This window comes from Bartonella sp. AC535YNZD, assembly GCF_042196625.1.
Classification (GTDB): domain Bacteria; phylum Pseudomonadota; class Alphaproteobacteria; order Rhizobiales; family Rhizobiaceae; genus Bartonella.
Genome location: NZ_JBHIQP010000002.1, coordinates 57,672 through 115,342, shown reverse-complemented (window position 1 = coordinate 115,342; position 57,671 = coordinate 57,672). Strand labels below are relative to the sequence as shown.

The following is a 57,671-nucleotide window of genomic DNA, read 5'->3' as shown; positions in this document are numbered from 1 at the left end:
AAAAATCAATGGTCGTATTATGCCTTTAATGACCAAATTAAAAAATGGTGATGAGGTTGATATTATTCGCTCACACGCTCAAATTCCGCCAGCAGCATGGGAATTTCTTGTTGTCACAGGTAAAGCACGTTCAGCTATTCGACGAGCAAGTCGTGCAGCAGTACGTAAACAATATTCGGGTTTAGGATATCGTATTCTCGAGCGTTCATTTGAATATATGGGAAAGCAATTTTCAAAAGACCTTTTGAAGAAAGTTTTGCCACGTTTAGCACGTAAAGATGTAGAGGATGTATTGGCTGCTGTTGGGCGTGGAGAGCTGTTTTCCGCTGATGTGATTAAAGCAGTTTATCCTGATTATCAAGAGCGTGTCGTACAAAAGCCCTCTTTTAAGCCTGGGGAAGAAGGGTGGTTTAATATTGAAAATGCTCAAGGGATGATTTTTAAAGTTCCAGAAAATGAAAAGGATACAATGGTTGAAAATCATCAATCTAAAGCATTACCTATTCGAGGAACTCGTGGAGATATTCCTGTACGCTTTTCACCAGAAGGAGCTGTGCCTGGAGATCGGATTGTTGGTATTATGCAGCCAGGGGCTGGAATTGTTATTTATCCAATACAATCTTCAGCTTTGATGGCGTATGATGATCAGCCAGAACGATGGATTGATGTCCGCTGGGATATTGATGCCCAAATGAATGAACGTTTTCCTGCACGGATGAATATTTTAGTTGTAAATAGTCCTGGTTCTTTGGCTGAAATTACACAAATAATTTCTGCTAACGATGCCAATATCCAAAATTTATCTTTTATCCGTACAGCACCAGATTTTACAGAAATTATGATTGATTTGGAAGTGTGGGATTTAAAACATTTGAATCGTATTTTTTCTCAGTTAAAAAAGGCAGGTTCAGTAAGTACAGTACGGCGGGTTCATGGATAAAAAGAAAGATTTTGCAATGAATACACAAGATGTCATTGATATTTTTAAACAAGCAGATGCTATTCTAGAAGGGCATTTTATTTTAACATCGGGGCGCCATAGTGCGACTTATATGCAAAAGGCGAAAGTATTCATGCATGCTAATTTGACGGAAAAGCTCTGTCGTGGATTGGCTGAAAAAATAAAAGAATCTATCAAGGAATCAATTGATTATGTCGTTGGTCCCGCAATTGGCGGTCTTATCCCTTCCTATGAGACTTCACGTCACCTTGGTGTTCCTTCTCTTTGGGTAGAGCGTGTAAATGGCATCTTTGAATTGCGTCGTTTTGAAATCAAGAAGGGTGCACGGGTTGTTATTGTTGAAGATATTGTAACAACGGGTCTTTCCATTCGAGAGACTGTTGAAGCACTTGTTGCAGCAGGAGCAGAGGTATTGGCCAGTGCATGTATCCTTGATCGTTCTGGTGGTAAGGTCAATGTTGGAGTTCCATTGATTGCGCTTGCTGAATACGAGATAACCTCTTATGCTAGTGATGCACTTCCTGCAGATCTTTCTGTTCTTCCCGCGATTAAACCAGGCAGTCGAAATATTTAATTGTCGTTCTATTTTTTGTGCAAAAGCTTAAAAAGATTAATTTGGATGATATAGATTATTTCATCATCAAAAGATGTATATTGAGAGTCATATGCTTTTTCGTCGTCGAGAACCAATAGATTTTGTAACGCGTATTCGACTTTGGTTATGGCCACGTCGTTCATTTTCTCGCTCATTTTGCTACATACATAAACGTATTTTGCGTATATCAGCAACACCGCATGAAGTAGCATTAGGGGTTGCTGTTGGCGTTTTTTTAGCGTGTTCCCCTTTCTTTGGGCTGCATATTATTTTGGCAATATTTTTTTCTTGGCTTTTGCGTGCAAACTTTGCTGCCGCAATCATTGGGACGATTTTTTCTAATCCACTCACATTTTTATTGATTGTCATGGCTGATTATAAAGTAGGGTATTTTTGTTTATCACTTTTTAGCGATGTCAAAGAGATTTCTCTTTCGCAAATTCGTGCTCTATTTAATGGTTTGACATTGTCAAATCTCTCTCTCCTCTTTAAAGGCGCATGGGACACAATTATGAGTCCTATGATTTTAGGGGGAACTCTTTTAGGTATTGTTTTTGGTGGTTTATCTTATATAGGTGTTTACAGAGCAACGGTTCGTTTTAAACAAAAGCGATATCAAAAGATTATAAAAAAAAGGCGTTTAAAGAAGCGCTCATCGTAAGAAAGATCGGGTAATATCTTATGATTATTGGTCTTGGAAATGATCTGGTTGATATACGACGTATTGAGAAAATGTTGGTTCGTTATGGTGAGCGTTTTATCCAACGGATTTTTACGGATATTGAAAGAAATAGATCTGAAAGTCTCAAAAAAAGCTCCTCTTCCTATGCAAAAAGATTTGCTGCGAAAGAAGCATGTGCTAAAGCCTTAGGAACGGGAATCGCTTGTGGTATCAATTGGAAAGACATGGGGGTAGTTAATTTGCCATCTGGTAAACCAATAATGCAATTAACAAATCGTGCGCAAATGCAACTTCAAAAGTTATTACCTCCTCATCATGATGCAGTTATTCATCTTAGCATAACAGATGATTTTCCTTGGGCACAGGCATTTATTATTATCGAAGCACTTCCACGTGGATAGATGGCGTGAGAGATTGTGCTTTTGTTATTTGAATATTATGATGAAAAAATTATATCTGTGATGAGAAGGCAGTTGGTGATGATCCCAAAAGATAAAGTGCATAAAAAAGAAAAAAAAGGTGGGCTTCTTGAATTTATTTCTGTTTTAATACAGGCTTTGCTTTTAGCAGCGTTTATTCGGACACTTTTTTTCCAGCCGTTTAGTATTCCTTCCGGTTCAATGCGTCCTACTTTGTTGGTGGGAGATTATCTGTTTGTTTCTAAGTATGCATATGGGTATTCTCGTTTTTCCATCCCCTTTTCTCCTCCTCTTTTTTCTGGACGGATTTGGGCATCTCAACCTCAACGTGGAGATGTGGTCGTTTTTCGCTTACCAAGTAATCCGAAGATTGATTATATAAAACGCGTCGTTGGGCTACCAGGTGATCGTATACAAGTCCGTCAAAGTGTCCTTTATATTAATGATGAGGCTGTTTCACGTCACTTTATGGGGGAGATTGATAATTCTGATATAACAGAAGTGAACTATCCTGTTGAGGTTTATCGCGAGACAATGCCTAACGGTGTTAGCTATGATACACTTGATTTAGCTTTCATCCCCAAAGTTGACGATACAGAAGTCTTTGAAGTTCCTCAAGGACATTATTTTATGATGGGAGATAACCGCGACAATTCAGATGATAGTCGTTTGGATGTAGGCTATGTTCCAGAAGAAAATCTTATTGGTCGCGCGAGCGTGATTTTCTTTTCTATCAGTAATGGTTCAAGTGCTTGGCAGATTTGGCGTTGGCCATTTGATGTGCGTTGGAAGCGTTTGTTTTCTTTCATAAATACGGTTCATGATTTGCCGCTTATCAAGCAAGGAAACAACGATGAAACGTCTAATGATTGATCAGCTTGTCAAGCTGACGGGACATCGTTTTAAAGATGAAGAGAGATTAAAGAAGGCATTAACACACTCGAGTGTACAAGATTCGGAACAAGGAAATTATGAACGGCTAGAATTTCTAGGGGATCGGGTTTTAGGGCTTTTGATTGCAGAAATGCTGTATCAACTTTTTCCTCAGGCAAGTGAAGGTGAATTATCAGTCCGTTTGAATCATTTGGTCAATGCACAGACATGTGCTGATATTGCGCGCGAAATGAAGCTTCCTGACATGATCCACGTTGGTTTTGAGATGAAAAATTTCGAAGAACGTCGACTCATCAATATGCATGCAGATGTCGTGGAAGCTTTAATTGCTGTGATATATCTCGATGGAGGATTGGAAAGCGTTCGCCCTTTTATTCAAAAATATTGGCAAAGTCGGGCAAAGAAAATGGATGCTGGTCGACGTGATGCCAAGACAGAATTACAGGAATGGGCGCATATCCAAGGCAATGCACAACCACATTATCAGGTTATAAAACGTTCAGGTCCAGATCACGATCCTGTTTTTATGGTAGAGGTAAATATTGCTGGTTTTGCTTCAGAGATTGGGCAGGGAAGCTCCAAAAGATATGCTGAAAGAATGGCAGCTGAAAAAATTTTGCGACGAGAGGGTGTATGGAAAACAGTGGGAAAAAATGATCATGAGTGACGTTATGAAAACGCGTTCTGGATTTGTTGTGCTTATTGGGATGCCTAATGCCGGTAAATCGACACTGGTTAATCAATTGGTTGGAACAAAGGTTTCAATTGTAACACATAAAGTACAAACAACACGAACTTTAATCCGCGGTATTGTCATTCATGATGATGTGCAAATTGTGTTGGTCGATACACCGGGTGTTTTTCGTCCCCATAAGCGCTTAGAACGAGCCATGGTCTCTGCTGCTTGGGGAGGGGCTAAGAGCGCTGATGTTCTGCTTGTTTTAATTGACGCTCAAAGTGGTCTTTCGGATGAAGTTGATATGATGTTAGATATTGTGAACAATATGAAACAAGAAAAAGTTCTTGTTCTTAATAAGGTTGATACAGTTGTTAAATCATCTCTTCTAGCGTTAACCACTAAAATAAATGAACGTGTAAAGTTTGCGCAAACATTTATGATTTCTGCTCTAAACGGTTCTGGTTGCAAGGATTTACTTCATGCGCTGAGTAACATGATGCAGGAAGGGCCATGGTATTATCCAGAAGATCAAATTTCTGATATGCCCATGCGTCATCTTGCTGCTGAAATTACGCGTGAAAAACTTTTTCTTCGTCTTCATGATGAACTTCCTTATTCCTCAACGGTTGAAACAGAAAACTGGGAAGAGCGTTCAGATGGTTCCGTTAAAATTAATCAAGTTATTTATGTCGAGCGTGAGAGTCAGAAAAAAATTGTCTTAGGAGCAAAAGGCGATACAATTAAAGCGATTGGTCAAGCAGCACGTAAAGAACTCATGGAAATTATGGATCAAAAGGTTCATCTTTTTCTCTTTGTGAAAGTGCGCGATAATTGGGATACCGATCCAGAACGTTATCGTGAAATGGGATTGGATTTTTTAAAATAAGATTTTTAAAAATAATTAAAGTAAAATGAAGTGGAAAGAACAAGCCGTTATACTTGGTACACGCCAATATGGTGAAACAAGTGTTATTCTTGAGATTATGACACGTGAACATGGTCGTTATATGGGAGTGGTAAAAGGGGGGCGCTCGCGTCGCATGGCTGCTCTTCTTCAACCTGGAAATTTTGTGGAGGCTGAATGGTGGGCTCGTTTAGACGAACATTTGGGACTTTTTCGGCTTGAAGCTCTTGATTTACATGCGGCACGATTAATCTGTCTACCAGAAGCACTTTATGCTTTGCAATTGATAGCTTTTCATTTGCGGCTTCTTCCCGAACGTGATCCGCACCCCATTTTATATGATATTTTACACCTTTTTATGCAGAATTTTGATGAACCATTTATCAATGCAGAATTGCTTGTACGTTTTGAAATGCGGCTTCTTGAAGAACTTGGTTTTGGTCTTGATTTATCTTGTTGTGCTGCAACAGGTCGTCAGGAAAGGCTTCATTACGTATCACCAAAATCTGGTCGGGCTGTCTGTGAAGAAGCAGGAGAACCTTGGAAAAAAAAGCTTCTCATTCTACCACAATTTCTTGTACAAAGAATGACTCGTCCTGCTGATTTTAGTGACATAATAAATGGTTTTATACTGACGGGTTTTTTTCTTATGCGTCATGTCTGGGAGCCACGAGATATAAAGCAGCCGTCAGTGCGCATGAATTTGATACAATTGTTTGAGCGCCAATTTGGTGTACAGGCATTAATTTGTTGATCTGATGATAATTGAATGGGAAAATGAGAATTTTAAAGACAATTGCTGAGGTTCGCCAATATACTTCAGAGGAACGACGTTTAGGTTTTTCGATTGGTTTTGTTCCAACAATGGGGGCATTGCATGATGGTCATCTTGCATTAGTACAGTATGCAAGAGCAATGTGTGATCGCGTAGTGGTTTCTATTTTTGTCAATCCAAAGCAATTTGGACCTCATGAAGATTTTTCTCAATATCCAAGAGATTTGAAGGGCGATTGTGCTTTGTTAAAAGAAGCAGGTGTTGAATGTGTTTTTGCTCCTTCTGTCGATGAAATGTGGCCACTGGGAAATGAGACAATTGTGAAGGTGGAAAAATTATCACGTATTTTGATAGGAAAATTACGTCCAGGGCATTTTTGTGGTGTAACGAGTGTTGTTGCTAAGCTTTTTAACATTGTCCAACCAGATAAGGCTTTTTTTGGGGAAAAGGATTTTCAACAAATTTTAATTATTCGGCGTATGGTTGAAGATTTGGCTTTTCCTATTGAGATTGTTGGAGTTCCTATTTTACGTGAAGCAGATGGAGTTGCGCACTCTTCACGCAATCAGTTTTTAACATTAGAAGATCGTAAAGCTGCCAAAATTATTCCTAAAAGTGGAAAAGCTGCTGAAAAGCTTTACCATGAAGGTGAACGGTCGGTTGATAAATTATGCAAAACTGTTCGTGATATTTTACAACAAGAAACGCGTGCAATCATTGAAGCAATAGATTTACGGGATATGGAAACTTTATGCGTGATCAAAGGAACATTGAATAAACCGGCGGTTTTACTCCTTACTGTCCGCTTTGGTGAGGTAAGACTTATTGATCAATATATATTGCAAGAGAAGGGTGGAAAATGAGTGTACATAAAACCGTAAAGCGTATGACATCTTCCGAAATACGTGCAAGAAAGGGACAACAGCCAATTGTTTCTTTAACAGCTTATCAAGCTTATACTGCGCGGATTGCTGATCCATATTGCGATATCCTTTTGGTTGGTGATAGCGTTGGGATGGTTGTGTATGGGTTTGAGACAACGCTTCCTGTTAATTTAGATATGATGATTTCACACGGGAAAGCCGTGGTGCGTGGATCTCAAAAAGCTCTTGTTGTTATTGATATGCCTTTTGGGTCTTATGAGGAAAGTCCAGAGCAAGCTTTTTTAAATGCATCGCGCATTCTTGCACAAACGGGGTGTGGTGCAGTTAAGCTTGAAGGTGGCGTTTATATAGCCGAAACAATAGATTTTTTGTGTAAACGTGGCATTCCAGTGATGGGGCATATCGGTCTTACACCCCAAGCAATGAATCGTTTTGGTGGTTTTAAAACACAAGGACGCAAGGAGAATGATTGGCAAAGAATTGAAGCAGATGGAGCAGCGATTGAAGAGGCTGGTGCTTTTGCTGTTGTTTTAGAAGCAATGGTTGAACCTTTAGCGGTGAAACTGACAGATAAACTTTCTATCCCTACGATTGGTATAGGGGCGTCCAATCAATGTGATGGGCAAGTATTGGTTATGGAAGATATGTTAGGTTATGGTGCCCATGTGCCAAAATTTGTTCGTCGTTATGGAAATCTTGAACAAGCCATGGAAATTGCAATCAAGAATTATGCAGAGGATGTTACCTCCCGTGCTTTTCCAGCGGATAATGAGGTTTATAAACTAAAATAAATTTCAGTTTAAGATCAGCAGTTTGAAAAGAGAACATTTGTTGTTTTGATAATGAATGTCATTATTTCATGTATTTTGTATGCAATTTGAACTGTGATTTTTTCCATTTCTTTAATGAAGTCATGTTCCTCATGCAAAACAGAGCGCCATTGGGTCGCTAATTCAGGTGTTTTTTTAAAGAAAGCTTTCTAAGGCACCCAATCCTATTTCGCGACGGCGTTCGTGAATAGTATAGTGGTAACTCCCTTATGAAATGTATAAAATTTATAGAGCACTTCCGTCTTTACGCTTCATAAGAGAGCAAGCCGGTATCATCACACACTTTTCCAATTTTCAATGCTGCGACAGCGCTTAGCACTTGAGATGGTTCATAAGAAGCATTTTAACTCTTTCTTTAAAAAATTTTACTCACACGCCAGCCCCGCTTGTGGTGTGCAAGAGAATGATTTTGATTGATCCAATATAAACAGATTTGAAATGAGTGAAGCTTACGATATTAGGAGCTCTCATTCAAAATGAAAAAACAATGAATTATTATTATAAGTCAGTGTGATGAGTCTGTAATGACAAGGAATCAACAATGCGAAGGGGCTATAATCTTTGGACATCCAAGTCATTAAAGCGCGTTAAAAATGCGTTTTCAATGTGTTGGGTAGAATAGGAGGATAAATTCAGATCATCGGGTAAAATATTATTGGGAGAGCCAAAATAGCGAAGGGCTTCTTCTGTATTAAATCCAGCAAGCGTAATCGATTCATAATATGCAGCGATACGGTCGGCTTGTTTAATTTTTTTTAAAAGTTTTTGAGAAAGATCAACGGGAAGAGAAAAGCGCATGTGGATAGCATCTTGGATGCGCTTTTCAACGCGTTCATATTGTTTTCCTATGACAGCTTTAAAAGGGGAAATCATATCGCCGATGACATATTCTGGAGCATCATGAAGAAGGGCATAAAGACATTCATTGCTTCCCGATTGTGGAAAAAGTTTTTGAAATATTTGTTCAACCAAAAGTGAGTGTTGTGCAACAGAATAGGCGTGTTCTCCTCGTGTTTGACCGTTCCAACGTGCTACACGAGCAAGTCCATGGGCAATATCTTCAATTTCAACATCAAAAGGAGAAGGGTTGAGAAGATCAAGTCGCCTTCCAGAAAGCATTCTTTGCCAAGCACGTGCTTCTCCATTTTTTAATAATTCAGCTTTAGCCATGCGTATTTTCTACAGTATTTTCAGGAAAGGTAAAATTCATATTTTCAGCAATACTTATGGTGATAGGAATGTTTTTTACAGTAAAGGGGATGTTATGATCCATAGCATCTTTTACGTGGTCAATACGCAGTAAAGCAAGAGCTTCATTGTCTACACATGTTCCCAAGGATCCAAATACTTTTGTTCCTGCTTCAATGCTAGATTGAGGGGACAATTCATGCTGGCCTTTTACAATTAAAATACGGCGACGTGCTGCTTGGCGGTGGTGCATTCGTGAAACAACTTCTTGTCCAATATAACACCCTTTGTTGAATGCAAGTCCATTTATTTGATCGTAATTAATATCATGAGGAAAGACTTTACCAACTTCATAATCTTGACCACTTTCTGCAATTGCATAACGGATACGCAATTGATTCCACATGTTATGATATTCTGAAGCCAAAAAAGATGTTTTGTCATAGATTCGTATTATTTTTTCTTTTTCTGGGAATCGTTTATCAACAAAACTTGAATCAAAATTTAAAGTATCTGATTCATTTTTCCAAGAAACTGTAACAACTTCTTGGAATGGTTGTGTAATTTCTATTTTTTTACGCAGTTTATAAAGCAACAGACGCTTGTAGAGTATATCAGCTAAAGGCATGATAATATCAATCAAATAACCATCTTCTTTTTTGCCAATAAGAAAATCAGCAAGAACCTTTCCTTGAGGGGATAAGAGGGCTCCAGGGAAAATTTCTTGCGGGTTGATTTTTTTTACATCTGTTGTGATAAGGGATTGCAGAAAATCTGTTGCTTCTTCGCCTGTAATTTGAATAATTGCGCGATTTTTTAAGCAAATGGCATTTTGTTTTTCAATCATGGTTCTTGCCTTTCTGCTCAAAGTTACATAATCGATAAGAGAGGAATATGTAAGGAGCGTGGCTATGTTTAAAACATTTGATACAATTTTTAAAGGTGCAACACTTGTGAATCATGATGGAAGAAGCAAGCGTGATATTGGTGTTACAAATGGCCGTATTGCTGAAATTGGCGACCTTACATGTGCATCGGCAGGTGAGGTGATTGATTGTACGGGGCTTCATATTTTACCGGGAATTATTGATAGCCAAGTACATTTTCGCGAGCCAGGTAATGAATATAAGGAGGATTTGGAAAGTGGCTCGTATTCTGCTGTGTTAGGGGGGGTGACAGCAGTTTTTGAAATGCCTAATACCAATCCATTGACAACATCAGAAGCTACATTAAGCGATAAGGTTAAACGCGCATTTCATCGAATGCATTGTGATTTTGCATTTTGGGTTGGAGGAACGCGTGAAAATGCTCATGAATTGTCTGAATTAGAAAGACTTCCTGGTGCAGCTGGAATTAAAGTCTTTATGGGGTCTTCTACGGGTGATCTTTTGGTCGATGATGATGAAAGTGTACGCCTTATTTTGAAGAATATACGCCGTCGTGCGGCTTTTCATTCTGAAGATGAGGCGAGGCTCAAAGAGCGTAAAATACTGCGTATTGAAGGGGATGCATCATCACATCCGATTTGGCGTGATGAAGTTGCGGCATTAAAATGTACGCAGCGTTTGGTAAAAATTGCTCATGAGACGAAGGCTCGGATTCATGTGTTACATCTTTCGACAGAAGAAGAAATTGATTTTCTAAAAAAACATAAGGATGTTGCAACAATTGAAGTGACACAACACCATTTGACGCTCACGGCTGATGATTATAAGCAATTTGGTACATTAATTCAGATGAATCCGCCTATTCGTGAGCCGCGCCACCGTGAAGCTCTTTGGTACGGTGTTCAACAGGGGATTATTGATGTTTTAGGCTCAGATCATGCGCCTCATACTTTGGAAGAAAAGCTTCAATCTTATCCTTCTTCACCTTCAGGAATGACAGGGGTGCAAACAACAGCAGCAATTATGTTGACACATGTGAATGCAGGAAAGATATCTCTTGAGCGTTTTGTTGATCTCACGTCGCATGGCCCTAGTCGTATTTTTGGTATAAGCTGTAAAGGACGCCTTGCTGTTGGATACGATGCTGATTTAACAATTGTTGATCTTAAGCGAGAAGAAATTATTACGAATGGCTTAATTGGTTCGCGTGCCGGTTGGACACCTTATGATGGTAAAAAGGTTAAAGGTTGGCCTGTTGGGACCATTATCCGTGGTATGCGTGTGATGTGGGAAGGTGAAATTGTTACTTCTTCACAAGGAGAGCCTGTTAAATTTATAGAAACTTTAGTGTAAACAGATTAAACTTTATAGGTTTTATTTTATTATGCCATAAAACATCGCCTTTTAGAGCGGTGATATAAGGCATGCTAGCTTCCTTGGCACATAAGTATTTTTTTAAGTGTATGGTGAATATTTTTAGACTTGTTTGTCAAGCCTTTAGTACTTTTAGTTTAAGTAATAACATGGGTGAGAAGCCAAGAAGAATCTGTTCAACAAGAACCCAGCCTATTGATAAACAAGCTCTGAGGGTGGGCAGGAAGCCAAAGAACGATTTTGTTCAGGGGAAAGATGCTCACAAGAATAAAAACGTGTCGAGGAATTATTTTTCAAAAACTTCTCTATTTTCAGAGTAGATTTACAGCTCCCCTCATTTGTGAGAGAACATGGTTGATATTGCTGAAATTGAAGAAGACACTTTTTGTATAGATTAATTATTTATAATGCATGAGGAGGTTTTCGGATAAAGTTCTTCCTTCCTCAACGTATCTTTGATTGGCTTCAATTGCTGCTTGTGTACAATGATGATAATTTTCTGAGAAAGCACGGTATGCTTCATTAAACGCTTCATAAAAATAAGCGCGTCTTTGTGGGATAGGCTTTTCTGCTTCAATCAATGCGTTCATGTAGTCATACCATTGGTTTGTTGGAGTCTCGCAAAGATTTTGAAGAGAATGCAGAGATCCCAAAATTTCCGCTAGTCGGAGTAATTTTTTCTCATAAGGTGGAGATTGTTGCGCAAAGGTTGGCATTGAACTTACAATGAATATTAAAATAATGATGTTCATCAATCTATTACGCATTATTGTTATTGTTTTCCTTGGAATAAAACTCTGTACAAATAAAATAATTGTGTCATGAAAACGATGTCAAAAAATAGGGTTAATTGTTACATTATTCTCACTTACTTATAAAATATAGGGCGTAAGAGACAGTAAGGAAACCATAATGAAATATTGAAAATACTGACGGAGTTTTTTGTAGTGAAAAATTTAAGATTTGCTTCGTGCAATCTATTTTTCACATAAATTTATAGTGTAACGCCTATAGAATTTTTTAAAGCTCGTTTTCTTCAAGGAGAGAAAAAATCTCTATCTACAGAATGTTTTTGTCTAATCAAATAAAATAGATTGTTTTTACGATCAATGATGGATACAGCCGTGAATACAATGGGAAAATGATAAGAAAAATTTACTATAAGATAAAAGTTCTAGCCTAAACCGCATAATGCGATAATTTGAGGTAAGATACATTCAAAAAGAGCGGTGCGTGATATCGTTCATGGAGCCAATGATGAAAGAGTTGCGATTTTATAATACGCTAACACGTAAAAAAGAAAATTTTACACCAATAGATGCGACAAGAGTACGTCTTTATGTTTGTGGACCGACAGTTTATGATTATGCACATATAGGAAATGCACGCCCTGTCATTGTTTTTGATATTTTATTTCGTTTATTGCGTCATGTTTATGGCAATGAGCATGTTCTATATGCACGTAATATTACAGATGTTGATGATAAAATTAATGCACGAGCAGCTTGCGAATATCCAAACTTGTCACTGAATGACGCTATTCGTCAATTAACAGAACGTACATATTCTCAGTTTCAACAAGATACAATAGCACTTGGTTGTCTATTGCCAACCAGTCAGCCGCGCGCAACCGAGCATTTAGAGGAGATGCGCTCTTTAATTGAAAGGTTGCTTGAAAAGGGGCACGCTTATGAAGCGGAAAATCATATATTATTTTCTGTAAGTAGTATAAAAAATCCTCCCCATTATGGGGCATTTGCAAATCGTTCTTTAGATGAAATGAGGGCGGGGGCACGTATTGATGTTGCTGCTTATAAAAGGGAAGAGATGGATTTTGTTTTATGGAAGCCTTCTGAGGAAGGAGAACCAGGTTGGAAATCACCGGGCGGAATTTCTGTTTTAGGTCGTCCAGGTTGGCATATTGAATGTTCTGCAATGTCAATGGCAAAGTTATTAGCGCCCTATGGTGGTGGTTTAACTTGTGATGATCCGACCGCCAATATTTTTGATATCCATGGTGGTGGACTTGATTTAATTTTTCCTCATCATGAAAATGAGATTGCACAAAGTTGTTCAGCTTTTGGGACGGAGCGAATGGCTAATTTTTGGATGCATAACGGCTTTTTACAAGTTGAAGGTAAAAAGATGTCGAAAAGCTTTGGCAATTTCATAACTATTCGTTCTGTTTTAGAGAATAATTTTTTGGAGTTTAATGGTATTTTATCCGATGAAATGAAGCAAAATTGGGCTGGTTTGTCTGCGCGTTTTTCGATGTTGCAAACACATTATCGTGAACCATTAAATTGGACAGCACAGCGTTTAATACAATCGAGCAGCGAACTGTATCGTTGGTATGAATTGCTTCGCAGCAAAAAGAGTGAGATGAAAAACAATGAAGTAGTTGATGATACTTTGATAGATGCACTTAGTGATGATCTTAATACTCCAAAAGCACTGACTCTTTTGCGAAAATTTTATAAAGAAGGAGATGCTTTGGCTCTTGTTAATGGGATGAATTTATTAGGACTGTTACGAAAAGAATGGATTAAAGAAATAGACTGCCCATTATTTACAAGAAAAACTTTTCTTGATTCAAAATTTATTGATCAGCGCATTGCCGAAAGACTACAGCTTATCCATAATAAAGAGTGGGAAGCTGCGGATATAATTCGTGATGAGCTTGCAGCTGAGGGGGTTCTTTTAAAAGATAGTAAGGATCCGCAGAGTGGTAAGCGCATAACCGTGTGGGAAATAAAGCGACACTAATGTCTCTATTCCAGCAGCTCTCATGAAAAAGGAGAATATGATGGAATTTTTATATCATTATGGGTATGTCGCACTAAAATTAGTTGTAGGCCTTATCGCTTTCCTCTTGATTTTAAGAACCACAGGTCGTGGTAGTCTTAGTCAAATGACGCCAGTTGATTTGGTAAGTAATTTTGTGATGGGAAGTATCATTGGAGGCGTTATTTATAGTCCGGATGTTAGCAGTATTCAATTATTGATCGTCTTATTTATTTGGCAGACTTTGGTCACCACTCTTAATTTTCTGATGCGCTATTCAGTTTTTTTTCGTCGTCTCATTGCAGGACGTCATATTGCATTGGTTTTAGACGGAGTATTTCAAGTGGATAAGATTAAAAACTTAGGTATCAGTGTGAATGATCTGATTACAATGTTGCGTATTAAAGGCTGTAGTTTACACGAAGCTGCTTTCGTTCGTTTAGAAACCAATGGCGATTGTTCTGTTATTAAAAAGGAAGAAGGAAAGAAGTCTATCATTTTAATACAAAATGGCGAAATTCTTGATAAGGGGCTGAAAGAGATTGGTAAAACAAAAAAGTGGCTTCATGCAGAACTGAAAAAAAAGCATGTAAAAGTTGAAAGTTTATTTGCAGCAGAGTGGTATGAGAATACAGACCCAAATAATAAATTATATAGTGGATTATTTCTTGTTCCTCTTTCAAAAACAGTCTAACTTCAAAAAACGAGTAGGTATAGCTTATTGGAAGCATAATGAAGAGATGAACCTATAAACAACCACAGGGGGGTGTTTTGCCTTTTTCGTGTGGATGATAGAGAAGTAAGGGCTTTATGAAACGTAATGAAATAACAAAAACTGTATCATCAGATACGGGGAAAACTCTGCGCACACTTTACAATTTATGGCCTTATATGTGGCCAGTAGATCGGCGTGATCTAAAAATGCGTGTGCTATGGGCAATATTTTATCTTGTTTTGGCCAAGTTCGTTCTCATATCTGTACCGTATTTCTTTAAATATTCTACGAATGTGCTTGATGCCAGCTTTCAGTTACCTGAATGGTTTCCATCCAATTGGATTATTCCCATTATGCTCGTTTTGGCGTACAATGTTGCACGTATTATGCAGGCTGGATTAAATCAATTACGCGATTCTCTTTTTGCCACTGTTGGTCAATATGCTGTTCGTCAATTAGCTTATAAAACCTTTGTACATATTCATGAATTATCTTTGCGATTTCATTTGGAACGCCGAACTGGTGGGCTTTCTCGCGTGATTGAGCGTGGTACAAAAGGAATTGAAGCTATCGTAAGATTTTCAATTCTCAATACAATACCGACAGTTTTAGAATTTATATTAACAGCACTTGTATTTTACATAAGTTATGGGTGGTATTATCTTCTCATCGTTGTTGTAACGGTTGGGTTATATACCTTGTTTACCATTAAGGCGAGTGATTGGCGCATTCGTATTCGGCAACAAATGAATACAGCGGATACTGAGGCGAATACGCGCGCTGTTGATTCTCTCTTGAATTTTGAAACGGTCAAGTATTTTAGCAATGAAACTCTAGAAGCTGATCGTTTCAATGCTTCTATGGTATGTTATGAAAAAGCCGCAACAAAGATTTGGACATCATTAAGCTGGCTTAATTTTGGTCAGGCTCTTATCTTTGGTATTGGAATGACGATCATAATGCTGATGTCAGCTTATGAAGTTTATTATAAGACACAAACTTTAGGAGACTTTGTTTTTATTAATGCACTTTTAATGCAACTTTCTATTCCACTGAATTTTATTGGTTCAATTTATCGTGATGTTCGGCAAGGTTTAACGGATATTGAAGCGATGTTTGATCTTTTAGATGTTCAACAGGAGATTGTTGATAAATCGGACGCCAAACCGTTAGAGATAAGCGATGGAACCATTCGTTTTCATCAGGTAAAGTTTTCCTATGATTCGACGCGTCAGATTCTTCGAGATATTGATTTTGAAGTCTCTGGAGGAAAAACAGTCGCTATTGTTGGTCCATCGGGTGCAGGGAAATCAACTATTTCTCGGTTGCTTTTTCGGTTTTATGATGTTGATTCGGGTTCTATTACAATTGACGGGCAGGATATTCGTGATGTAACACAAAAAAGTTTGCGCGAAGCGATAGGCATGGTACCACAAGATACGGTGTTATTTAATGATACAATTGCCTATAATATTTGCTATGGGCGTCCAAGTGCTACAGATGAAGAGATGCGCAAAGCTGCTGAAATGGCACAGATCTCAAAATTTATTGAGATATTACCAGAAGGTTTTCAATCTATGGTAGGAGAGCGTGGTCTCAAATTATCAGGTGGTGAAAAACAACGTGTGGCTATTGCACGGACACTCTTAAAAGCCCCCCCACTTCTTATTCTAGATGAAGCAACAGCGGCTCTTGATACGGCGACAGAACAGGAAATTCAACAAGCATTGGATATTGTAAGCCGTGGACGTACAACATTGATTATTGCTCACCGTCTTTCTACGGTTATCAATGCTGATGAAATTTTGGTTCTTAAAAGTGGTCGTATTATTGAAAATGGGACACATACAGAGCTTTTACGCAAGAAAGGTCTCTATGCTTCAATGTGGAATAAGCAGCTTGAAGCATCGCAAGCTGAAGAAAAATTACGTAAAATGCGTGAAGAAGATGAGACGAGTGTTGTTAATCGTAAAAAATAAATAGAGCAAAATGTAATCTATATCTTTATATGGAGTGATTGATTAAATACATAAAAAGACACAAGAGGAACAAAAAGCTTTGTTGCTTGTTTAAGTTTACGATGAATAGGAAATTATATGAGTATTCTGCAATCTTTCCATAATAGCTTTGTACCGGTTCATAAAGAAGGTTATCCTTTTATTGTAGCGTTTTTTGTTATTTCGCTCATTCTTGGTTGGATATGGAGTCCGTTTTTTTGGTTTGGTCTCGTTCTCACGGTGTGGTGTATATACTTTTTCCGTGATCCAGATCGTGTGATCCCTTTGAATTCAAATTGGGTGATGTCGCCTGCTGATGGGCGTATTTCATGTGTGGAATCATGTGTTCCACCTGAAGAATTAGGTTTAGGGAAAGATGAAATGATCCGTATTTCTATTTTTATGGATGTTTTTTCATGCCATATTAATCGTATTCCTATCAGTGGTACAGTAGAGTCTATCGTTTATCATCCAGGTCGATTTACCAATGCTGACTTTGATAAAGCTAGTCAGTTTAATGAGCGTAATGGGGTGGTAATTGATAGCAAACATGGTAAAATTGGTGTCGTACAAATAGCGGGAATGGTTGCGCGCCGGATTGTTTGCTGGTCAAAAGAAAACGATGCCGTTATGACTGGTGAGCGATTTGGATTGATTCGTTTTGGTTCTCGCCTTGATACTTATATACCGACTGAAATGAAATTACGTGTTGCAGTTGGACAGACAGCAATTGCTGGAGAAACGGTTTTGGGTTCTTTTGATGATAAGAGTGCCACAACGGACTTCAGATACGATTAGGACTCACAATGAAAAATTTTTCGCCATTTTCTTCATTCAATCCTGAGGGGCAGCATGATGATGTTGCAAATCGGCGGCGTTCACCTACATCAATGCGGTATGTCATTCCTAATATCATTACTATTTTAGCAATTTGTGCAGGGATGAGCAGCATTCGTTTGGCTTTTGAACATCGCTATGAAGCTGCTATTTTAATGGTGCTTCTGGCCGCAGTTTTAGATGGTGCTGATGGTCGCATTGCCCGTTTAATAGATGGTAGTTCATCTTTTGGGGCACAGATGGATTCTCTTGCTGATGTTATAAATTTTGGTGTTACCCCTGCACTCATTGTTTATTCTTTTATCTTGAATCAAGCGAATCATATTGGGTGGGTTGCTGCCCTTGTTTATTGTGTTGCTTGTTGTTTGCGATTAGCACGTTTTAATGTGATGTTAGATAATCCCAATATACCTAAGTGGCAGAAAAGTTATTTTGTTGGTGTTCCAGCACCAGCAGGAGCATTATTGCTTTTATTGCCTACTTATTTAGGCACTCTTGGTTTGGTTCCCAATTGGGGGTGGGCATTATTTTTTAGTCTTTATACTGTAATTATTGCTTTTCTTTTGATTAGTCGTTTACCAGTATGGAATGCAAAAACAATTGATCAAAATTTAAGGCGCGATATCGTTATACCGTGCATGTTGGTCATTGTTATTTATGTCGGTTTTCTTGCGACTTACACATGGAAAACTTTATTGATTACAGCGGTTAGCTATATGATTTTTCTCCCCTGTAGTTTTATCGCTTATAATAAACGTGCTACTTTAGAAGAGAAAAAGACTGATGCTAAAGCTATCCAAGAATCATAAAGTGTCTCATTCTTCTGTTGAGAAGCACAGGAAAAAGAGAGAGTCAAAAGATTTACTTCTCATATGATGATCAATCAGGTATATGATAATCTACAAACCGATTTTTACGGACATTAAAGAGTTTTCCAGTTTCTTTTAAATCAGGTGATAACAAATGGATTATCTTTTTTGCAATCTCTTGTGGTGAAGGGAGAGTTTGTGGATCTTCACCGGGCATAGCTTCAGCGCGCATGGCAGTGCGTGTGGCACCAGGGTTGACACAATTAATCTTAATAGGGGTTTGTTTGAGTTCTTCTGCCCAACAGCGGGCAATCACCTCTAAAGCCGCTTTAGAGGCTGCATAAGCTCCCCAGAAAGGGCGCGCAGCATGCGCAACGGTTGAGGATAACAGGATGGCTCGTCCAGCGTCAGATTCACGTAATAAAGGCTCAACGGCTTTCATTAAGCGCCATTGGCTGAAAAGATTTATTTGAAAAACATCTTCAAATACTGTGTTTTCAATATGTGCTATTGGTGAGAGTGTTCCAAGAATTCCTGCGTTTGCGACGATAATATCAAGTTTTTTCCAGCGTTTGGCAATTGAGATAGCAAGGGTATCGATGTTTTCCATATGATGCAAGTCAAGGGGAACAAGGGTTGCATGAGCCCCTTTTTTTCGGATTTGATTGTCCAATTCAGTAAGTCCACTGACTGTTCGTGCAAGAGCAATAATATGAGCGCCGCGTGCAGCAAGCTCGAGTGCCAAATAATAGCCAATCCCTCTTGATGCGCCAGTAACAAGTGCAACACGCCTATGGAGACTAAAGTCACGTTTTGTCATCATTAATCTCTTGTTTTTAGAACAGATGATTGATGAATTTTGGAGAGATTTTCTTGATCAACCAGATGCGTAGGATAATATCCAGTAAAATAATGGTCAGTAAATTGTGGATCGGCGTTATTCCGTTTTTCCCCTGCTACAGCAAGATATAATCCATCCGTTGAAAGAAATTCTAATGAATCCGCTCCAATAAAATCACACATAGATTTTAAATCTGGATATTGATTTGCTAAAAGGTTTTCAGCTTTAGGTGTATCAATACCATAAAAGTCAGGATAAAAAATCATAGGGCTAGAAATGCGCATATGAACTTCTTTTGCTCCTGCATCGCGAAGCATTCGTACAATTTTAAGGGATGTTGTTCCACGGACAATAGAGTCATCAACCAGAATAACACGTTTTCCTTCAATCACAGGACGGTTTGCCGAATGTTTTAACTTGACGCCAAAAGCGCGAATTTGTTGTGTTGGTTCGATAAAAGTGCGGCCAACATAGTGATTACGAATAATACCAAGCTCGAAGGGAATTCCAATTTCTTGTGCATAGCCAATTGCGGCAGGCGTTCCTCCATCAGGAACAGGAACCACAACATCACCCTCACAAGGGGCTTCCTGTGCTAAACGGATTCCCATATTTTTGCGTGTTGTATAAACACTACGTCCTCCAACGATTGAGTCTGGACGGGCAAAATAAACATATTCAAACAAGCAAAGTTTTTCTGGTTTTGTATTTTCTGGTTTTATAATTTTTTTCGTAATTTCCCCATTTTTTTGTATTTCACATATGATGATTTCTCCATTTTTAACATCACGGACATATTTTGCTCCAATAATATCAAGAGCACAAGTTTCAGAACAAAAGATAGGCTTACCATCAAGTTCCCCCATCACGAGAGGTCTAATTCCTGTTGGATCGCGTGCCGCAATAAGCTTTGTACGTGTGAGCGCTAACATAGCATACCCACCTTCTACTTGCCGAATCGCATCAACAAAACGATCAGAGGACGATTCATAACGTGAGCGGGCGATAAGATGGAGAAAAACTTCTGAATCTGACGTTGATTGACAGATAGCACCAGAAGCGATGAGTTCACGGCGTAATGTGAGACCATTGGTAAGATTACCATTATGCGCAATAGCAATACCTCCAACTTTCAATTCAGCAAAAAGGGGTTGAACATTGCGTAATGCCACTTCTCCAGTTGTTGAATAACGGGTATGTCCAATAGCACGATTTCCTGGTAAGCGGGCAAGTGTTGCAGGGTTTGTATAGTGATCGCCAACAAGACCTAAATGCTTTTCTTGATGAAATATTTTATTATGGTAAGAAACAATCCCAGCTGCTTCTTGCCCACGATGCTGAAGTGCGTGGAGTCCAAGAGCTGTTAATGTTGCGGCATCTTCATGCCCAAGAATACCAAAAACTCCACATTCTTCATGAAGGGTATCATCATCTAATGAAAATTCTTGACAGAAAACATCGCTTTTTATCATCATATTCTTTCAGTTGTGATATGGAGGAATCATTAATATCACATTTTACATCATTTAGTTTTCTTTCCTCATGAAAAACTATTCTCTATTTTTTGAAAATTATCTTTTCATTAGAGTGTTGCTCATACGTATGTTTATTGCTGTCTTTAAACAAATTTTCCGTCTTTTCGAGAACAGATCCAATATCTTTGGGGAGTATTTCCCAAACTTTTTGTCCCAATGAATCTAAAATAGGTCTTGTTTTTGCATTTTTTAACCAATTCGCTTGAAGCTCGGGTTTAATCAGTGCATTAATCAGCAACATACCGATGACCATGATAAGTAAACCACGAATTGCTCCAAAAATAAAACCAATAGCACGGTCAAGAATACCAATTCGACTATCAATAATAAAATCAGAGATCTTCATTGTAATAATTGAAGTAATAATGAGAACAATAATAAAAATTGTGACCAATGTTGTGATCAATGCAATCATTTTATTAGAGAGATATTGTTCAAAGAAAGGTAAGACAGGTTTGAATAAAAACAGTGTCGTAACAGCTGCAACTGCCCAAGAAATCAACGATAACACTTCACGTGAAAATCCTCGAAGCATAGCAAGAAAAGCGGACAACAGGATGATTACTACGACAATTCCATCAAGGATTGTTATGATCATTTGTTTGTTCCTTATACATAAAGTTGTGTTCTTTTAAGTCTGTGTGCAAATATATTTTTTGTTATGCCATTTTTTGTTCTTATAGCAAGGATCTTTTGTATTTTATAGAGTTTTTTCTATATTATCATATCTGTGGTACAGATCATTTTTTACTTACAGTAAGAGTAGCAACGAGTTCGGGAAGGTCGGAGAAAGTTTTTTGTTGAAAGTTGAGCGAATTCATCATTTCGGTTGTTGTTGTGGGGTGAAAGGCTCCCTGAAAGCCGAGTTTTTTTGCTTCATTGATGCGTTGTGCTGAATGTGCAACAGCGCGGGTAGCTCCTGAAAGACTGACTTCACCAAAATATACATAATTTGTTGGCAAAGGAATATTGGCAAGAGAGGATACCAAAGCAGCGGCTACAGCTAAATCAGCAGCGGGTTCTGATATGCGATATCCACCTGCCACGTTCAGATAGACATCATGCTGTCCAAAACGAATGCCACAATGGGCTTCTAAAACGGCAAGAATCATAGAAAGACGATTTCCATCCCATCCGACAACTGCACGTCTTGGTGTCCCAAGGGAAGAAGGAGCAACAAGCGCTTGAATTTCTACTAATATTGGGCGTGTTCCTTCCATCCCGGCGAAAACAGCAGCGCCTGGTGCTTTTTCATTACGTTCTCCTAAGAACAATTCGGATGGATTTATTACTTCGCGTAATCCTTTATCAGACATTTCAAAGACACCAATTTCATCTGTTGGCCCGAAGCGATTTTTTACAGTTCTAAGAATGCGATAATGATGTCCACCTTCACCCTCAAAATAGAGAACGCCATCAACCATATGTTCAACGACTCTAGGACCAGCAATTTGCCCATCTTTTGTAACATGACCAACAAGAACAACAGCAGCTCCTGTTTTCTTGGCAAAGCGGATCATTGCTTGAGCGCCAATACGTACTTGTGTGACAGTGCCAGGTGCTGAATCTGCTGTATCTGACCATAGAGTTTGAATCGAATCGATAATCACCATATCAAGGTTTTTATGTTCGCTTAAGGTTGCCAGAATATCTTCTACATTGGTTTCAGCGGCAAGTTTTACTTCTGTATTGTTCGCTCCAAGCCTCTGTGCACGCAGACAAATTTGCGCAATAGCCTCTTCACCTGAGACATAGATGACATGATGTCCTTTGCGGGATAAAGCAGCAGCTGTTTGTGTCAGCAATGTTGATTTTCCAATACCAGGATCACCACCAACAAGAAGTGCTGATCCACGGACAAAGCCCCCACCGGTAACACGATCAAGTTCCGCAATACCAGAATGAATACGTGGAGCATCTTGGATATCTCCAGAAAGAGATGTAAGGGCAACGATGCGTCCTTTACGCGTATTCTGCTTAGGACCACTTCCTATGCCGCCATTTATATTTTCTTCAACAAGAGAATTCCATTCTCCACAGGCGCTACATTTCCCTGCCCAACGAGAATGGATGGTTCCGCAATTTTGACAGATAAATTGAATACGGTTGCGTGCCATGGTGGTTTAGCCAATTTGCTCTGGAAGATAATTGCTATCAGCCAAATCACTAAAGCGTGTGAAGTCAGATTGAAAGGCAAGGGGAACGATTCCTGTCGGCCCATGGCGATGTTTTGCAATAATAACATCAGCTTTTCCAAAAGCTTTGTCCATTATTTCTAGCCATTTCATATGTTCAAGGCTACCGAACTTTGGTTCTTCATTTTTGAGGTAATATTCTTCACGATAGACAAATAAAACGATGTCGGCATCTTGCTCAATAGAACCAAATCCACCTAAATCTAAAAGTTTTGGGCGTTTATCTGTTCTGTTTTCAACTTGATGTGAAAGTTGTGAAAGAGCAATAATAGGGATATTTAATTCTTTAGCTAAGGCTTTTAATTCTGCAGTGATTTCTTGAATACGATATTCAGATGTGTATTTTAAATCACTTGTCATGAGTTGGATATAATCAATAATTAAGACATCCAAACCATGTTTTTGCTTGAGACGCCGAGCACGGGCAGCCAGTTGTGAAACTGATATTCCTCCAGTTTGATCAATATAAAGGGGTGCCTTTTGGAGCTGATTTACCGTACGAATAATTTTTGAAAATTGTTCATCTGAAATATGACCACGTCGAATATCAGAAGAAGAGACTTCCGTTTGTTCAGAAATAATACGTGTTGCAAGCTGCTCTGAGGACATTTCAAGTGAGAAGAATCCTACAACGCTGCCTTCATTTTCTTGGATATTACCATTATGATTATAAGCATTGGCAATATTAAAGGCAATATTGGTAGCAAGTGAAGTTTTACCCATACCAGGGCGCCCTGCAAGGATAATTAAATCGGATGGTTGTAATCCTCCTATTTTTTCATCAAGTGTTTGAATATGAGTCGCTATCCCTGATATTTGCGAAGAGCGCTTTTTTGTAGCACCTGCTATATCAATAACTCTTTTAATAGCTTCATCAAGACTGTCAAATCCACTATCGCAGTCTTCTTTTTTTTCTAGCATAATTACACATTTTTCTTTTGTTATATATCAGTTTTTATACAATTTTATATCAAGAATATTTTGCATGTTATAGAATTTTCTCTGTGCTGTAGTATTTAAAACACTGCTTGTTTTTTATATTGCGGTAATTAGGGTAATTTTTCAGATAGATTAGAAAATATTTTTGTTAAAAGGTTAGAGATTGTCCTATAAAGAGGAAATTTTCTGATATTTTACATAATAGCCAGTCTTGCACAACATCAGCAATTATTTTTGAATTTAAAAACAAGAAAATGAGTGTCTTGTGAGAAGGAGTTTTTTTAAAGAAGGAACAATATAGAAAGATTTAGATTAGCTATAGATTTTGGATATATGTATCTTACTTGCAACGCTAAAAAGATGTATTATCTTCTCATATTATTAAGATTAATATTGTTCAAGAGCTTTTTAGATAGCAAATAATGACGGCCAAAATCATCCATTTTCCTGCCCAACGAGAATGGATGGTTCTGCAATTTTGACAGATAAATTGAATACGATTACGCGCCATGTCGATTTAACCAATTTGCTCTGGAAGGTAATTGCTATCGGCCAGATCACTAAAGCGTGTGAAATCAGATTGAAAGGCAAGGGGCACGATTCCTGTCGGCCCATGGCGCTGTTTTGCAATAATAACGTCAGCTTTTCCAAAAGCTTTATCCATTATTTCTTGCCATTTCGTATGTTCCAAGCTACCTAGTTTTGGTTCTTCATTTTTGAGATAATATTCTTCGCGATAGACAAACAGAACGATGTCGGCATCTTGCTCAATTGAACCAGATTCACGTAAATCTGAAAGCTGTGGGCGTTTATCTGTTCTATTTTCTACTTGACGTGAAAGTTGAGAGAGAGCGATAATAGGAATATTCAATTCTTTCGCTAATGCTTTTAATCCTGTGGTAATTTCTGTGATCTCTTGAACACGATTTTCTGATGAACGCTTTGAACTGCTTGTCATGAGTTGGATATAGTCAATAAACAAGATATCTAAACCATGTTGCCGCTTGAGACGCCGCGCACGAGCGGCTAATTGCGTAATTGATATTCCACCAGTTTGATCAATATAAAGGGGTGCCTTTTGTAGTTGGTTCACCGCACGAATAATTTTTGAAAATTGTTCATCTGAAATATTACCACGCCGAATATCAGAAGAAGAGACTTCTGTTTGTTCAGAAATAATACGGGTTGCAAGCTGTTCGGATGACATCTCAAGTGAGAAGAATCCCACAATGCCGCCTTCATTTTCTTGGATATTGGCATTACGATTATAAGCATTAGCAATATTAAAGGCAATATTGGTAGCCAGTGAGGTTTTACCCATACCAGGGCGGCCCGCAAGGATAATTAAGTCAGATGCTTGTAATCCTCCCATTTTTTCATCAAGTGTTTTAATATGGGTGGCTATCCCTGATAATTGTGAAGAGCGCTTTTTCGCAGCACTTGCCATATCGATAGCTTTTTTAATGGCCTCATTAAAATTTTCAAATCCACCTCCATATTTCCCTTTTTCTGCTAGCTCAAATAACTGATTTTCAACAGTTTCAATTTGTTGGGTAGGCGTGAGTTCTACAGGAGCATCAAAGGCTGTATTGACAACTTGAGTTCCAAGGTTAATCAAAGATCGTCGGATAAAGAGATCGTAAATGACGCGTCCATAATCTTCAGCGTTAATAATAGTGACTGCCTCTGTGGCTAAGCGAACAACATATTGGTATACAGTAATATCTCCAATTTTCTCTTCCATTTGGATATAGGGTTTGATTGTAACTGGATCTACACGTTTTCCTATTTTAATAAGGTGAGATAAAACATGATAAATTTTTTGATGCAATGGTTCAAAAAAATGTTCTGGTTTTAGAAAATCTGAAACGCGGTCAAGAGAATCATTGTTGATAAAGATGGCACCAAGCAATGCCTGTTCAGCTTCAATATTATGCGGAAGTTGCCGAAAAGAAGGAGAATCCTCTTTCTTTGAAGAGCTGACATTAACAACGTTAGTTTCTTCCATAATATTTTTCCACTAAAATTCTAAGTCTAGCTACTTTAGGTGATAAATTGAAAATCGTATAATTAAAAGAATAGAGCTACAAATCTTCATTTTAAGTTAAAATTATATAATTTTTTAAAACTCTCTTTCGTTCCTCATTTATCATTTGTGTATTATTTATATAATGTCTATCTATTTTATTTTATAATATGTGATTTTAAAGTGGAAGTTTTTCTACTCTAAATTTAAGTATTTTTAAGTTACTTAACCTTAAAATTCCAATATCTGTTTAAGTAGAATTATTTTTGTTTTATATGCTGGAAAACAAAAGACATTTCCTCTTAGTGATATTATCATTCTCGGCATGTAATTTTTAAATAGTATATTTCTAATTCTTTCATAAAAATTAGGTTCTTTATGTACGATAGCCATAAAATACTCACTTTTAAAGTGTGAGTATTTTATGAGCGATATTTAAAATGGAATAAAAAATATAAAACAGAAAGAAAAAATAGCAATTAAGCTTCTTGATGAGAACTGTTTATATCGTTGTCATTAATTTCTTCTGCCAATAATTCTTCCTGACTTTCTTCTAATAATTCTTCTTGAATATTATATATTTCTTTAGCCGAAGTGAGAGTTTCACCTTCTGCTTGGCGTTGTGCTTCACTGGTAGAACGCGCAACGTTAATAATCACAGAAATTTGAACTTCTGGATGTAAACTAAGAGTGATAGTGTGAAGACCGATCATTTTTATTGGATGATTAAGTTCGATTTGATTTCTTCCAATAGAAAAGCCTTCATCTGTTATGATTTCAGCAATATCACGTGTTGACACAGAACCATAAAGTTGTCCCGTTTCACCAGCAGAACGAACAACAATGAATGATTGTCCATCAAGTTTTTCAGCAATTTTTTGCGCTTCGCTTTTGCGTTCAAGATTACGTGCTTCAAGTTGTGCACGTTGTACCTCAAAATGTTTTTTATTAGCTTCATTTGCGCGTAAAGCTTTACCTTGAGGCAAGAGAAAATTACGCGCATAACCATCTTTAACTGAGACAATATCACCCATCTGACCAAGACGAGGAATGCGCTCAAGTAAAATAATATCCATAGTTTTTCCTTTCGAACAAATAAATTTAGTGGAGTTTTTTGCGTGATTGAAAATTGTATTGAATAGCAGCCCAAATTCCCATCAAAAGCATCATGAAAACAATAGGTGGAGTAAAAACGACTGTTAAAATAGCAATATAAACAAGAGAAAGTATAATAATCCGACCGTTTACCCCTTTTGTAATATTGTGAAGATATGCTAGACCGCTAATTAATATGATGACAGTGTATGCAGTACTAAAGACAAGTGTACTCAAGTTAAGAGAAGCGCTCAACTCAACCATCGATGCTATGCAAACAATAATAAAAATAATAATTCCAGAAATTGGAAGGCGGAGAGTTTGGCTCCAATCATCACGGGGTCTTTTCAGCCATTTCATATGTTGTGCTGCTATCATGGAAAAGTAAAGGTTACCAATGAGAAAAACCAAACTATAAATAGTCAAAGAAAAAGCAGTAAAAGTTGCTGTATGCGTCATTAAAAGCTCATTAAAAGCGCGTATATCGGCTTCCTTTATTGACTGTGTTTGTTGCAGAGTTTGTGCTATGTTTTCGGTGATTTTTTTTGCAACGATGGGTGTGGAAGGACGTGTTTGAACATAGAGCCCAATGAAAGTTGCTATAAGAGCGATAAAATTAGTTAAATGAAAAATAACCGATGATAATGGATACCACATCAGTTCGTTTTCTTTTTGCGCTGGTCGTGCAAGCCCAAGAAGCCAAGAAGCATAGACAGCAGGAAGGAAAAATAAGAACATAAAGCCAAAAGCAATATAGGTATTAGTGGTTATGATAAGAACAACAGTGGCACTTATGAGGGCGATGAGACTGGCTAATGTTCCTTGACCGAACGCAACAATAAAAATTGGCAATGAAAGAAAGCAGCCAAGAAGAAGAGAAAAAAAGGGCGCGATATTTGCAACACTGATGATTGCCATTCCTATCACAACAGCAAATAATCCTGCCAAAATACCGGTTAATATCTCATAAGTACGATTTTTTTTCATTTATTGCTGTCCTGCTTTCTGCAGTTAGAGGCGTGTCAATACCCCAACTTTGACATTTAATAGCTTAACATAGGATACAACAAGCTATTTTTTAACCATATAAGAAAAGCAACTGGATAAACTCTCCAGTTGCATAGCGTATTGATCGCTTACTTTATAACGTACGGAAGTAAGCCTAAAAAGCGAGCACGTTTGATAGCGTTAGCTAATTCACGCTGTCTTTTTTGACTAACAGCTGTAATCCGTGAAGGAACAATTTTTCCACGTTCAGAGATATAACGTTGTAACAATTTGATATCTTTATAATCAATTTTCGGTGCATTAACTCCTGAAAAAGGACATGTTTTGCGACGGCGATGAAAGGGGCGACGTGCAGAGTTTTGATTAGTATCAGTCATCATTCTACCCCTTCTATAGCATTTTCACGTTGACGACGCGGGGAACGAGAACGCTCCTCATCATGACCAATGTGGCTATTGCGATCAAGATGTGAGAGCATAGCAGATTTTTCTTTTTCATGTTTTTCTACACGAATGGTCATGTAACGCAAAACATCCTCATTGATGCGCATCTGACGCTCCATTTCAGCAATTGCTGTAGCTGGTGCATCAATATTGACCAATACATAATAAGCCTTACGGTTTTTTCGAATACGGTAAGCAAGAGGACGAAGTCCCCAATTTTCTACACGCCCAACTTTTCCACCCTGCGCTTCAATGACACCTTTGTAGAGACTCAAAAGTTCATCAACTTGTTGTGGTGCAATGTCTTGTCGAGCAAGGAACATATGTTCATAAAGAGCCATTGTTTTGCCTTTCTTCAATTAAATTCCACCGGTTTTAGCGCAAAGCCTCTGCGACTTGTCTTTTTTGGAAATCCAAAGAAGAAAGGACGCGTTTACAATTCGAGACATCTCAGAGCGGAGACACGGGAGGTCGGAAACATTGTATTTCCTACTGATTTCACAGCCCTCCGTTCAACCTCCAGCTAAAGTACCGGCAACGAACACTCCATATCTACAGGTTATCTTTAAAAATAGCAAGTTTACGCACATAAAAAAATTGATTTATTAAATCTTGATATATTTTCAATATATTTCCCTCTTCTACAAAGAGATAGTTCTGTAACACTATAAAAATAAGGAGAGAAAAATGGACTTTTTAAACCAGATTGATGTTTCACTCTTTGAAATGTTTGTCGGCAATCATCAATCTTGGTCGATTTTAGTTTTGTTTAGCATTTTTTGTGCAAAGTTTTTAATTTACATCATTCCTATTCATCTTTTTGCGTTGTGGTTTTGTGGTAGAGAAAGGGAACGATGTGTCGTGCTAAGCACTTGCATGAGCATTTGTACTTCTCTTTTCATAGGCTATCTCATTTCTCTTTTTTACTTTCATCCACGCCCATTCGTTGTAGGGCTGACAACACCCCTGATTCAACATCGTGCAACAGCTTCTTTTCCTAGTAATCATGCCTTGACCATTGCATCTTATACAGCTAACTTTTATTTTTACCGATACAAAGTGACTTTTAGATTTGCTGTGGTGTTTTTATTCTTAATCTGTTGGGCGCGCATCTTTGTGGGTGTACATTACCCTTTTGATATTTTAGCAGGTATAGTTTTAGGAAGTCTTATAAGTTTGAGTGTTATTCAGTTTATAGCACCATATTTTCCTAAGTTTTTATATCAAATTCCACCCTTAAAATATAATTTTAAGTGTGGTATTCGTTTTAAATAAAGGGCTTTATCTTGATTTGTGCGGATGAATAAGGTCAAAAGAAAATAATTTAATTGTACAGTTTTAGGAGTTGATAAATGGGTGCAGCTTTTGTTTTTCCAGGGCAGGGGAGTCAACTTGTTGGTATGGGGAAAGCGCTTGCAGAGCAATTTGTTGCGGCGCGGATGGTTTTCGAGGAAGTTGATGATGCTTTGGGTGAGAAATTATCAAAGATCATTTTTGAAGGACCAGCAAATGTTTTAACGTTAACAGCAAATGCACAACCGGCATTAATGGCTGTATCTATGGCTGTCATTCGTGTGATGAAACAATTAGGGCTTCGTATAGAAGAAAAGGTAAGATTTGTTGCTGGCCATTCTTTAGGCGAATATTCGGCTCTTTGTGCTGCTGGTACATTTACTCTCACAGATACGGCAAGACTTTTGCGTATTCGTGGCAATGCTATGCAGGCTGCTGTTGCGGTTGGTGAAGGTTCTATGGCTGCATTGATTGGTTTGGAAGAGCACATTGTGGAAGAAATTTGCGAAACTGTTTCTGGAGAAGGACTATGTCAGATTGCTAATGATAATGGTGGTGGGCAAATTGTTATTTCCGGTAAAGCAAAAGCAGTTGAGGCAGCGGTAGAGATTGCATCAATAAAAGGTGCAAAACGTGCACTTCTTCTTCCTGTTTCTGCACCTTTTCATTCATCTTTAATGCAACCTGCTGCTGATGCCATGAAGAAAGCACTTTTGACTGTTAACAAAATGTCCCCTATTGTTCCTTTGATTGCCAATGTTTCTGTTGCACCTGAGAGCAATCCAGAGCGTATTACTACTCTTCTTGTCCAACAAGTGACTGGGAGGGTGCGATGGCGTGAAACAATAGAATGGATCGCTGCGAATGGGGTTGATACGCTTTTTGAAGTTGGTTCTGGAAAAGTATTAACAGGTTTAACGCGTCGTATTAACAAAGATATAAAGGGGGTAACAATTGGAACAGTTGATGAAATAGAATCAGCGCTAGGCATGCTTGGCGTTTAATCTATAAGGAGTTAAAAAATGTTTAGATTAACAGGGCGTAAAGCTCTTGTAACGGGGGCTTCGGGAGAAATTGGTGAGGCAATTGCACGCTGCTTTCATGCACAAGGAGCCATTGTTGGACTTCATGGAACACGTGAAGAAAAGCTCAGAGAAGTGGCGGCAGAATTAGGGCAGAATGTTTTTGTATTTCCCGCTAATCTTTCTGAACGCCAATCGATTAAACAATTGGCTGAAGTTGCAGAGAGAAAAATGGATGGCGTCGATATTTTGGTTAACAATGCGGGAATCACTAGAGATGGTCTTTTTGTGCGTATGCAAGATAAAGACTGGGATGATGTTTTAGAAGTTAACCTAACAGCTGCTTCTCTTTTGACGCGTGAATTAATACATTCTATGATGCGCCGCCGTTATGGAAGAATTATTAACATTACATCTGTTGTTGGTGTTGTGGGAAATCCTGGACAAACAAATTACTGTGCTGCAAAAGCAGGCTTGATAGGTTTTTCTAAAGCATTGGCACAAGAAATTGCTTCGCGAAATATCACTGTCAATTGTATTGCTCCAGGATTTATTAAATCTGCAATGACAGACAAGCTTAATGAAAAGCAAAAAGAAGCCATTATGGCTGCGATTCCAATGAAGCGTATGGGAAGTGGGCAAGAAATAGCCACTGCTGCTGTTTATTTAGCAAGCGATGAAGCAGCCTATACGACAGGTCAAACACTCCATATCAATGGTGGAATGGCAATGATATGAGTATTTATTTTATTCCACATTGATTTATGAATTGTATTATTTTAGATAGTAACGATTGAAATGGATAGATGCATCTATTTCTTTAATATGGTCGTTAATCAATTGATGTCGGAATGTCAGATTGGTTCATTTTGTAGGGGATATCCACAGGATGTTTTAAATCATTACTAAAATCTTTTAAAGTAATGCATCTATTGCTTGATTAGATGAACCGATATAGTTAACCAAATTATAGGAAATATAAATTCGAGGATTTCAACATGAGTGATACAGTAGAGCGCGTTAAGAAAATTATCGTGGAACATCTTGGGGTTAATGCTGATAAAGTTGTAGAAAATGCAAGCTTTATCGATGATCTAGGGGCTGATAGCCTTGATACGGTTGAACTCGTTATGGCTTTTGAAGAAGAGTTTGGGGTAGAAATTCCAGATGAAGCTGCTGAAACGATTTTCACCGTTGGTGATGCAGTCAAGTTCATTGATAAAGCTTCTGCGTGATTACTAAAGGGCAAAGGCATAAATTGCTTTTGCCTATATTCTTCGGAGTTCTTTTGAAAAGAGAGCTTTGAGAGGTGAAGTTTAGTTCAAGGTTAGAAGTTATGAGACGTGTTGTTGTTACTGGTTTAGGATTGGTATCTCCATTAGCTGGTAATATTGAATATAGTTGGAAACGACTTCTTGAAGGAAGAAGTGGTGTCCGACGTATCACTGAATTTGATGTATCAGATTTGCCATGCCAGATTGCTGCGCGTATCCCCTTAGGGGATGGAACAGAGGGGACCTATAATGCTGATTTGTATATGGAACCTAAGGAGCAACGTAAAGTTGATGCATTTATTGTTTATGCAATGGCTGCTGCTAACCAAGCGCTTGCAGATGCCGAATGGTTTCCTAAGAGTGATGAAGATCAGATTTGTACAGGTGTGTTAATTGGTTCGGGAATTGGGGGAGTTGAGGGCATTGTTGAAGCTGGTTATACGCTTCGTGATAAGGGCCCACGTCGTGTTTCTCCCTTTTTTATTCCAGGTCGTTTGATTAATCTTGCTTCTGGTTATGTGTCTATTCAATATGGTTTACGGGGGCCTAATCATTCTGTTGTAACGGCTTGTTCGACAGGGGCGCATGCGATTGGTGATGCGGCACGTTTGATTATGTTTGGTGATGCAGATGTCATGGTGGCAGGGGGGACTGAATCTCCGATAAATCGGATATCTCTTGCAGGTTTTGCAGCTTGTAGAGCTCTTTCTACTTGTCGCAATGATGATCCTGAACGGGCGTCACGTCCTTATGATACTGATCGTGATGGTTTTGTGATGGGGGAAGGAGCAGCTGTTGTTGTTTTAGAAGAGCTGGAACATGCCAAAAAACGAGGGGCGCGTATTTATGCTGAGATTATTGGCTATGGTTTATCTGGTGACGCTTACCACATTACAGCACCTTCAGAAAGTGGTGAAGGGGCTCAGCGTAGTATGATAGCTGCTCTTAAGCGTGCACAAGTGAATGTGAGTGAACTTGATTATATTAATGCTCATGGTACATCTACGATGGCTGATTCCATAGAGCTAGCGGCTGTTGAGCGTGTTTTAGGGAGTTATGCACCACAAGTTTCTATGTCATCAACGAAATCATCTATCGGGCATTTACTTGGTGCAGCCGGTGCTGCTGAGGCTATTTTTTCTATTTTAGCTATACGGGATAATATAGCCCCAGCGACACTGAATCTTGACAATCCATCGATTGAAACAAAAATCGACCTTGTACCACACAAACCGCGTGAACGAAAGATTGATACGATTCTTTCTAATTCTTTTGGATTTGGTGGGACAAATGCATCGTTGGTGATACAACGTTTTAGAGGATAATAAGTATTTTTATTTAATTTCTTCTTTTGAGTTTTCTACTTTATTATAAGGTGAATGAGAAATTATAATATTATCCTTAATCGCTATGAGGGGTTATGTCCGATGTGAAAAATGGAAAACCATTAAAGGACGTAAGTGATTCCTCTTCGAATCATTTAGCAGATAGTTATGACATGTTAATACATAAAAAACGAAAGAAATCATCTATCGTCCGTAATCCATTGGTTGTTCTCGGTAATTTTTTTCTTATGCTGATTGTGATTATTCTTTTTGGCATAAGTATTCCTCTTTATATTGGAAAAAGTATTTTTGAAGAAAAGGGAAAAATTGAGGAAGAACAAATTGTTCTTATCCATCCTGGTACCGGAATTCGTGAAATTGCTTCATTGCTAGAAAAACGTGGTTTCATTCGATCATCAGATATCTTTGTTTATGGGGTTGGTTATCACCAAAAAACAACGCATCTGAAGGCTGGTGAATATTTAATTCCAGCTCATGCTTCGATGCAGGATATTATGGATATTCTTGTGAAAGGAAAATCTATAGAGTATACATTTACAGTACCTGAAGGTTTAACGGTTCAGCAAGTTTTCGATCGATTAGCTGCGAATGAAATTTTGATTGGAGACCTTCCAAAAATTTTGCCTCCAGAAGGCTGTTTAATGACGGATACTGTTCGTTTTATTCGGGGGACAACGCGTAAAGAGATTGTAAACAGATTGCGTGAAGGACAGACAAAATTAATTCATGCTATATGGGCTACGCGTTCACCTGATTTACCTATTAAATCAATTGATGAATTTGTTATATTAGCCTCAATTGTTGAGAAAGAAACGGGAATTGCAGCAGAAAGACCAATGGTTGCTGCGGTATTTTATAACCGCCTTACAAAGCATATGCGTCTTCAATCGGATCCAACAGTAATTTATGGTCTCTTCGGAGGAAAAGGAAAACCATCCGGTCGTGCGATTTATCGTTCAGATCTTGAGAAGGAAACACCATATAATACTTATAAAATTAATGGTTTGCCTCCAACGGCTATTGCAAATCCAGGTCGAGATTCTTTGAAAGCGGTAGCACATCCACCAAGCAGTGATGCACTTTATTTTGTTGCTGATGGTTCAGGAGGGCATGTCTTTTCTCGAACTTTAGAAGAACATAATATGAATGTTCGCAAGTGGCGAGAATTAAAGGCAAGACATTAAATTTATAATAATAACGTATCTGTTTGCATCGTAAAATGAAAATCCAAAGTATAGTAAAATTTTTTTATAAGAATTATAAAAATCATTTTCTTGTATGCTACAAGAGAGCTTAGCGTATGGATAAAAATATTTAAGAAAGAAATAAATATACTGCTAATAAATTATTTTAATGGAAGAACAGGATAACATTGAGATCTAGCTGCTAAAGCAAATACCATTGGTTGGGAGAAATATTGAGGTAATGTATTATTTAAATTTTGAAGAAAAATTTATAAACAAAGTAGAGTGGTGTGATGACAGCCTTTGAAAGTAAATTCAATGCCATAAAAACAAATCAACGCCGCGGTTTTTTATTTATTCTCTCTTCACCTTCAGGCGCTGGTAAATCAACAATTTCTCGATTACTTCTAAAAGAGGGACAATTAGAGCTTTCCGTAAGTATGACCACAAGGAAAAGGCGTCCTAGTGAAGTAGATGGGCTGCATTATTACTTTATTTCAAAGGAAGAGTTTGAATATAAGCGTGATAGGGATGAATTTATTGAGTGGGCAGAAGTTCACGGGAATTATTATGGCACTTTACGTGAAACTGTTGAAAAAGCATTGAATACCGGCCGTGATATGCTATTTGATATTGATTATCAGGGTACTAAGCAGCTGCAAAAAAAAATGCTAGGAGACACTGTATCTGTTTTTATTCTTCCACCATCAATGAAAGAGCTTGTTTCGCGTTTACATCGTCGAGCCGAAGATAGTCAAGATATCATCAATTTACGATTGGAAAATGCACGAACGGAATTGAAGCATTGGCATTCTTATGATTATGTTGTGATTAACGAAGATTTAGATCAATCTTTATCTTTTATTAAGTCGATTTATTTAGCTGAAACCAAAAAACGCGAGCGCTGTTCTTATCTTGCCTCTTTTGTTGATGGGCTTATTGCTGAAAAGATCGATAAATGCCTTTATTAAAAAAGAATGCAAAACAAAAAGTGCATTTTTTAGAGCACTAGATGCGCTAAAGTTACAAATTCAGAAACCGAGAGTGTTTCAGCACGGCGTCTTCCATCAATTCCAGCTTTTTCTAACAGCTCTTCACCTCCAAGTGTTTTGAGATTTTGACGAAGCATTTTTCGTCTTTGTCCAAAAGCAGTTTTTGTAATGAGGCTTAGTTTTTGTGCAGAGCAGGCAAGAGGGCGGGGGCGCGGAATAATATGAACAACGGAAGAGGTTACTTTAGGCGCTGGTATAAAGGCTTGAGGTGGAACATCAAAAGCAATTTTAGCAACGGTACGCCAGCCAGCTAAAACACTAAGGCGTCCATAGTGAGCAGAGTGAGGTTGAGCCGTAATCCGTTTGGCAACTTCACGTTGGAACATCAATGTCATTGACTCATAAAAAGGAGGCCATGGTTCAGACAAAAGCCAATTTAATAAGAGTTGTGTTCCAATATTATAGGGAAGGTTTGCAATAATGCGTGGTTTTTCTAGGCTTGTTTCAAAGAGTTTTGAGAAATCTTGCTTCAGAGCATCATTACAAATAAGTTTTAATTTTTGAGGATAGTGTTTTTCTATTTCTAAGAGAGCCGGTATACAACGCTCATCGCGTTCTATTGCTATTACAATGGCGCCCTTTGCCAGCAAGGCACGTGTGAGACCTCCAGGACCAGGCCCAACTTCAATAACAGGTTTTCCTTCTATATTTCCTGCTTGATGAGCAATTTTAGAGGTTAAATTAAGATCAAAAAGAAAATTTTGCCCCAAAGATTTATGTGCTTGTAATCCATATATATCAATAACCTCACGCAGAGGAGGAAGATTATCTATTGGCATGGGTTCAAACTATTTTTTGCAAGTTGATTTGCAAGTTTAAGAGCAGCAATAAAGCTTTCGGGAGAGGCTATCCCTTTATCAGCAATGTCAAAAGCAGTCCCGTGATCTGGAGACGTACGAATAAAAGGTAAACCTAATGTAACATTAACGGTGGTATCAAAGTCTAATGTTTTAACAGGGATAAGGGCTTGATCATGATACATACAAATGGCAACGTCATATGCCTTTCTTGCGCATTCATGGAACATTGTGTCGGCAGGCAACGGGCCTGCAATATTGAGTCCTTTCTTTTTAAGATATTCAATAGCAGGAGTGATAACTTCAATATCTTCTTTTCCCATTGCACCTCCTTCTCCAGCATGAGGATTAAGACCAGCAACAGCTAGTCGGGGTGATGTTATTTTAAACCGTGTTTTTAAGTCACATTCAGTAATAAGTACCGTTTGAATAATTAAATCACGGGTAAGCTGTGAAGGAACATCTTTGAATGGAATATGAACAGTAATTGGTACCGTTTTTAATCGAGGTCCTGCTAACATCATAACGGGATGATAACATTTATGAAAAGCTTTATATGCCAAATCGGCTAAAAATTCTGTATGACCTGGAAATTGAAAACCAGCATCATAAAGATTTTTTTTTGCAATAGGACAAGTGATTAGTGCACATGCATGGCCACTTTGAATCAATTGAACACTGCGTTTAATCGCTTCAATGATTCCAGCAGCATTATTCGATGAAGGTATACCTAATTGATCACTTTGTTTGTTTTTTAACGGTATGATAGGAAGAGCGTTTTGAAAAATTTTTGTAGGATTATTGATTAAAACAGATTGCACCTCAACATCAATCTGTAAAAAACGAGCGCGCGAACGAATAACATCTGGATCAGCAAGAAGTACAAAAGGTGGAATTTTATGCGTAACACGCAAATTCCACGCTTTTAGTACTATTTCAGGACCAATTCCGGCAGGATCACCACCGCTAACAACAAGAATAGCCATTATGAATTTTGAATACGCGCCACTCGGCGCAGTTCTTCTAAATATTTGTCGCTTAATTCTTCAAGTTTTTGCGGGCTTCTTTTTTTACTATCTTGAAGAGAAAAGATCAGCCGAGCGACATAATCATCAGAAACTCTCTTTATTTTGCAGACAGCAATTGCTTCGATTCCATCAGATGTTTCTTGTAATTTTGTCATTTTTCCAGCAGGTGTTGCAAGAATAGCTTGTTCCCATGCACTGGGGAGTTGGGGCTCCAGAAACTTTCCTAAGTGACGGATAGTAACGTCTAAAATACCTTTTGCTTGATTGTGAGCATTTGCACATCCACGGAAATGTGCGCGAAAATTACTTGCTTCTCTTTGACGTCTTTCAAAGATTTCTGAACGACGATGTGCTGGAATGACAAAAACAATTCTCTGTAATGTATATTCGTTGGTTGAAGGTTTTACACCACCATTTTTTAATATTCTGCGTACAGCTTCTTGTTCGCTAATCATACCTGTTTCAGATTGATAGCGTGCGCTAACAAGACGTCCCCATCCTATTTGTCCACGGATGTAATCTTTAAAGTGTTGCACAGTGATATCAGTTTGGATCAGAATCTGGTTGAGCTGATCAATCGTCATATTATTTTGTGTTGCAAAATTCTCAAAAGCTTTATCAACTTCATCATTGCTTACTTCAATATTAAGACGTTTTATTTCAATATTTTTTAGCTTTTCGTCAACAAGCTCTTTTTTAGCCTGTGCCACCAAATTGCCTTGCTTTTGTTGCAGTCTCAGAAAAGCAAGGCGCCTTTGTATATCATAATTTGTGATGGGGTTACCATTAACTGTAACAACAATAGAAGTCTGCGCAAAGACTGTCGGAATCAAAAATCCATTTATTAACAGGCTACTTACGCTCAAAGACGCAATATAAAATAAAGCAAGAAAACGCTTTTTCAATTTATTCATATAAATAGGCTTTCGCATTGTTTATTAATTCTCATCAACAACTTAAAATACACGCTTTCTTTCATAAAAACAATGATAAGTTAAATGACTGATACATTCCCTTTATAAATTAATCTATCTTTTTTCCGATATCTGCAATCGTACGCAATGAAAGAGAGAAATTAAAGTTTTGCAAGGGTGCTTTCCTGCCTGGATTCGTTACCTGTTGATAACCGAATGTTAACCCGAAACATTCATCCATATAACTCAAGCTAATTCCTCGCTTTATAAATGTACCAGATACTAAATCATAACCGGCGTTGCTATTAATGGACCAATAATCTGCCAATTTAAGTCCTGTTTGAAAAGAAATTTCTTGGCGCTCTTGAGAATATTCATAATCTGGTTGCTTTGCGATATAGGCATATTGTAGAGCCGCCCAAAAATTTTGCCATTTTTGTGATGCTTCGATTTCACTACGGCGGATTTTTCCTGTTTTTTTGTCAAAGCGTCCACGCGTTTCTAAGGAAAAACCACTTTTATGGGTTGTACCAAACATTGCAACATAGTCTGAACGTTTTGCCTCTAAGCTAGAATGAGTACCGACATTGATAAAGTCCTTTTCTGCAAAAGAATTCTTTCCTGCTAGATGAAAGGATTGTCCAATGAGACCATAAAGAGACCAATTATCATTAAGGCTTCCAGAGTATCTTAGACCTATATTGGCTCTTGTGCCACCTTCTACACGATCATAACCAGAAAATTTATCCCGTTGAAAGAGAGTAGTTGCATCAAATACAAAGCTTTGAGCATCTTCATTAGGAATTTGTCCGATATATTGTTCATTATTGCGTATGAAAATTTGTGCGGTTGGTTCTATGATATGTGTAGAATGATCAGCTGTAATGAGAAAGGGATAGCGTAGTTCTAACCCTGCTGTTGCCATGCCACGAATTGCTGAACCACGAACTTCGGATAACACAGTGTTTTTTATAGAAGAATCATGATTTTCACGTACATTGGTTGTAATGATATCGGCTCGTAGAGAGAGGAGGGGGGTTAAGATGAGTCCATTGTGCGTGTTGAAGCGCTTTTTCCACTGAAGCTCGTTTGTTAACCGCAAACTATTTCCAGCTATACCAGAAAGTCTTACTATGTTGAGAGAATTTGCGTTCTTGTCGGGTGAACTGAAATCAGCATGACGACGATAAATTGATTGCATATTACTATGGAAGGTGAGCTCTCCATTATAAATGGGTTCATCTGGTGTGAAAGTATAATCGATGCGTGGTAGAACCCACGCTTGCCGAGAGTGACGTTCATAATGAGGATCATTCAATATCAAATCTTGAACTTTAAAATGATAAAAACGCATATCAAAATAATTTTTTCCTGCAAGACCATTCAGATAGATCTGAGAAAGTTGTGTAGGATTGTTATAGTTTTCAAGTTTATAGGCACGACTAAAATGCCGATCTGACTGTGCAAGAATATCCCATCCATAAGTCCAGTGTGAATTAATACGAAAGTCCCCTTTTGTTGCCAGCATATAACGATTTTTATACTGTGCATCAATTGTATCATTATCAAATTTATGCGGTTTTATTTGATATATATAAGCAAAGCGAATGTTATAACGGCCCGTTTTAAAACGTTGACGCCATTCCCCTTCGGTCAAAAGCCCTTGTTGGGTATAAACCGTAGAAGAAAGTGTGAAATCGTAATGAGGAGCGAGATTCCAGAAATAAGAATTCTTTATCCCCATGCCGAGATCATTGGTATAAAAAAAATGAGGAGTAAGCAGACCGCTAGCACGCCTGACAGTTGGATCATAGATCTCAAAATTTGGAAATTTTATAATCGGTACACCAAAAACTTCAAAACTGCTATTTTCAAACCGAATTTTTTTGACGCTATTATTCCATATGATCTTTCTTGCTTTAATTTTCCATAAGACGTCTCGATCTGGTTTATAAGAGCAAGGTTCACAGGCTGTATAGGTTGCATTTTCAAAGACTGTTATGTGATTGTGTTTGCGTGTAGCATTTTGGGCTGAAAAGTGAACATTGTTGGCTGTATCAATACGTAAGGCGTTTACAAAACCCTCGCCAAGATCTTTGGTCATATCAATTTGGTTGGAATAAATTTTATTACCATCCTTTTGAGTAATTTCAACGTTCCCTTGTGCTATAAGCCGTCCTGTTTTTTGATTGTAAATAATTTTTTGAGCGACAACTTTATTGCCATCATATTCGATTTGGACATTACCGTGTGCAGAAACAGTGTTTTCATCACGATTGTAGATGAGTTCATCCGCAGAGAGCAAAAGAGGAGGTTCCGGATTTTGAATGCGACTTTGAGAAGGAGATTGAAGGCTTTGAGCGTGCGCACAATAAGACAAAGCACCTCCTAAAATAACCCCCACAATACTTTTAAAAGCGAGAGCACTTAATTTTGTTAAAATAGTTTTTTTAAGTGTTAATGCCTTCACTTAGCCATCCTCTTTATGAAGCAAAAAAGAGATTCCTAAGAATAACGCAATAACAACGGGTGTCCAAGCTGCAATAATTGGTGGAATATATCCAGCATTACCAAAAGCTTGGACAAGTACGGAAATAACATAAAGCATAAACCCAGCTATCACGCCACCAAGAATCAACATTCTAGATTGCCCCAAACGTGTAAAATTTAAAGATACAGTTGCTGCAATGAGGGTCATTGCCACAAGCAATGCCGGTAATGCAATCAAAGATTGGAAATACATATCAAAATTATGAGCAGAATAGCCAAATGAACGTGCAATCATAATTTTTTGGGGCAATTGGTAAAATGGAATAGTTGCGGGATTCACTAAACGTTCCGTTAAAAATTCAGGTTTTAGATTGGTTTTTATTTGCAACATGGTAAATTTTTCAGGAGGATGCCCTATTTTATAGATTGTTCCATTTGTTAATAGCCAAAATCCATTAGTCAAAGTTGCTTTTGGGGCATTAATCCAATTTTTAACGGTTGCATTATCATTGTATTGTACAAAGGTTGCATCGAGAAGAGAAAGTCCTTGATCGGAGATAGATTTAGCACCAATGGTTGTTCTGCCTAAATTTGTACGTTGTGTTAACCAGTGGATACTTGTATTGTGAAGAGGTGTTAGTACATTGTGATTGCGCCATTCAGTCATCTTTTTTTCTGCTTGAGAAAATCCCCATGCAGCAAGTGGATTAATAAGAAGAATTGAAAATAATCCTAAAAGAAAAGCTCCAAAACAAGCTGGCATAAGAAATTGCCATGCAGAAACACCGATTGAACGAGTCACCACAAGTTCAAGTTTTTTGTTGAGCGAGATAAGCGTTGCCATTGCAGAAAAGAGTGCAATGAAAGGGATAAGTTGTTGCATGATAAAAGGGATGCGTAAAACAGAGAGGAAAAATGCATCTTTTGCTGTATAATGCGCAAGGGAAGATAGCCTACCGGAATTCTCTGTGAAATCGATTAAAAGAGCAAGAACAAAAATGCTTCCCCAGAAATAACAAGTTATTTTAAGATAACGTATAAAAAAATATCGTCCAAGTGTCCACCCAATCATGATATTTTATCCGAGGAATCTTGAGATTTTCGATGTTCAAATTTGTTCATTATTTTTTGAAAAGCGATTTGAAGTATCTCATTAACTTTTGTGGGAAGCCCAATTTTATGATTCGTTAAAAGCATAAAAAAGACAAATGCACTTGTTCCTATAGGTATAATATAAAGGAAAGGAACGTATGCAAGATCGCTTTTTGCTTTTTCTGCGAAAAAATATCCTATCCAATATACCAGAAAAGAGAGGGCAATTGCCGAGAGATTTGCGGAATGACGAGCTTGTCGATGGGAGCGTACATCCCCTGCCGCTGCTAATGCAATAAGTGAAAAAACAATAGGGTAGAGCCATTGTGTTAATCTGCGGTGAAATTCAGCTTTATATTGGAGTGGTTTTCGTTGATAGTAGGGGTCTTTTGGGTCAGGGTTTTGTAAATAAGAAAGAGACCGATCTTTTGGATAAAGAGTAGGTGTTTTATCACTGGGGATAAACTCTCCTAGGCTAAAAGTATATGAGCTAAATTGCACGATTGAAACACTGTTATTTTGATGATTGACTCTTTCTATTTCACCGTTATTGAGAACCAGAAAACTGCCGTTTTTATTGCTCACAATGGATGCGTCTGTTGCATAATAAAAAAGATCAGTCTTAGGATCACGCTGGTCGGCAATGAAAAGGCGTTCAAGTGTTCCATTTGGATTTCGTTCGCCAATTTCTATGTAAAGGTTATTGGCGAGTTTTTGAAAGCTCCCTTCACTAATGAATAGATTGATAAGATCAAAACGAGCGCTTGCTAGCATTTGTCGCATATGAAGACGCGCTTGAGGAACAACAAAATTAGCTATAGAAAAGGAGATACAGGATGCAACAATAGCAAGAAGAAGGATAGGTTTCCAGACAGTACTTTTAGGAAAACCAGAGGCATTGATGACAGCAAATTCTGAGTCTTGATGCATTGCTGAGAGGATGGTTGTAATTGCGATCACTAATGCAAACGGAATGACCAGAAAAACAACAGAAGGAACCAATGAGAGTGAAAATTGTAAGACTGTGAGGAGTGTTTGTTTACTTGTTGTGAGAAAGTTTATCCGTGCAAGAATTTGTATAGTCCAACTAACGCCCACTGCTGCAATCATGACAGAACTAAACAAAACAAGGACACGTTTCAGGATGTAGAACTCAATAATACGCATAAATTGGGGAAAATCCTCAGTTTTTAATTCGATAGCAAATATTCTTACTGCTTTCGGTTAAAATGTAATAAAGTTTGAAAAAATATCCTTTCATGAATTGGATATTTTTACCAAATAAATAATATAAAATTGCCTATGAGGTCCTCTTTAAATTTTCCGTACATTATATTTTATTTTCAACTATAGTCTACAAAGAATCTGGAAAATAACTTAAAAAACTTTTTTATTAACGTTGAAAATAAAAATTATTGTCTTTTAAAGATACGTGCAAAGAGATAATGCATCTCAATCAAAAAAGAGGGTTTATATCTTGAACCGTTTCCTTTGTATTAGGGGTATAGAAGTTTTTTTAAAAAGATATTAGCTTTTTTATAAAGAATGATGAAGGCTTAAGAGATTGGATATTTTATTCTATCATTTGACGCAGTCAACGCTGAAGGATATTTTGCCGACGCTTGTGGAGCGTGCATTGGCTCGTTTTGGTAAAGTAACAATACAGTGTGTGAGTAAAGAACAACGCGATTCTATAGATATACATTTATGGGTTTATACTGATGAATCATTTATTGGACATGGAACGGAGTGTGATCAATATCCAAACTTTCAGCCTGTATTTCTTACAACAGGACAAGAAAATCCGAATGATTCAAAGATTCGTTTTCTCATAGAGGGAGCTGTTTGTTCGGATATTGATGCTTATCAACGACTTGTCGTGATATTTGATGGTAAAAGTGAAGAGCAGTTGAATCTCGTTCGTGCACAGTGGAAAAAATATAAAATGGAAAATCATAATTTAACGTATTGGCAACAGACTGAAGATCATCGTTGGGAAAAACAAATTTAATGCGTTTCGTATCTGTTGTTCTGATTTTTATAGGAGTGGTAGGAATAGTAAATCCAGCACTTTTTATTGCGCAAGGATCAGGGGGAGGGCGTTGGGTTTTTATTGTGATTTTTCTTTTAGGCATGTTAAATATATGGACTATAATTAAAAAAACGAAACACCATAATGATGATTATTGATCGAATTTTGCTTGTTTTATGGGCTGTGATGTTGGCCTTCTTTTGCGTTTCATGGTTGGGGACGACGCATATCTTATCAGAAATGTTTGCTGTTTCTTATATAAGCAATATTGCAGATTTTTTATTTTTCTTTTTGAGTGCATTGTTTGCGGGAATATTGTGGTGGAAGATACCTCAACCCATGTCTTTAAAAATGAAACTGGCAGCATTTTCGCTGCCAGTCCTTATTTTATTCTTCGTTATTATATTTTAGTTGGATATTTCATCCTCTGTAAATCCGACGAAGCAAATCAGTGAAATAAAAGAAGCAAAAAGCAAATAGTAGCCGAGATAAGACGTATCGAAATGTTGTACCAGATATTCTGCAATATAAGGTGCAAGAGATGCTCCTACGATAGCAGATAAATTGAAAGTGATAGAAGAACCAGTATAACGAATTGCTGTTGGGTACGGTGAAGCCAAAACAGCACCAAGAGGACTGTATATCATTCCCATGAGAGACAAGCCAATGACAGACATTGCAAGGACTCCCATAACTCCAGAATTTAAGAAATAAGGAATTGCGAAAGAATACATACCGGTGATGATTGTAATCCAAATCATCAAAGTTCTACGTCTAATACGATCAGCGAGTTTCCCAGTGATGACAGTAAAAATTCCACAGAAAACAGCACCGACAATTTCGACTTGAAGAGCTTGATGAAATGGCAATTGCAAATGGTTTGTTGAATAGCTTAACAAATATGTCGTGACCAAGTAAAATAAAACAAAAGTTGCCATACCAGAAAATATTCCAAGAAATAGGATTCGTGGACATTTTAAAAAGACATCTATGATAGGCACTTTGACATGTTCTTTACTTTCAAGAGTTTTTTTGAATTGCACAGTTTCATTGATTGAAAGACGAACCCATAATCCTATAATCATAAAAACAACTGAAGCAATAAAAGGAATGCGCCATCCCCAAGCTAAAAGTTCAGCGCGATCAAGGAAATGCAGCAGACCCAAATAAACAGCAATAGATAAAAACAAACCGATTGAAACGCCCAATTGGGGGAACATCGCATACCAGCCGCGCTTTTCTGGAGGGGCATTTTCTGTTGCGAGCAAAACAGCGCCTCCCCATTCTCCTCCTAATCCTATTCCCTGTCCAATACGGCATAAGGTTAACAGGAAAGGGGCAAACCACCCAGCCATTTCATAAGTAGGAAGAAAACCAATAATGACTGTTGAAAGTCCCATGGTGAGAAGAGAAGCGATAAGTGTTGCTTTTCTTCCAATTTTATCTCCAAAATGTCCAAAAACAACTGATCCAAAAGGGCGAGCAAAAAAGGCTGCTCCAAAGATCAGGAAAGATTGTAAAATGGCAACCTGATCATTTTGTGTTGGAAAAAACACATGAGGAAATATGAGAGCTGCGGCAGTGCCAAAGACATAGAAATCAAAGAATTCAACTGTTGGGCCAATAAGGCTTGCAAACAAAATGCGACGAGGGGAATTTCTGTTGTTTTTATCTTGCATTTCTAAGTTTGTAGACATGAATAGAATGTCCCTTTCAGTATATGACAAATCAAATGACGAGTTAACTGACTATAACTATAGAAATTTCAAATCAGTGTCGAGTCAATATTATGACACTTCGTTATATATTAGAACAATGATTATGGACTGATGATTATGAATAAGTGGTCTATATATTATCCATATTGAACAAAAAAAGACACTGCTTTAAATGCTGTAGAAGATGGAAATACGTAGCCATAAACGCTGTTCTCATTCACATTGCTGTTTCCTTTAAAGTTCAATGCTGTTTTTATCTCTTGAGGGATCAGCCTTATTTGTAGATCAGTGTTTATTGCCTCAAAAATATTTTCATGAATGTAATTATAACACTTTTTAGGTGTATATAAAAAATAATTAAATCTTTTAGTTGTGCATATATTTTAAAACACATGGTGTATATTTGATCTGTCAGAGCTTAATTTATCGAATGCTTCGTTATCTTAAAAGACATGAGGGTGAGCAACATTGTGTTGTTTTGGTCTGTGCATTTTTTTCTAAATGGGAGATTTAATTTGGAATGATGGAGTGTGAATAATGCAACGCAAATTGAAATTAAGTTTTTGTGCATTAATGACCAGTGGTTTTTTTGTCAAGATTGTGAGTGCAGATGGAGTAGCGACACCAAAAGAAAAGTTATTAACACCAGTAAGTATCAGTGAACATCTAGAAGAGATAAGAACATCGTTATCAAAAGTGAGGGGATTAAAAGAAAAAAAGGGGGGATCAAAAAGGATAGAGAATAAACAGACAGTAGAAGGAAGTAAGTCTTCAGAAGAGGAAAGGAATAGATTAAAAAATCTATTCTTTGAAGTACTCACAAATTCAATAATAAGCGATGGGGCTACTGTCTATATTACTAACCGTGACTCTGAAGGTTCTGAAATAAATAGCTTTAACTATAAAGATGCAGCCTATTCCATTAATAATACGGTTCAAGAAGGTGGAAAACTCTACATTGATGCAGCAAGTGTTAGCAGGGATACAACAATTGAGAGTGGTGGTATTGAATTCGTCCAAAATCTGAGCAGTTCGGAATATGCCACTGTTAAAAAAGGGGGTAAACAAATTGTTGAGAGTGGTGCAAATGCTGAGGGAGCTAAAATCTATGGTGGTGAGCAGATTATTTTTGGTAAGGGGATCCTTAGGGATGGTTTGTCGCGTAAAGATAAGGAAAGTAGTGCTTATGGAACTGAAATTTATGCGGCAGATGGAATGCTAGGAATACAAAGTGTCTATAGTGGAGGGATGGTTGTTGACACAAAGATTATGAAAGGCGGCATCCAGAATCTTGATGGTAAAGAGAGTTTTCATAACGGCATCTCAGAAGATACTGATACAGCTGATACAGAAGATGAAGATTTTACAATCAATGAGGGGGCATTTGCACTGAGTACTGAACTTTTTAAAAATGGTGCGCAGAATATCTTAGCAGGGGGGAATGCGAGCGAAGTTACTTTATACGATAGAGCTACTCAGAAGATATATGATTCTGGATACGTGGATAATCTAACCATTAATCATCAAGCAAGGTCATGGGCTTTTGTGGGGGCAATATTAGATAAGGATACAAATGTTTATGACTTTGGCAGCCTCTATCTTTATGCTGGGAATGGTGAAGCTGTTACGGAAGTAGAAAATCTTAATTTAAATGGAGAAAATACCAAACTATACATTCTTGCGTCTGAAGATAACAGCAAAAAAACTTACGTTAATATCCAGAATTTAACTGGAAGTGGCAGAGTTATCTTTACGTTTTTAGGGACTAATAAGCATTATTCTCAGCTTAATATTGATGATCTATCAGGTTCTTTACATTTCGATTTTAATGTCAACTTTTCCAAGCATCTTAGTGATTATCTTGTCATTAAAGAAAGTGGTTCAGGTTATCACACAATAAGTGTGGCTGATTCTGGGCGTGAAATTACAAATTCTTCTTATAAAAAGCTTAAATTAATTACTGATCGTAGTGGAAATGCTCATTTTACTCTGACAAACACTTTTGGTGAAAAAATCAAAGCTATTGATGCCGGAACTTACATGTACAGTTTGAAACATAGAAAAAATGAGAGCAATGGTAAAATTTGGTATTTAGATGCGAATTATGCTCTTGATGAGACAAATACCTCTTTATTTCCTGATTTTATCTTGCAACCATCTGCTATAGCTTCATTATCGAAGGATCTCACAGAACGCACAATTGAAAAGGGGATGATTGTTACGATTGCTGATCCTAGCTTTGATAGTAACAGTGAGAAAGTTGAAAGCACTGGAGAAACTTCGATTAGTAATACAGTTAAAGATGGTGGAAAGCTTTCCGTTTATAGCGGTGGTTTTAGCTTGTATACGACAATTCAAAGAGGCGGTACTGAGCTTGTTAGAACACAGGGTCTTTCACAGGATAGTACAGTTAAGAAAGGGGGAAAACAAAAGGTTGAAGATGGGGGGAAAGTTGAAGGGGCTAAAATTTACGGTGGTGAGCAGTTTGTTTCAGGAAAGTCTGATATCAAAGGGGAGATGGTAAGGAGTAGCGCCCATGACACTATCGTTTCTGGTGAGAATGGAGTGCGAGGATATCAGAATGTGTATGATGATGGAGAGGTTTTTAGCTCAAAGATCATGGAAGGAGGGGTACAAAATCTTTATGTGGAAGAAGATCTAGACGAGTATAGCAGTTTTGCATTTGATACGAAGGTCTTTTCTGGTGGAAAGCAACATGTTTTAGCGGGGGGAATCGCGATTGGCGTTCTTTTAGAAGGGACTGCTTTTCAGGCAATAGATTTAGGAGGTTATGTAAAAGATTTAACCGTTAAGGATCAAGCACAATCGTGGTTACATGGTGGCGCAACATTGGAAGGAAAGACAACGGTTAATGATTCTGGACGGATTTATCTTTATGCTGGTGCAGAGCAATCTCGTACTGAAGTAGAAAAAATTGTCTTAAATGGCAGAGATACAAAATTATACGCGATTGCCTCTAGTATAGATGGTGAAAGCTCTTTGATTGAGGATCTAAGTGGGAATGGACGCGTTGTTTTTACTTCTACCGTGTTTAATCCACATTACTCTAAACTTGAGGTTGGTAATCTTTCAGGGAATTTACATTTTAGGTTGCATACTAATTTTGCAGAGCAGCGCGGTGATTATCTTCTGATCAAAAAAGGATCAGGTAATCACACCATAAGCGTTATCGATTCTGGTGTTGAAATGACCAATTCTCTTCTACAAAATCAGAACTTAATTTTGGAGCTTGATTTAATTCATGATCAAAGCGGAAATGCGCATTTTACTCTGATAGATTTTTGGGGTGAAGAGATAGCTACTGTTGATAATGGAGTCTACATGTACGCTCTCAAGAAAAGAGATCATAACGGTGGAAAGATTTGGTCTTTATCGACACCATCTATGCCAGAAAAAAATTCTTCTCCTATCTTTCCTCCATCTCATACGGAGTTGCCTATAGCTGAATCTTTTGAGCAAGAAAAGTATGGTTCTCCTTTGGAAGATTCTATAGCCAATTCTTATAAAGGTGATTTCAGTTTTTATGCAGAGGATTTCATTACTGGTACACGTGAAAAAATTTTGCAAAGCTCCGTGCTCGGTGCCAATAGCATAGTTTATATTGCTGGTGATGGAGAAATGGATGATTTTAAATTATCCATTAATAATACAGTTCCGGAAACTGCAACACTCTATGTTGAGACTGGTGGTTTTAGTAAGAATACAACCATTGAAAATGGTGGTGTTGAGATTGTAGGGGAACAAGGGATTTCAGAATTTACGATTATTTACGAGGGTGGAAAACAAAGAGTGGAGGGAGGAGGAACCGCATTGAGAGCTGAAATTTATGGTGGGGAGCAGCTTGTTTTCGGAGATGGTTATGTAAATGGTGGAATTGTGGGGAGCAGCGCTTATAACACGACACTTTATGGTCAAGGTGATACGCCAGGACAGCAGAATGTATATGATGATGGGATGGCTGTGGGAACAAAAGTGATGAGAGGAGGAATACAAACTCTTGCTAAGTGGTTCGCAGATGATGATGATTTTATACAAAAGAGTGGTGGTTTAGCTGTGAATACTGAGGTTTTCGCGGGTGGTGTACAGCGGGTATTAGCAGGGGGAGAGGTGAACATTGTGACTTTACACCGCCATGCTGCTCAAGAAGTTCATGCTGGTAGCATTGTAAAAAATCTAACAATTAAAGAAGGAGCCAATTCATGGATTTTTGCTGGTGCGGTGTTGGAAGGAAAAATAAAGATTCATGATTTGGGACAAGTCCATCTTTATGCTGGAAATAATAGCTTTTATACTGAATACAAAAATTATCACACAACAGTAGACGATATTAATTTAGAGGGAGAAAACGCTAAATTATACTCTATTTCTAATGGATATGGAAACACAGAAACTTATATTAAGAAGCTGAGCGGTGTGGGAAATATTATTTTTACTTCTACAGAATCCGATTTACATTACTCTAAGCTTTATATTGATAATCTTTTTGGGAGTCTACATTTCGATTTTAATGTCAGCCTTGCAGAAGGAGAAGGTGATTATCTCTTTATCAAAAATGGCCGTGGTTCTCACACAATAAATATTTTAGATTCCGGTATTGAAATTGTTGATCCTTCTTCAACAGAACTTGATTTAATTGTTGATCAAAGTGGAGGCGCACATTTTACCCTGAGAAGCTTTTCTGGTGCAAATGTTAAAACTATTGATGGCGGAACCTATACGTATGGTTTAAAACAGAGAATTGATGAGGATGGGGGCGAAAAAGTTTGGTATTTATCTGCAGTATTTATTGATAATGTTTCATTTCTCAACAGTTTACCACGTAGTAGAAGCAGATCTGTGCGGCATTTAAATCAAAATCAATCGGTTTCTTCTCTTTCAACGATTACAGCACCACAAGCGCATGTTATTAAATTGCCACGTCGAAGAGAGAACTGCCAAAACTTAAGGCAAAAATCTCAGGCTTCTGTATCTCCAACTGTTTTCTCTTTTGGAAGTCACGTTATTGAAGTTTTAGGTTCAGGAAGTTCTCATCCTCTTTCTGATGAAAAACAACAAACTGCTGTTTCAGAATCTTCTCACTCTTTAGCCGATCAAATGATTGTGCGTCCAGTTCATAAAGAACAACCTTCTTCACAATTAAGCGAGACGTTTTCAGTTTCTCACTTTTTGACCACTCCCTCTACAGATGCGGTATTGTCTATGTCTGTGGCTCCAGTGATGGTTTTTCACAATGAAATGCAAACCGTACGTGCGGGAAGAGGAGTTCTAGATAAAAGTAAAAAGAATGCAGCTTTATGGACTTATGCGATTAAATCTAAAGAGAGCATTGCGACAGAGCATATAGATTTTAAACTGGATCAGACCGGTATCGTTTTGGGGATCAATGGTTTAGGCGAGTGGGAAAATGGAGAGTTTTATATAGGTGGTTTTGGCAGTTATGATCGTGCCCGTGTTGCGCATGCACGGGGGGGTAACAGTGGAATCAATACTTATGGTATTGGCGCTTATGTCACTTATTTTGATCATAGTGGATGGTATCTCGATGGTATTTTAAAATACAATCATTATCAAAATACTCTAAAAGCCGTTTCAACGAATGGTTTAGAGATTGAAGGAACATATACTCAAAGGGCATTGGGGACTTCCTTTGAAGCTGGTTATCGACTTAAGACGTCAAAGAACAGTTGGTTGCAGCCTTATGGACAATTTACATGGTTGCGTGTTGAGGGTAAAGAAATCAAGTTATCGAATGGCGTGACAGGTGACATGCGTCCATTTACTTCATTACGCAGTGAGGTTGGCTTATCTTTAGGATATGAATTTGGTTCTCACATGGATTCCTCATCGCTTGCGTATATTACAGCAGCATGGTTGCGTGAGAATAAAGATGACAATCAAACGTTAATTAATCAACGTCATCCATTTACCACGGACTTATCGGGCAATGCAGGTAAGTTAGGATTAGGTTTAAGCAGTTTTGTGAGTGAGAAGTTAAAGTTATATGGTGAGGCCCATTATGTTAAAGGACATAAAACAAAACAGTCCTTTCAGGGTATTTTAGGTGTACGCTATAGTTTCTAACGATATGGTTATTTTTTAGTTATCTTTAAATGTATGATTAGTTTTTTTAAGTTTTTAATGCAGCATCAGAGAACAATTTTTCAGAGCACGCAGCTTCGTTGTTCATGATAAACTGTATACCTTTATATACTTGATTATGCATTACTTTTTTTTGATAAGAAAATTCTGAGGAAATGCTAAAGAAGCACTATAAAAACGCCCTTATATTCTTGATCAAAAAAGTATTAAAAAAACTGTAAAGAACGGTTTTTTATGAAATAAGGAGGATTTTTAAGAAGGATTGTTGCAATCTAAGGTTGAAAATATGTTTTGTAGAGCTAATTACGTTCAGTGTCTATGCAGGCGTGAAGGGGGGAGGATATGGCTCTACAATATAAATGGAAACGACATTGTTGGATACTCATGTTGAGCAGCTGTTTTGTGCAAGCTGCTGCTGCAAATGAGGGAAGAGCAGCACTTTTTTGTCAATCTTCAAGTTATGAAAATGATAAGGTATTTCACGATCAATACAATGAGGATATGAAAACAGGCAGATGCATACTTGGAGCCTCTCATGGTGTCATGATAAGAACGCGCAATGAATTAGACTTTTTGAAAAAGCCTAGCGATTTTATCATGGATAAGGGTGCTAGAGTGTTTGCGAGTCAACAGGAGCTTGACAGCAGTCATCGTGACAATGCTGGATATAATGCACAAGAACAAAATACTGCGTTTCTTAAAAAGCCTGAACTTATTTCCATTAAAGATGGGGCAATATTAGAAAATTATATCCTTGATAATGAAGGTAAAGCATACATTTCAAATGATGGTGAGATTGATAGTCCAGGGCGATCCATTAATAACACTGTAAGGAATGGTGCAGAGCTTTATGTGTATGCAGGAGGACTCAGTGAGAATAGTAAAATTGAACATGGTGGAATTGAAAATGTTCAGGCTTTAAAAGGAAAACAAGGTTTTTCGAAAAATGCTGTTGTTAAAGAAGGCGGGCACCAAAGTGTTGGAAATGGAGGGAAAGTAGAGGGGACTAAAATTTATGGCGGTGAGCAGCTTATTTTCGGCGAGGGGGATATTGGAGGAGAGATTAAAGGCAGTAGTGCTTCTCACACTATCATTTATGGTCAAGATGAAACACTAGGCCAACAAAAAGTATATGATGGCGGAAAAGTTTGGAATACAAAAGTTATGCGAGGGGGTGTCCAAGAGGTTGGACAAAAGTCTCAAAGTGCAAAAAATGGTGGTTTTGCATTTGACACAGAAGTTTTTGGTGGTGGTAAACAACGTATCTTAAAAGGTGGTCAGTCCATTGGAGTCACTTTAAATGAGAATGCTATTCAGGAAATAGATACTGACGGATCTGTAAAAAATCTAACAATGAATGATCAAACAAAATCATGGGTGCATGCTGGAGCGACATTAGAAGGCAAGACACAGGTAAACCATTCTGGGCAGATCCATCTTTATGCTGGGAATGATCAACATCGCACCACAGTAGAAGATATTATTTTAAATGGAAAAGATACAAAACTATACTCTATTACTGATGAGTTTGATGGAAAAAGTTCTTTGATACAAAAATTAAGTGGTGAAGGGAGTATTATTTTTTCGTTTACAGGTTCTGATCCATATTATTCTCAGCTTCATGTGAATAATCTTTCAGGAAATTTACATTTCGCGTTCAATACTACGATTGCCCATAACCGTGGTGATTATCTCTTGGTTGAGAAAGGCGCTGGGAAACATACAATAAGTGTTGCTGATTCTGGCGTTGAAATCACGGATCCTTTTTCAAATAAGCGTGATTTAATTACGGATCAAAGTGGTGGAGCGCATTTTACGCTGACAGATCTTAAGGGTGAAAAAATTAACGCCATTGATGGTGGAACTTATATGTATGATTTGAAAGAAAGAAAGGATGAAAATGGAAAAGTTTGGTTTTTATCGGCAGACCGCCTCAGTGGACCAGAACCTTCTATGCCAGATCCGACAAATCCTTTTTTTCCTGGAGAAACATCAACAACCCCCTCTACAGATGCAGTGTTAACGTTGTCCGTAGTTCCTGGGCTTATTTTTAATAATGAGTTGCAAATTATACGGAATGGTAGAAAAATTTGGGACAGAAATAAGAAAGATATCGAACTATGGACTTATGGGATTAAGAGCAGAGAACGTGTTGCGACAGGCCATACACACTTTAAACTTGGGCAGACAGGTTTAGTCTTTGGTGCTGATCAGTTGAGTGAATTAGGGCATGGAGAGTTGTATGTTGGTGGTTTTGGGAGTTATGATCAAGCACGTATTTCTCATGCACGAGGTGGTGACAGCAATTTGAGCTCTTATAGTATTGGAACTTACGCAACTTATTTTGATCATCGTGGATGGTATATGGATGGTGTTTTGAAATATAATTATTACCGAGATAATTTGAAAGCCATATCAACGAATGGTTTAGCCATTCAAAGTCATTACAATCAGTGGGCAATAGGTGGATCATTTGAGATTGGTTGTTATTTTGAACCGGCACAGAATACTTGGATGCAGCCTTATATCAAACTAACAGGTTTGCAGGTTGAAGGTAAAAGAATAAAACTTTCAAATGGAATGATAGGTGATCTAAGCCCATTAACTTCATTCCGCAGTGAAGTTGGATTGACTGCAGGACATGAATTTTTTGTGAATTCAGAAACGTCATTAACAGCTTACATTATGGCAGCTTGGTTGCGTGAGAATATAAATAATAATTATACGACAATTAATAACCAGTATAAATTTATTACAGATTTATCAGGCAGTGCGGGTAAATTGGGAATAGGTTTAAACGGTTCGGTCAATGATAAACTAACACTTTATGCGGAAGCACATTATCTAAAAGGACATAAGATTAAGAATGCTCTTCAAGGTATTTTAGGATTACGCTATAGTTTCTAAATATGTGTGCATGGCTGATTAACTTTACAAATGTAATTGTTTTGCAAACTTAAACAGATAACGTTCGGCTATGTCTTCTCGAGAGTGTAGGGACTTTCTCAAATAGTAGGAATGTCTTTATACTCTCTCTTTTAAAGGCAACATACTGAATTTATAATAATTCATTTCTATGCGTGTTGAATAAGAGTCGCGAAAATCATAGGATTCTCTCATTCCAAATCTGTTTATGTTGAATCAATCAAAATTATTCGCTTGGCACATCGCAAGCGGGATGAAGGTGTGTATAAAAACTATACAAAAAAGAAGTAAAAATGTCTCTGATGAATCGTCTCTAGTGTCAAGGGCTGTCACAACATTGGGATGGCAAAGTGTATGATGATATCGGCCCGCTTCTTCATAAGCGTAAAAATAGGGGGCAATGGCTTTACCGGTATATCATTCATGGATGACGTTACGAAATGGGCTTGAGTGCATTGAGAGATGTCTCTTTAAAACAAGTGCGTGAATGTACAATCGAATGGCGTTTTGTTTTACGTGAAGGGGGGTGCCATTAAAGGGCACGAGCATTTTTTTCATCTATAATTCCAGATATGCAAATTATTCCTTGAATTTAAGTAAACATTTTGAATTTTATTCAATTTTTCTGCCTTAAGTTAGAGTTTTTTAGTGGTTTATAGATAAACAACTTAAAGTTGTTTAAATTAAAAAAATACACTAAAAAATTGTATTTAGACATAAATAAAACACATTATGATACAATCTAAAACGAGCTACCTATGTAGCCGTGGGGTATTTTTCTAAATAATTGAGAGTGGAGTGTGGATAATGCGGTATAAATATAAGTTAAGTTTTTCAGTATTGATGATCAGTAGTTGTTTTGCGCAATCTGCAAGTGCAGTAGAGAGTGGGAATAGAGGGCAAATAAGAGTAGCCCATGTGAGAAATGAAGAAGAGGAACGAAAAAATTTAGAAATAATTGCTCGTCTTTTCAAAAATAATATGACGATTGGATATGGGGATGTAGAGCTTATTGATAATGGAAAAACTTCCGTGGGGTCCACTATCAAAAAAGGAGGGATGCAAATAGTTACACGTGCAGGAATTACAATAAACGCTGAAATTTTGGGAGGTCAGCAGTTTATTCATGAAGAGCCATATATTGATTTTACACGCGTGGTTAGACGAAGTAGTGCATATAATTCCACAGTTACGGGTGGAGGTGGAGCAGTGGGACAGCAGAATGTGTATGATGGGGGAGGTGCTTGGTATGCGAAAGTAGGAAATGATGGAGAACAAAATATTTATGCGGGGCAAAGAAAGGAAGGGGGGCGAGCAATGTATACAGAAGTTTCTGGCAATGGCAGGCAACACGTCTTAGCACTAGGCGAATCTGTGAAAACTACTTTGAAAAATCAAGCTATTCAAGTTGTATATCCTGAAGGTTTTGTGAATGGTTTAACAATTACGGATTTTGCCAAATCCTGGCTACATGTTGGTGTAAAAGAAGTTGTTGGGGAAGTAAGGGTTAATGATCACGGAGAACTTTATCTGTTTGCTGGCGGTAGGACAAATCATATTACCAAGAAAAACATTCCTCTAGAAGGAGAACCTGCTGAACCAATATTTGAAGTTGGTGAACGGAAGATAGGAGAAAAACCACAGATTAAAATTAAAGATTTAGGGGGGCAGGGTGGGATTGTTATTTTTTCTTCTATACCGTATGATCCACGTCATATTTCACTTTATGTTGAGAGACTTTCAGGGGATTTACATTTTCGATTCAATATTAGCGCGACGTGGGATGCGAGTGATTATTTGTTGATTGGTGAGGGCTCAGGGAATCACAAAATAAATATTGCAGATTCTGGACGTGAAATTACAGGTCCTCTCTCACAAAGGAATAGTTTGGTTACTGAGCTTCCGTTAATTACCGATAGAAGCCACAATAGCGGAGCTAATTTTACTCTGGCAGATCTTTTGGGCAGGGACATTACAGCTGTTGATGGTGGAACCTATCAGTATCGCTTAGTGAAGAGAGGAAGATGTGCTGATTCTAGTGGTAGTGCTACAATTTGGTATTTAAGTAGAGCTTCTGGAGATACGGAAGGTTCTAGTTCTGAAGTAGAGTGTGTGAATAAGAAAGCGAAGATTCCTGCTGATACGGGTATACAGTCTGATCAATCTCCCTCTTCTGAAGGAAAAAATACCAGTCCTCGTCCACTTACTAAAAAACAGCCAGCTAAACAACGTCCTCCACGTCATTTAAGAGGGGCACAGAATGTTTCCAGTGTTTCGGTATCTTCCTCTCAAGAAAATCAGAGTCTTGTAACGTTACCTCCATCAGGTCTTCATCCTCTTTCTGATGAAAAACAACAAACTGCTGTTTCAGAATCTTCTCACTCTTTAGCCGATCAAATGATTGTGCGTCCAGTTCATAAAGAACAACCTTCTTCACAATTAAGCGAGACGTTTTCAGTTTCTCACTTTTTGACCACTCCCTCTACAGATGCGGTATTGTCTATGTCTGTGGCTCCAGTGATGGTTTTTCACAATGAAATGCAAACCGTACGTGCGGGAAGAGGAGTTCTAGATAAAAGTAAAAAGAATGCAGCTTTATGGACTTATGCGATTAAATCTAAAGAGAGCATTGCGACAGAGCATATAGATTTTAAACTGGATCAGACCGGTATCGTTTTGGGGATCAATGGTTTAGGCGAGTGGGAAAATGGAGAGTTTTATATAGGTGGTTTTGGCAGTTATGATCGTGCCCGTGTTGCGCATGCACGGGGGGGTAACAGTGGAATCAATACTTATGGTATTGGCGCTTATGTCACTTATTTTGATCATAGTGGATGGTATCTCGATGGTATTTTAAAATACAATCATTATCAAAATACTCTAAAAGCCGTTTCAACGAATGGTTTAGAGATTGAAGGAACATATACTCAAAGGGCATTGGGGACTTCCTTTGAAGCTGGTTATCGACTTAAGACGTCAAAGAACAGTTGGTTGCAGCCTTATGGACAATTTACATGGTTGCGTGTTGAGGGTAAAGAAATCAAGTTATCGAATGGCGTGACAGGTGACATGCGTCCATTTACTTCAT

48 protein-coding genes and 2 pseudogenes (2 of these 50 cut by a window edge) are annotated in these 57,671 nt (G+C 37.8%); 30 read left to right on the top strand and 20 right to left on the bottom strand.

Features of this window, described 5'->3' with window-relative positions:
- The 10 genes from ACFIM8_RS01765 to panB all read left to right on the top strand — a co-directional run.
- Positions 1–940: the end of a RelA/SpoT family protein gene (locus ACFIM8_RS01765; RefSeq protein ID WP_375606310.1), read on the top strand. It extends 1,283 nt beyond the left edge of the window; the window shows 940 of its 2,223 coding nt (coding positions 1,284–2,223); its start codon lies off the left edge, out of view; it ends in the stop codon at positions 938–940.
- 16 nt (positions 941–956) lie between these two features.
- Positions 957–1,535 carry an orotate phosphoribosyltransferase gene (pyrE, locus tag ACFIM8_RS01760; RefSeq protein ID WP_375606473.1) on the top strand — a complete coding sequence of 193 codons (579 nt, stop codon included), beginning with the start codon at positions 957–959 and terminating at the stop codon, positions 1,533–1,535.
- A 91-nt stretch (positions 1,536–1,626) separates the two neighbouring features.
- Positions 1,627–2,217, top strand: coding sequence for a DUF2062 domain-containing protein (locus ACFIM8_RS01755; protein ID WP_375606309.1), 591 nt, complete (start codon positions 1,627–1,629; stop codon positions 2,215–2,217).
- Between the two features lie 20 nt (positions 2,218–2,237).
- Positions 2,238–2,639, top strand: a complete 402-nt coding sequence (acpS, locus tag ACFIM8_RS01750) for a holo-ACP synthase (RefSeq protein ID WP_375614397.1) — start codon at positions 2,238–2,240, stop codon at positions 2,637–2,639.
- Positions 2,640–2,717: 78 nt separating this feature from the next.
- A complete protein-coding gene (gene lepB, locus ACFIM8_RS01745) occupies positions 2,718–3,530 on the top strand; it encodes a signal peptidase I (RefSeq protein ID WP_375606307.1) in 813 nt (270 codons plus the stop codon).
- A complete protein-coding gene (gene rnc, locus ACFIM8_RS01740; RefSeq protein ID WP_375606306.1) occupies positions 3,511–4,218 on the top strand; it encodes a ribonuclease III in 708 nt (235 codons plus the stop codon). Before lepB ends, rnc begins: the two co-directional genes overlap by 20 nt.
- Complete coding sequence (era, locus tag ACFIM8_RS01735; protein ID WP_012754937.1) at positions 4,211–5,116, top strand: GTPase Era; 906 nt, start codon at positions 4,211–4,213, stop codon at positions 5,114–5,116. Before rnc ends, era begins: the two co-directional genes overlap by 8 nt.
- 25 nt (positions 5,117–5,141) lie before the next feature.
- Positions 5,142–5,888: a DNA repair protein RecO gene (gene recO / locus ACFIM8_RS01730; RefSeq protein ID WP_375610149.1), complete on the top strand. Its 747-nt coding sequence runs from the start codon at positions 5,142–5,144 to the stop codon at positions 5,886–5,888.
- 23 nt (positions 5,889–5,911) lie between these two features.
- On the top strand, positions 5,912–6,772 hold the full coding sequence (gene panC, locus ACFIM8_RS01725; RefSeq protein WP_375606304.1) for a pantoate--beta-alanine ligase: 861 nt from the start codon (positions 5,912–5,914) through the stop codon (positions 6,770–6,772).
- Positions 6,769–7,584 carry a 3-methyl-2-oxobutanoate hydroxymethyltransferase gene (gene panB, locus ACFIM8_RS01720; protein WP_375606303.1) on the top strand — a complete coding sequence of 272 codons (816 nt, stop codon included), beginning with the start codon at positions 6,769–6,771 and terminating at the stop codon, positions 7,582–7,584. Before panC ends, panB begins: the two co-directional genes overlap by 4 nt.
- A gap of 591 nt (positions 7,585–8,175) precedes the next feature.
- Here the strand turns inward: panB and ACFIM8_RS01715 are convergent.
- Together ACFIM8_RS01715 and ACFIM8_RS01710 are read right to left on the bottom strand one after the other, a co-directional pair.
- Positions 8,176–8,793, bottom strand: coding sequence for a YfbR-like 5'-deoxynucleotidase (locus tag ACFIM8_RS01715; RefSeq protein ID WP_375606302.1), 618 nt, complete (start codon positions 8,791–8,793; stop codon positions 8,176–8,178).
- A complete protein-coding gene (locus ACFIM8_RS01710) occupies positions 8,786–9,658 on the bottom strand; it encodes a YgfZ/GcvT domain-containing protein (protein ID WP_375614396.1) in 873 nt (290 codons plus the stop codon). Before ACFIM8_RS01710 ends, ACFIM8_RS01715 begins: the two co-directional genes overlap by 8 nt.
- Before the next feature lie 64 nt (positions 9,659–9,722).
- Between ACFIM8_RS01710 and ACFIM8_RS01705 the strand changes: the two genes are divergently transcribed.
- The gene (locus ACFIM8_RS01705; RefSeq protein WP_375606300.1) at positions 9,723–11,051 is read left to right on the top strand and encodes a dihydroorotase; all 1,329 of its coding nucleotides are present in this window, start codon (positions 9,723–9,725) and stop codon (positions 11,049–11,051) included.
- 419 nt (positions 11,052–11,470) lie between these two features.
- On the opposite strand, the gene ACFIM8_RS01700 is transcribed toward ACFIM8_RS01705, so the two are convergent.
- The gene (locus ACFIM8_RS01700) at positions 11,471–11,839 is read right to left on the bottom strand and encodes a TIGR02301 family protein (protein ID WP_375606299.1); all 369 of its coding nucleotides are present in this window, start codon (positions 11,837–11,839) and stop codon (positions 11,471–11,473) included.
- 490 nt (positions 11,840–12,329) lie between these two features.
- Between ACFIM8_RS01700 and cysS the strand changes: the two genes are divergently transcribed.
- The 5 genes from cysS (at position 12,330) to pssA (ending at position 18,214) form a co-directional block, all read left to right on the top strand.
- The gene (gene cysS / locus ACFIM8_RS01695) at positions 12,330–13,838 is read left to right on the top strand and encodes a cysteine--tRNA ligase (RefSeq protein WP_375606472.1); all 1,509 of its coding nucleotides are present in this window, start codon (positions 12,330–12,332) and stop codon (positions 13,836–13,838) included.
- A 40-nt stretch (positions 13,839–13,878) separates the two neighbouring features.
- Entirely contained in the window at positions 13,879–14,550 is a 672-nt protein-coding gene (locus ACFIM8_RS01690; RefSeq protein WP_375609162.1) for a DUF421 domain-containing protein, read from the top strand.
- Positions 14,551–14,666: 116 nt separating this feature from the next.
- A complete protein-coding gene (locus ACFIM8_RS01685) occupies positions 14,667–16,550 on the top strand; it encodes an ABCB family ABC transporter ATP-binding protein/permease (protein WP_375614395.1) in 1,884 nt (627 codons plus the stop codon).
- A 117-nt stretch (positions 16,551–16,667) separates the two neighbouring features.
- Positions 16,668–17,366, top strand: a complete 699-nt coding sequence (locus tag ACFIM8_RS01680; RefSeq protein WP_375610157.1) for a phosphatidylserine decarboxylase — start codon at positions 16,668–16,670, stop codon at positions 17,364–17,366.
- Positions 17,367–17,374: 8 nt separating this feature from the next.
- Entirely contained in the window at positions 17,375–18,214 is an 840-nt protein-coding gene (gene pssA, locus ACFIM8_RS01675; protein ID WP_375610158.1) for a CDP-diacylglycerol--serine O-phosphatidyltransferase, read from the top strand.
- Positions 18,215–18,284: 70 nt separating this feature from the next.
- Here the strand turns inward: pssA and ACFIM8_RS01670 are convergent, their stop codons facing one another.
- The 10 genes and pseudogenes from ACFIM8_RS01670 to rpsF all read right to left on the bottom strand — a co-directional run bounded on the left by ACFIM8_RS01670 (position 18,285) and on the right by rpsF (position 28,637).
- A complete protein-coding gene (locus tag ACFIM8_RS01670) occupies positions 18,285–19,034 on the bottom strand; it encodes an SDR family NAD(P)-dependent oxidoreductase (protein ID WP_375606470.1) in 750 nt (249 codons plus the stop codon).
- Between the two features lie 2 nt (positions 19,035–19,036).
- Positions 19,037–20,530: an amidophosphoribosyltransferase gene (gene purF, locus ACFIM8_RS01665; RefSeq protein ID WP_375610159.1), complete on the bottom strand. Its 1,494-nt coding sequence runs from the start codon at positions 20,528–20,530 to the stop codon at positions 19,037–19,039.
- Positions 20,531–20,612: 82 nt separating this feature from the next.
- Entirely contained in the window at positions 20,613–21,188 is a 576-nt protein-coding gene (locus tag ACFIM8_RS01660) for a CvpA family protein (protein WP_375614394.1), read from the bottom strand.
- A 142-nt stretch (positions 21,189–21,330) separates the two neighbouring features.
- Complete coding sequence (gene radA, locus ACFIM8_RS01655; RefSeq protein WP_375607710.1) at positions 21,331–22,707, bottom strand: DNA repair protein RadA; 1,377 nt, start codon at positions 22,705–22,707, stop codon at positions 21,331–21,333.
- A gap of 6 nt (positions 22,708–22,713) precedes the next feature.
- A pseudogene (locus tag ACFIM8_RS01650) lies at positions 22,714–23,721 on the bottom strand (DnaB-like helicase C-terminal domain-containing protein); the annotation flags it as partial.
- A gap of 520 nt (positions 23,722–24,241) precedes the next feature.
- Positions 24,242–25,732, bottom strand: coding sequence for a replicative DNA helicase (locus ACFIM8_RS01645; RefSeq protein WP_375610161.1), 1,491 nt, complete (start codon positions 25,730–25,732; stop codon positions 24,242–24,244).
- A 497-nt stretch (positions 25,733–26,229) separates the two neighbouring features.
- Entirely contained in the window at positions 26,230–26,826 is a 597-nt protein-coding gene (gene rplI / locus ACFIM8_RS01640) for a 50S ribosomal protein L9 (RefSeq protein WP_273791080.1), read from the bottom strand.
- Between the two features lie 25 nt (positions 26,827–26,851).
- Positions 26,852–27,832 carry a hypothetical protein gene (locus ACFIM8_RS01635; protein WP_375614393.1) on the bottom strand — a complete coding sequence of 327 codons (981 nt, stop codon included), beginning with the start codon at positions 27,830–27,832 and terminating at the stop codon, positions 26,852–26,854.
- A gap of 149 nt (positions 27,833–27,981) precedes the next feature.
- A complete protein-coding gene (gene rpsR, locus ACFIM8_RS01630) occupies positions 27,982–28,230 on the bottom strand; it encodes a 30S ribosomal protein S18 (RefSeq protein ID WP_375606469.1) in 249 nt (82 codons plus the stop codon).
- Positions 28,230–28,637 (bottom strand): 30S ribosomal protein S6, encoded by a 408-nt coding sequence (gene rpsF, locus ACFIM8_RS01625; protein ID WP_375606290.1) that lies wholly within the window; start codon positions 28,635–28,637, stop codon positions 28,230–28,232. Before rpsF ends, rpsR begins: the two co-directional genes overlap by 1 nt.
- Positions 28,638–28,983: 346 nt before the next feature.
- Between rpsF and ACFIM8_RS01620 the strand changes: the two genes are divergently transcribed.
- From ACFIM8_RS01620 to gmk, 7 genes are all read left to right on the top strand, one after another.
- The gene (locus tag ACFIM8_RS01620) at positions 28,984–29,571 is read left to right on the top strand and encodes an undecaprenyl-diphosphatase (RefSeq protein WP_375614392.1); all 588 of its coding nucleotides are present in this window, start codon (positions 28,984–28,986) and stop codon (positions 29,569–29,571) included.
- Between the two features lie 77 nt (positions 29,572–29,648).
- Positions 29,649–30,593: an ACP S-malonyltransferase gene (gene fabD, locus ACFIM8_RS01615; protein WP_375614391.1), complete on the top strand. Its 945-nt coding sequence runs from the start codon at positions 29,649–29,651 to the stop codon at positions 30,591–30,593.
- 18 nt (positions 30,594–30,611) lie between these two features.
- Positions 30,612–31,349, top strand: a complete 738-nt coding sequence (fabG, locus tag ACFIM8_RS01610; protein ID WP_375614390.1) for a 3-oxoacyl-[acyl-carrier-protein] reductase — start codon at positions 30,612–30,614, stop codon at positions 31,347–31,349.
- A gap of 260 nt (positions 31,350–31,609) precedes the next feature.
- Positions 31,610–31,846 carry an acyl carrier protein gene (locus tag ACFIM8_RS01605; protein ID WP_004860281.1) on the top strand — a complete coding sequence of 79 codons (237 nt, stop codon included), beginning with the start codon at positions 31,610–31,612 and terminating at the stop codon, positions 31,844–31,846.
- Between the two features lie 101 nt (positions 31,847–31,947).
- Entirely contained in the window at positions 31,948–33,210 is a 1,263-nt protein-coding gene (gene fabF, locus ACFIM8_RS01600; RefSeq protein ID WP_375610164.1) for a beta-ketoacyl-ACP synthase II, read from the top strand.
- 95 nt (positions 33,211–33,305) lie between these two features.
- Positions 33,306–34,415, top strand: coding sequence for an endolytic transglycosylase MltG (gene mltG / locus ACFIM8_RS01595; protein WP_375606286.1), 1,110 nt, complete (start codon positions 33,306–33,308; stop codon positions 34,413–34,415).
- A 293-nt stretch (positions 34,416–34,708) separates the two neighbouring features.
- Positions 34,709–35,386, top strand: coding sequence for a guanylate kinase (gene gmk, locus ACFIM8_RS01590; protein WP_375606285.1), 678 nt, complete (start codon positions 34,709–34,711; stop codon positions 35,384–35,386).
- A 29-nt stretch (positions 35,387–35,415) separates the two neighbouring features.
- Here the strand turns inward: gmk and rsmA are convergent, their stop codons facing one another.
- From rsmA to lptF, 6 genes are all read right to left on the bottom strand, one after another.
- Complete coding sequence (gene rsmA, locus ACFIM8_RS01585) at positions 35,416–36,246, bottom strand: 16S rRNA (adenine(1518)-N(6)/adenine(1519)-N(6))-dimethyltransferase RsmA (RefSeq protein WP_375606284.1); 831 nt, start codon at positions 36,244–36,246, stop codon at positions 35,416–35,418.
- Positions 36,237–37,250 carry a 4-hydroxythreonine-4-phosphate dehydrogenase PdxA gene (gene pdxA / locus ACFIM8_RS01580; RefSeq protein ID WP_375606283.1) on the bottom strand — a complete coding sequence of 338 codons (1,014 nt, stop codon included), beginning with the start codon at positions 37,248–37,250 and terminating at the stop codon, positions 36,237–36,239. Before pdxA ends, rsmA begins: the two co-directional genes overlap by 10 nt.
- On the bottom strand, positions 37,250–38,206 hold the full coding sequence (locus tag ACFIM8_RS01575) for a SurA N-terminal domain-containing protein (protein WP_375606282.1): 957 nt from the start codon (positions 38,204–38,206) through the stop codon (positions 37,250–37,252). The genes pdxA and ACFIM8_RS01575 overlap by 1 nt, the downstream gene beginning before the upstream one ends.
- Positions 38,207–38,315: 109 nt before the next feature.
- On the bottom strand, positions 38,316–40,676 hold the full coding sequence (locus ACFIM8_RS01570) for an LPS-assembly protein LptD (RefSeq protein WP_375614389.1): 2,361 nt from the start codon (positions 40,674–40,676) through the stop codon (positions 38,316–38,318).
- Positions 40,677–41,768 (bottom strand): LPS export ABC transporter permease LptG, encoded by a 1,092-nt coding sequence (lptG, locus tag ACFIM8_RS01565; RefSeq protein ID WP_375614388.1) that lies wholly within the window; start codon positions 41,766–41,768, stop codon positions 40,677–40,679.
- Positions 41,765–42,955, bottom strand: a complete 1,191-nt coding sequence (lptF, locus tag ACFIM8_RS01560) for an LPS export ABC transporter permease LptF (RefSeq protein WP_375610169.1) — start codon at positions 42,953–42,955, stop codon at positions 41,765–41,767. Before lptF ends, lptG begins: the two co-directional genes overlap by 4 nt.
- 397 nt (positions 42,956–43,352) lie before the next feature.
- Here lptF and ACFIM8_RS01555 point away from each other — a divergent pair, with 397 nt between their 5' ends.
- The 3 genes from ACFIM8_RS01555 to ACFIM8_RS01545 are packed head-to-tail and all read left to right on the top strand — an operon-like array spanning position 43,353 to position 44,231.
- Complete coding sequence (locus tag ACFIM8_RS01555) at positions 43,353–43,799, top strand: DNA polymerase III subunit chi (RefSeq protein WP_375606278.1); 447 nt, start codon at positions 43,353–43,355, stop codon at positions 43,797–43,799.
- Positions 43,799–43,978 carry a hypothetical protein gene (locus ACFIM8_RS01550; RefSeq protein WP_375606277.1) on the top strand — a complete coding sequence of 60 codons (180 nt, stop codon included), beginning with the start codon at positions 43,799–43,801 and terminating at the stop codon, positions 43,976–43,978. Before ACFIM8_RS01555 ends, ACFIM8_RS01550 begins: the two co-directional genes overlap by 1 nt.
- Positions 43,968–44,231, top strand: a complete 264-nt coding sequence (locus ACFIM8_RS01545; RefSeq protein ID WP_375606467.1) for a hypothetical protein — start codon at positions 43,968–43,970, stop codon at positions 44,229–44,231. The genes ACFIM8_RS01550 and ACFIM8_RS01545 overlap by 11 nt, the downstream gene beginning before the upstream one ends.
- Here the strand turns inward: ACFIM8_RS01545 and ACFIM8_RS01540 are convergent.
- Positions 44,228–45,517: an MFS transporter gene (locus tag ACFIM8_RS01540; RefSeq protein WP_375614387.1), complete on the bottom strand. Its 1,290-nt coding sequence runs from the start codon at positions 45,515–45,517 to the stop codon at positions 44,228–44,230. The genes ACFIM8_RS01545 and ACFIM8_RS01540 overlap by 4 nt on opposite strands.
- 558 nt (positions 45,518–46,075) lie before the next feature.
- On the opposite strand from ACFIM8_RS01540, the gene bafA (ACFIM8_RS01535) reads away from it, so the two are divergent.
- The 4 genes and pseudogenes from bafA (ACFIM8_RS01535) to bafA (ACFIM8_RS01520) form a co-directional block, all read left to right on the top strand.
- Positions 46,076–51,640 carry a BafA family autotransporter gene (gene bafA / locus ACFIM8_RS01535; RefSeq protein WP_375614386.1) on the top strand — a complete coding sequence of 1,855 codons (5,565 nt, stop codon included), beginning with the start codon at positions 46,076–46,078 and terminating at the stop codon, positions 51,638–51,640.
- A gap of 360 nt (positions 51,641–52,000) precedes the next feature.
- Entirely contained in the window at positions 52,001–54,565 is a 2,565-nt protein-coding gene (gene bafA, locus ACFIM8_RS01530; protein WP_375614385.1) for a BafA family autotransporter, read from the top strand.
- Between the two features lie 311 nt (positions 54,566–54,876).
- Positions 54,877–55,107 (top strand): annotated as a pseudogene (locus ACFIM8_RS01525) (integrase); the annotation flags it as partial.
- A gap of 283 nt (positions 55,108–55,390) precedes the next feature.
- Positions 55,391–57,671, top strand: the 5' portion of a protein-coding gene (gene bafA, locus ACFIM8_RS01520; RefSeq protein WP_375614384.1) for a BafA family autotransporter. 296 nt of this gene lie beyond the right edge of the window; 2,281 of the gene's 2,577 nt are visible here — the first part of the coding sequence; it begins with the start codon at positions 55,391–55,393; the stop codon falls past the right edge of the window.

Bases quoted from the DNA above. Each gene is read 5' to 3' on its own strand.
- pyrE (WP_375606473.1), top strand. From the start codon at position 957: ATGAATACACAAGATGTCATTGATATTTTTAAACAAGCAGATGCTATT.
- ACFIM8_RS01755 (WP_375606309.1), top strand. From the start codon at position 1,627: ATGCTTTTTCGTCGTCGAGAACCAATAGATTTTGTAACGCGTATTCGA.
- acpS (WP_375614397.1), top strand. From the start codon at position 2,238: ATGATTATTGGTCTTGGAAATGATCTGGTTGATATACGACGTATTGAG.
- lepB (WP_375606307.1), top strand. From the start codon at position 2,718: ATGATCCCAAAAGATAAAGTGCATAAAAAAGAAAAAAAAGGTGGGCTT.
- rnc (WP_375606306.1), top strand. From the start codon at position 3,511: ATGAAACGTCTAATGATTGATCAGCTTGTCAAGCTGACGGGACATCGT.
- era (WP_012754937.1), top strand. From the start codon at position 4,211: ATGAGTGACGTTATGAAAACGCGTTCTGGATTTGTTGTGCTTATTGGG.
- recO (WP_375610149.1), top strand. From the start codon at position 5,142: ATGAAGTGGAAAGAACAAGCCGTTATACTTGGTACACGCCAATATGGT.
- panC (WP_375606304.1), top strand. From the start codon at position 5,912: ATGAGAATTTTAAAGACAATTGCTGAGGTTCGCCAATATACTTCAGAG.
- panB (WP_375606303.1), top strand. From the start codon at position 6,769: ATGAGTGTACATAAAACCGTAAAGCGTATGACATCTTCCGAAATACGT.
- ACFIM8_RS01715 (WP_375606302.1), bottom strand. From the start codon at position 8,793: ATGGCTAAAGCTGAATTATTAAAAAATGGAGAAGCACGTGCTTGGCAA.
- ACFIM8_RS01710 (WP_375614396.1), bottom strand. From the start codon at position 9,658: ATGATTGAAAAACAAAATGCCATTTGCTTAAAAAATCGCGCAATTATT.
- ACFIM8_RS01705 (WP_375606300.1), top strand. From the start codon at position 9,723: ATGTTTAAAACATTTGATACAATTTTTAAAGGTGCAACACTTGTGAAT.
- ACFIM8_RS01700 (WP_375606299.1), bottom strand. From the start codon at position 11,839: ATGCGTAATAGATTGATGAACATCATTATTTTAATATTCATTGTAAGT.
- cysS (WP_375606472.1), top strand. From the start codon at position 12,330: ATGAAAGAGTTGCGATTTTATAATACGCTAACACGTAAAAAAGAAAAT.
- ACFIM8_RS01690 (WP_375609162.1), top strand. From the start codon at position 13,879: ATGGAATTTTTATATCATTATGGGTATGTCGCACTAAAATTAGTTGTA.
- ACFIM8_RS01685 (WP_375614395.1), top strand. From the start codon at position 14,667: ATGAAACGTAATGAAATAACAAAAACTGTATCATCAGATACGGGGAAA.
- ACFIM8_RS01680 (WP_375610157.1), top strand. From the start codon at position 16,668: ATGAGTATTCTGCAATCTTTCCATAATAGCTTTGTACCGGTTCATAAA.
- pssA (WP_375610158.1), top strand. From the start codon at position 17,375: ATGAAAAATTTTTCGCCATTTTCTTCATTCAATCCTGAGGGGCAGCAT.
- ACFIM8_RS01670 (WP_375606470.1), bottom strand. From the start codon at position 19,034: ATGACAAAACGTGACTTTAGTCTCCATAGGCGTGTTGCACTTGTTACT.
- purF (WP_375610159.1), bottom strand. From the start codon at position 20,530: ATGATGATAAAAAGCGATGTTTTCTGTCAAGAATTTTCATTAGATGAT.
- ACFIM8_RS01660 (WP_375614394.1), bottom strand. From the start codon at position 21,188: ATGATCATAACAATCCTTGATGGAATTGTCGTAGTAATCATCCTGTTG.
- radA (WP_375607710.1), bottom strand. From the start codon at position 22,707: ATGGCACGCAACCGTATTCAATTTATCTGTCAAAATTGCGGAACCATC.
- ACFIM8_RS01645 (WP_375610161.1), bottom strand. From the start codon at position 25,732: ATGGAAGAAACTAACGTTGTTAATGTCAGCTCTTCAAAGAAAGAGGAT.
- rplI (WP_273791080.1), bottom strand. From the start codon at position 26,826: ATGGATATTATTTTACTTGAGCGCATTCCTCGTCTTGGTCAGATGGGT.
- ACFIM8_RS01635 (WP_375614393.1), bottom strand. From the start codon at position 27,832: ATGAAAAAAAATCGTACTTATGAGATATTAACCGGTATTTTGGCAGGA.
- rpsR (WP_375606469.1), bottom strand. From the start codon at position 28,230: ATGACTGATACTAATCAAAACTCTGCACGTCGCCCCTTTCATCGCCGT.
- rpsF (WP_375606290.1), bottom strand. From the start codon at position 28,637: ATGGCTCTTTATGAACATATGTTCCTTGCTCGACAAGACATTGCACCA.
- ACFIM8_RS01620 (WP_375614392.1), top strand. From the start codon at position 28,984: ATGGACTTTTTAAACCAGATTGATGTTTCACTCTTTGAAATGTTTGTC.
- fabD (WP_375614391.1), top strand. From the start codon at position 29,649: ATGGGTGCAGCTTTTGTTTTTCCAGGGCAGGGGAGTCAACTTGTTGGT.
- fabG (WP_375614390.1), top strand. From the start codon at position 30,612: ATGTTTAGATTAACAGGGCGTAAAGCTCTTGTAACGGGGGCTTCGGGA.
- ACFIM8_RS01605 (WP_004860281.1), top strand. From the start codon at position 31,610: ATGAGTGATACAGTAGAGCGCGTTAAGAAAATTATCGTGGAACATCTT.
- fabF (WP_375610164.1), top strand. From the start codon at position 31,948: ATGAGACGTGTTGTTGTTACTGGTTTAGGATTGGTATCTCCATTAGCT.
- mltG (WP_375606286.1), top strand. From the start codon at position 33,306: ATGTCCGATGTGAAAAATGGAAAACCATTAAAGGACGTAAGTGATTCC.
- gmk (WP_375606285.1), top strand. From the start codon at position 34,709: ATGACAGCCTTTGAAAGTAAATTCAATGCCATAAAAACAAATCAACGC.
- rsmA (WP_375606284.1), bottom strand. From the start codon at position 36,246: ATGCCAATAGATAATCTTCCTCCTCTGCGTGAGGTTATTGATATATAT.
- pdxA (WP_375606283.1), bottom strand. From the start codon at position 37,250: ATGGCTATTCTTGTTGTTAGCGGTGGTGATCCTGCCGGAATTGGTCCT.
- ACFIM8_RS01575 (WP_375606282.1), bottom strand. From the start codon at position 38,206: ATGAATAAATTGAAAAAGCGTTTTCTTGCTTTATTTTATATTGCGTCT.
- lptG (WP_375614388.1), bottom strand. From the start codon at position 41,768: ATGATTGGGTGGACACTTGGACGATATTTTTTTATACGTTATCTTAAA.
- lptF (WP_375610169.1), bottom strand. From the start codon at position 42,955: ATGCGTATTATTGAGTTCTACATCCTGAAACGTGTCCTTGTTTTGTTT.
- ACFIM8_RS01550 (WP_375606277.1), top strand. From the start codon at position 43,799: ATGCGTTTCGTATCTGTTGTTCTGATTTTTATAGGAGTGGTAGGAATA.
- ACFIM8_RS01545 (WP_375606467.1), top strand. From the start codon at position 43,968: ATGATTATTGATCGAATTTTGCTTGTTTTATGGGCTGTGATGTTGGCC.
- ACFIM8_RS01540 (WP_375614387.1), bottom strand. From the start codon at position 45,517: ATGTCTACAAACTTAGAAATGCAAGATAAAAACAACAGAAATTCCCCT.
- bafA (WP_375614386.1), top strand. From the start codon at position 46,076: ATGCAACGCAAATTGAAATTAAGTTTTTGTGCATTAATGACCAGTGGT.
- bafA (WP_375614385.1), top strand. From the start codon at position 52,001: ATGGCTCTACAATATAAATGGAAACGACATTGTTGGATACTCATGTTG.